General features: G+C 59.4%; 37 protein-coding genes. 19 read left to right on the forward strand and 18 right to left on the reverse strand.

The window, feature by feature from the left end; all coding sequences use genetic code 11:
* Positions 1 to 34 precede the first annotated feature (34 nt).
* Together WFJ47_RS14940 and WFJ47_RS14945 are read right to left on the reverse strand one after the other, a co-directional pair.
* A complete protein-coding gene (locus tag WFJ47_RS14940) occupies positions 35 to 1,948 on the reverse strand; it encodes a heavy metal translocating P-type ATPase (RefSeq protein ID WP_336764017.1) in 1,914 nt (637 codons plus the stop codon).
* Positions 1,949 to 2,085: 137 nt separating this feature from the next.
* Positions 2,086 to 2,301 carry a heavy-metal-associated domain-containing protein gene (locus tag WFJ47_RS14945; RefSeq protein WP_336764018.1) on the reverse strand — a complete coding sequence of 72 codons (216 nt, stop codon included), beginning with the start codon at positions 2,299 to 2,301 and terminating at the stop codon, positions 2,086 to 2,088.
* A gap of 109 nt (positions 2,302 to 2,410) precedes the next feature.
* Between WFJ47_RS14945 and WFJ47_RS14950 the strand changes: the two genes are divergently transcribed.
* The 6 genes from WFJ47_RS14950 to WFJ47_RS14975 all read left to right on the forward strand — a co-directional run bounded on the left by WFJ47_RS14950 (position 2,411) and on the right by WFJ47_RS14975 (position 9,139).
* Positions 2,411 to 2,791, forward strand: a complete 381-nt coding sequence (locus WFJ47_RS14950) for a hypothetical protein (protein ID WP_336764019.1) — start codon at positions 2,411 to 2,413, stop codon at positions 2,789 to 2,791.
* Between the two features lie 76 nt (positions 2,792 to 2,867).
* The gene (locus WFJ47_RS14955; RefSeq protein WP_336764020.1) at positions 2,868 to 4,691 is read left to right on the forward strand and encodes a copper resistance system multicopper oxidase; all 1,824 of its coding nucleotides are present in this window, start codon (positions 2,868 to 2,870) and stop codon (positions 4,689 to 4,691) included.
* On the forward strand, positions 4,688 to 5,473 hold the full coding sequence (locus tag WFJ47_RS14960; RefSeq protein WP_408868669.1) for a copper resistance protein B: 786 nt from the start codon (positions 4,688 to 4,690) through the stop codon (positions 5,471 to 5,473). Before WFJ47_RS14955 ends, WFJ47_RS14960 begins: the two co-directional genes overlap by 4 nt.
* A gap of 307 nt (positions 5,474 to 5,780) precedes the next feature.
* A complete protein-coding gene (locus WFJ47_RS14965) occupies positions 5,781 to 7,358 on the forward strand; it encodes a carbohydrate porin (protein WP_336764022.1) in 1,578 nt (525 codons plus the stop codon).
* 271 nt (positions 7,359 to 7,629) lie between these two features.
* Positions 7,630 to 8,637 carry a phosphate ABC transporter substrate-binding protein PstS gene (gene pstS, locus WFJ47_RS14970; protein WP_336764024.1) on the forward strand — a complete coding sequence of 336 codons (1,008 nt, stop codon included), beginning with the start codon at positions 7,630 to 7,632 and terminating at the stop codon, positions 8,635 to 8,637.
* A gap of 247 nt (positions 8,638 to 8,884) precedes the next feature.
* On the forward strand, positions 8,885 to 9,139 hold the full coding sequence (locus WFJ47_RS14975) for a hypothetical protein (protein ID WP_336764026.1): 255 nt from the start codon (positions 8,885 to 8,887) through the stop codon (positions 9,137 to 9,139).
* Between the two features lie 448 nt (positions 9,140 to 9,587).
* Here the strand turns inward: WFJ47_RS14975 and WFJ47_RS14980 are convergent, their stop codons facing one another.
* The 6 genes from WFJ47_RS14980 to WFJ47_RS15005 all read right to left on the reverse strand — a co-directional run bounded on the left by WFJ47_RS14980 (position 9,588) and on the right by WFJ47_RS15005 (position 17,671).
* Positions 9,588 to 10,760 carry an MFS transporter gene (locus tag WFJ47_RS14980; RefSeq protein WP_336764028.1) on the reverse strand — a complete coding sequence of 391 codons (1,173 nt, stop codon included), beginning with the start codon at positions 10,758 to 10,760 and terminating at the stop codon, positions 9,588 to 9,590.
* A 200-nt stretch (positions 10,761 to 10,960) separates the two neighbouring features.
* Positions 10,961 to 13,099 (reverse strand): TonB-dependent receptor domain-containing protein, encoded by a 2,139-nt coding sequence (locus WFJ47_RS14985; protein WP_336764029.1) that lies wholly within the window; start codon positions 13,097 to 13,099, stop codon positions 10,961 to 10,963.
* Between the two features lie 96 nt (positions 13,100 to 13,195).
* Positions 13,196 to 13,588, reverse strand: a complete 393-nt coding sequence (locus WFJ47_RS14990) for a DUF2946 family protein (protein WP_336764030.1) — start codon at positions 13,586 to 13,588, stop codon at positions 13,196 to 13,198.
* A gap of 218 nt (positions 13,589 to 13,806) precedes the next feature.
* Positions 13,807 to 15,018 carry a Dyp-type peroxidase gene (locus tag WFJ47_RS14995; RefSeq protein ID WP_336764032.1) on the reverse strand — a complete coding sequence of 404 codons (1,212 nt, stop codon included), beginning with the start codon at positions 15,016 to 15,018 and terminating at the stop codon, positions 13,807 to 13,809.
* A complete protein-coding gene (locus tag WFJ47_RS15000; protein WP_336764034.1) occupies positions 15,015 to 16,169 on the reverse strand; it encodes a hypothetical protein in 1,155 nt (384 codons plus the stop codon). Before WFJ47_RS15000 ends, WFJ47_RS14995 begins: the two co-directional genes overlap by 4 nt.
* Positions 16,170 to 16,177: 8 nt before the next feature.
* Positions 16,178 to 17,671, reverse strand: coding sequence for a carbohydrate porin (locus tag WFJ47_RS15005; RefSeq protein ID WP_127102071.1), 1,494 nt, complete (start codon positions 17,669 to 17,671; stop codon positions 16,178 to 16,180).
* A 556-nt stretch (positions 17,672 to 18,227) separates the two neighbouring features.
* Between WFJ47_RS15005 and WFJ47_RS15010 the strand changes: the two genes are divergently transcribed.
* Together WFJ47_RS15010 and WFJ47_RS15015 are read left to right on the forward strand one after the other, a co-directional pair.
* A complete protein-coding gene (locus WFJ47_RS15010) occupies positions 18,228 to 20,600 on the forward strand; it encodes a TonB-dependent receptor plug domain-containing protein (RefSeq protein WP_336764035.1) in 2,373 nt (790 codons plus the stop codon).
* Positions 20,601 to 20,825: 225 nt separating this feature from the next.
* On the forward strand, positions 20,826 to 23,447 hold the full coding sequence (locus WFJ47_RS15015; RefSeq protein ID WP_336764037.1) for a TonB-dependent receptor: 2,622 nt from the start codon (positions 20,826 to 20,828) through the stop codon (positions 23,445 to 23,447).
* Positions 23,448 to 23,537: 90 nt separating this feature from the next.
* Here WFJ47_RS15015 and WFJ47_RS15020 read toward each other — a convergent pair whose 3' ends face one another.
* Positions 23,538 to 25,295, reverse strand: a complete 1,758-nt coding sequence (locus WFJ47_RS15020; protein ID WP_233582044.1) for a hypothetical protein — start codon at positions 25,293 to 25,295, stop codon at positions 23,538 to 23,540.
* A gap of 42 nt (positions 25,296 to 25,337) precedes the next feature.
* Positions 25,338 to 25,814: a hypothetical protein gene (locus WFJ47_RS15025; RefSeq protein WP_336764069.1), complete on the reverse strand. Its 477-nt coding sequence runs from the start codon at positions 25,812 to 25,814 to the stop codon at positions 25,338 to 25,340.
* Here WFJ47_RS15025 and WFJ47_RS15030 point away from each other — a divergent pair.
* A complete protein-coding gene (locus WFJ47_RS15030) occupies positions 25,752 to 26,741 on the forward strand; it encodes a serine hydrolase domain-containing protein (protein WP_336764064.1) in 990 nt (329 codons plus the stop codon). The genes WFJ47_RS15025 and WFJ47_RS15030 overlap by 63 nt on opposite strands.
* Before the next feature lie 96 nt (positions 26,742 to 26,837).
* Here WFJ47_RS15030 and WFJ47_RS15035 read toward each other — a convergent pair whose 3' ends face one another.
* From WFJ47_RS15035 to WFJ47_RS15070, 8 genes are all read right to left on the reverse strand, one after another.
* The gene (locus WFJ47_RS15035; protein WP_305006224.1) at positions 26,838 to 27,617 is read right to left on the reverse strand and encodes a GolD/DthD family dehydrogenase; all 780 of its coding nucleotides are present in this window, start codon (positions 27,615 to 27,617) and stop codon (positions 26,838 to 26,840) included.
* A gap of 246 nt (positions 27,618 to 27,863) precedes the next feature.
* Positions 27,864 to 28,796, reverse strand: coding sequence for an ABC transporter permease (locus WFJ47_RS15040; RefSeq protein WP_127102068.1), 933 nt, complete (start codon positions 28,794 to 28,796; stop codon positions 27,864 to 27,866).
* Positions 28,793 to 29,833, reverse strand: coding sequence for an ABC transporter permease (locus tag WFJ47_RS15045; RefSeq protein ID WP_336764041.1), 1,041 nt, complete (start codon positions 29,831 to 29,833; stop codon positions 28,793 to 28,795). The genes WFJ47_RS15040 and WFJ47_RS15045 overlap by 4 nt, the downstream gene beginning before the upstream one ends.
* Complete coding sequence (locus WFJ47_RS15050; RefSeq protein WP_336764066.1) at positions 29,830 to 31,392, reverse strand: ABC transporter ATP-binding protein; 1,563 nt, start codon at positions 31,390 to 31,392, stop codon at positions 29,830 to 29,832. Before WFJ47_RS15050 ends, WFJ47_RS15045 begins: the two co-directional genes overlap by 4 nt.
* Positions 31,393 to 31,420: 28 nt before the next feature.
* Positions 31,421 to 32,518: a BMP family ABC transporter substrate-binding protein gene (locus WFJ47_RS15055; RefSeq protein ID WP_336764043.1), complete on the reverse strand. Its 1,098-nt coding sequence runs from the start codon at positions 32,516 to 32,518 to the stop codon at positions 31,421 to 31,423.
* The gene (locus WFJ47_RS15060; protein WP_336764044.1) at positions 32,509 to 33,072 is read right to left on the reverse strand and encodes a glutathione S-transferase family protein; all 564 of its coding nucleotides are present in this window, start codon (positions 33,070 to 33,072) and stop codon (positions 32,509 to 32,511) included. Before WFJ47_RS15060 ends, WFJ47_RS15055 begins: the two co-directional genes overlap by 10 nt.
* Complete coding sequence (locus WFJ47_RS15065; RefSeq protein WP_336764045.1) at positions 33,066 to 33,662, reverse strand: Rieske 2Fe-2S domain-containing protein; 597 nt, start codon at positions 33,660 to 33,662, stop codon at positions 33,066 to 33,068. The genes WFJ47_RS15060 and WFJ47_RS15065 overlap by 7 nt, the downstream gene beginning before the upstream one ends.
* A complete protein-coding gene (locus WFJ47_RS15070) occupies positions 33,659 to 33,898 on the reverse strand; it encodes a hypothetical protein (protein ID WP_336764047.1) in 240 nt (79 codons plus the stop codon). The genes WFJ47_RS15065 and WFJ47_RS15070 overlap by 4 nt, the downstream gene beginning before the upstream one ends.
* A 216-nt stretch (positions 33,899 to 34,114) precedes the next feature.
* On the opposite strand from WFJ47_RS15070, the gene WFJ47_RS15075 reads away from it, so the two are divergent.
* The 10 genes from WFJ47_RS15075 (at position 34,115) to WFJ47_RS15120 (ending at position 45,774) form a co-directional block, all read left to right on the forward strand.
* A complete protein-coding gene (locus tag WFJ47_RS15075; protein ID WP_336764067.1) occupies positions 34,115 to 34,951 on the forward strand; it encodes an aromatic ring-hydroxylating dioxygenase subunit alpha in 837 nt (278 codons plus the stop codon).
* Positions 34,948 to 35,439 (forward strand): nucleoside deaminase, encoded by a 492-nt coding sequence (locus tag WFJ47_RS15080; RefSeq protein ID WP_336764049.1) that lies wholly within the window; start codon positions 34,948 to 34,950, stop codon positions 35,437 to 35,439. The genes WFJ47_RS15075 and WFJ47_RS15080 overlap by 4 nt, the downstream gene beginning before the upstream one ends.
* A gap of 109 nt (positions 35,440 to 35,548) precedes the next feature.
* Positions 35,549 to 36,901 carry an 8-oxoguanine deaminase gene (locus WFJ47_RS15085; protein WP_336764051.1) on the forward strand — a complete coding sequence of 451 codons (1,353 nt, stop codon included), beginning with the start codon at positions 35,549 to 35,551 and terminating at the stop codon, positions 36,899 to 36,901.
* Positions 36,902 to 37,299: 398 nt separating this feature from the next.
* Complete coding sequence (gene ybaL, locus WFJ47_RS15090) at positions 37,300 to 39,045, forward strand: YbaL family putative K(+) efflux transporter (RefSeq protein ID WP_336764053.1); 1,746 nt, start codon at positions 37,300 to 37,302, stop codon at positions 39,043 to 39,045.
* Positions 39,046 to 39,422: 377 nt separating this feature from the next.
* Complete coding sequence (locus tag WFJ47_RS15095; RefSeq protein ID WP_336764055.1) at positions 39,423 to 39,584, forward strand: DUF3309 family protein; 162 nt, start codon at positions 39,423 to 39,425, stop codon at positions 39,582 to 39,584.
* Between the two features lie 849 nt (positions 39,585 to 40,433).
* Complete coding sequence (locus tag WFJ47_RS15100) at positions 40,434 to 41,993, forward strand: Hint domain-containing protein (protein WP_336764056.1); 1,560 nt, start codon at positions 40,434 to 40,436, stop codon at positions 41,991 to 41,993.
* A gap of 1,018 nt (positions 41,994 to 43,011) precedes the next feature.
* Positions 43,012 to 43,768, forward strand: a protein-coding gene (locus WFJ47_RS15105; RefSeq protein WP_408868670.1) for an IS5 family transposase whose coding sequence is annotated in 2 segments (ribosomal slippage) — positions 43,012 to 43,331 and positions 43,330 to 43,768 — 759 coding nt in all. Because the reading frame shifts where the segments join, the coding sequence is not laid out codon by codon here.
* Positions 43,769 to 43,954: 186 nt separating this feature from the next.
* Complete coding sequence (locus WFJ47_RS15110; protein WP_336764058.1) at positions 43,955 to 44,974, forward strand: hypothetical protein; 1,020 nt, start codon at positions 43,955 to 43,957, stop codon at positions 44,972 to 44,974.
* A 63-nt stretch (positions 44,975 to 45,037) separates the two neighbouring features.
* On the forward strand, positions 45,038 to 45,286 hold the full coding sequence (locus tag WFJ47_RS15115) for a hypothetical protein (RefSeq protein WP_336764059.1): 249 nt from the start codon (positions 45,038 to 45,040) through the stop codon (positions 45,284 to 45,286).
* Positions 45,283 to 45,774, forward strand: coding sequence for a lysozyme (locus tag WFJ47_RS15120; protein WP_336764060.1), 492 nt, complete (start codon positions 45,283 to 45,285; stop codon positions 45,772 to 45,774). The genes WFJ47_RS15115 and WFJ47_RS15120 overlap by 4 nt, the downstream gene beginning before the upstream one ends.
* The last annotated feature ends 100 nt before the right edge of the window (positions 45,775 to 45,874 follow it).

Raw genomic sequence — 45,874 nt, forward strand, 5'->3', positions numbered from 1 at the left:
CTTGACCTCTGTTGCGCGCGTCGCAGGATTATTGTCAGGCCGGGACGGAGAAACGGCTCTCAACCGAACATAGAAACGGGTTTTTCGGTCTTTTTGCTGGAGAGACCTTGCACGCGATTAAAGAACGTAAGGCATCTGCCAGCGTGATGATACCGAGACACTGCCCCTGCCGGGCAACCCAGATCTCTGTCGCCCCCTCTTCTGCATCGCTAAGCGGCGCGCATGCTATGCCATTTTCTGTAAGGTAGTCGCGCGTTCCAAGCCTGTAGAGGAGATCACCGGATCGCGCCTCGATCCCTTTGCCGGGCAAGGCGCGAAAGCCCTCGAATTGCGCCCCGAGCGAGACCTCTTCTTCGTGGGCCTTGCCCACAATCGCCTTGGCCAGAGGATGCTCGGAATTCATTTCCAGACTTGCAGCCAGCGCCAGCAAGGCACGCCGATCAAGCTCTGCATGAGGCGTGACACTCACGACACGAGGCTGGCCCAGCGTGATCGTGCCCGTCTTGTCGAGTGCAAGGACAGTAAGGCGGTGCAGTCGTTCGAGTGCCTCGGCATTGCGAAAGAGAATACCGGCAGAGGCCGCTTTGCCGGTACCCACCATTAGCGCTGTCGGGGTCGCAAGGCCAAGAGAGCACGGGCAGGCTATGACCAGGACCGATATGGCCGATACCAGAGCCCAGCTCGCATCGCCTTTGATGGCCCAGCCGACCAGAAAAGTTGCAACTGCAATCAGGACTATGCAAGGCACGAAAATGGCCGAAACCTGATCGGCCAGACGTTGTATCGGGGCTTTGGAGCCCTGGGCGCGCGAAACAAGGGCCACGATGCGTGCGAGCGCCGTATCGCTCCCAAGGGAAACGGCGCGCGCACGCAGCGCTCCGGTCGTGTTCAATGTTCCTGCGAAAATCCTGTCACCCGCCTTGCGCAGGACAGGGCTTGCCTCGCCCGTGAGCATAGACTCGTTGATCTCGCTCTCGCCCTCCTCCACCACACCGTCAACCGGGATCGCATCGCCGGGACGTACCAGGAACAGGTCATCGACGCGCAGGGCTGATACTGGGCGGGAGACGACTGCTTCGCCCTCGATCCGGTTAGCGATTTCCGGTTTGAGGTTGAGAAGGGCTTCCAGACCGGACGCAGCACGATGACGCGCCCTTTCCTCCATCAACCGCCCCAATGAGACAAGAAGAATGACGAAGGCACTAGCCTCGAAATAGACTGGCAGGTCGAGCCCGAACAGCGTCACAGCAAGGCTGAACCCGTAAGCTATGCTGGTTCCGAGGCAGACCAGCACGTTCATATTGGCGCCCCCCGTGCGCAGGGCATGCCATGCGCTTCGATAGAAAACGCGCGCCGAGTAGAATTGCACAACCGTCGCACAAAGCGCCTGCATCCAGAGCGGTACGACATGGTGGAAACCAAACGCCATGCCGATCATCTCCACGATAAAGGGCAGGCAGAGCAGAGCGGTCAGGACAAGATCGATATAGACCCTGTGGCTCGCGTCGTCTTGCGCGCCAACGCGTCCCTGCTGGGGGGCGCTTGCTCCGAACCCAGCTCTGGCTACGGCTGCGATGAGACCCTGCTCATCGATCAGCCCATTCACATATCGGATATGCGCCCGTTCACTTGCCAGGTTGACTGTGGCACTCACCCCAGGAAGTCGATTGAGCAGCTTCTCGAGCCGGGCAGAGCAGGCGGCGCAAGTCATACCCGAAATGGCCAGAACGATCTCGGACCGGGCGATGCCAAACCCCGTCTTTTCAACCAGATTTTCCAGGGTTGGGAAGTCCGGGGCCCCCTCTTCCCGCGTGACCACGGCGCGGGAGGAAGCGAAATTGACACTGGCCGTGACGCCCGCTTGCCGGTTGAACTGCTTCTCCAGCCGCGCCGCGCAAGCGGCGCAACTCATGCCAGTGATTTCAAGATCGAGGGTAGAAACAGACATCGGTCCGGCTTTTCCTTCGTGTACCCTCGGGGGGGGGGACAGGCGCATCCTGTCTTGGGTCAGGTCCTGATCCGGAATGCGGATTGCCGTCGCCGCCGCCCGGTTCTGAGTGCTGGCTGCGGTTTGGCTCATTGCGCCTAGCGGCGTACCACGTCGAAACCGGTTTCCTCGATCACGGTCTCGACGGCCGCGCGTGGAAGGGACGTATCGCCCGTCGATACGGTAACGTCACCGGTCTCGTGGCTTGCCTTGACCGCAGTGACACCGGGGATCGTGCTCAGGGATTTTTCGAGACGGCTCGAGCAGCCCCCACAGGACATTCCGTCTACCTTGAACTGCATCGTTGTGCTCATCGTGGTTCTCCTCATCGGTACCAATGGTCAACTAGGTAGGCATCATACGGGTTGCAATCAACTCGCAGCCTTGCATAGAGTATGGGTATTGTCCCCTGGTCGAGGAACCATGCCCCGGCATCGCCGCTCCCTCCTGATCGTCACGGTCGTGACATGCATCATCGCTTTGCGTGGGTTGCTCCCTGCGACGGCGAATGCCCTGCCGCACGCCCATGATGGGTGCGGCATGACATTGTCTGTTGAAGCATCCCATCAGGGCTGCATCGACCATCCGGCGATGCCTGCGCACAAGCAGGCGCATGGTCACGACTGCGGCTCCTGCCTGCCCTCTCCCGGCTGCCTGTCGGGCCTGACCCTGCCTCAGGAAATTCGCCATGGCAGAAGTACCGCTGCTGTGGGGGCAGCTTATGCCCTGCCACGCACGGCATTCCTTTCCGGACAACTCTCCCCCCCTGATCTGCGTCCGCCCAAGGCGTTTCTGAACCTCTGATACGTTGCCCCGCTCATGGCCTGCTATGGCTGCGACGCGCGGGCTCCTATTGCACGTGATGTTCAGGACAAAATTCATGACAATGCTTTCCCGCCATGGGGCAGGCCTGTCGCGTCGTATTTTCGTCAGCGGTCTCGCAGGGTTGGGCGCCTCGCCCGTTCTCTCTGCTCGAGCCGATGTCGTGCCACGCCCAGATCCGGCCGCCATCCCCCGCGTCGCAACATCGCGTCCGCGCCTCGACATCGACACAAGCAAGTGGACCATCGGCAATCGCACCGGCCGGGCCTTTACGGTCAATGGCAGTGCCCCTGCCCCCACGCTGCGTTGGCGCGAAGGTGACGACATGGAAATCGAGGTGGTCAATCATCTCGATGAGCCGACCTCGATCCACTGGCATGGTATACGCCTGCCTGCTGCGATGGATGGCGTGCCCGGTATCAGCTTTGCTGGAATCCCCGCACGCTCCACATTTACCTATCGCTTCCCTTTGCGCCAGGCAGGTACCTATTGGTATCACAGCCACTCAGGAATGCAGGAAGCACAGGGGCTTTTCGGTGCTCTCGTGATCGATCCCGCCACTCCGGACCCGAGGCGCGCCGACCGAGACTATGTGATGGTACTTTCGGACTGGAGTGATGTCGCCCCCCATGACATCGTGAGCAATCTGAAACAACAGGATGATTATTACAACTTCCGCCAGCGCACGCTGGTGTCGCTCTTCCATGACGCGCGCAAGCAGGGGCTGAACGAGGCCATAACCAACCGCCTCATGTGGTCACGCATGCGCATGTCCGCCACGGATATCTCGGATGTCAGCGGCGTGATCTACTCCTATCTCATCAATGGTCAGGCACCGGATGCCAACTGGACGGGTCTTTTTACACCCGGCGAGCGTATCCGCCTCCGGGTCATCAATGCCTCGGCCATGACCCTGTTCGACTTCCGCATTCCAGGGCTCAGTTTTTCTGTCGTCGCGGCGGATGGGCAGGACGTTGAGCCGGTCGAAATCGAGGAGTTCCGCATCGGCCCCGCCGAAACCTATGACGTGATCGTAGAGCCGCATGACGCACGCGCCTGGACCATCTTCGTGCAATCCGAAGACCGCACCGGCTATGCTCGCGGTACGCTGGCACCGCGCGAAGGCATGACGGGGCCAATCCCCCCGATGGACCCTCGGCCCGTCAGAACCATGGTGGATATGGGCATGGGGCGAATGGCGCCGGAAAAGTCGGGCATGAGCGGCATCAGCGGCATGAGCGGCATGAGCGGCATGAGCGGCATGAGCGGCATGAGCGGCATGAGCGGCATGAGCGGCATGGACCAGTCCGAGCGGGCGCCGTCAAGCTCCGGAACCAGCCCTGCCCCTCAGGAAGCGATCGTCAGGGACGATCCCGGTTCCCCACCGCGCAATGTCGAGAACCAGAACGTGGCGATGCATCCCGTCGACCGCCTGAACGAGCCGGGGGACGGACTGGAAGATAACGGACGGCGTGTTCTGAGCTATGCCATGCTGCGCGCGTTGCACCCGGCACCGGACCCGAGACCGCCCAGCCGTGAGATCGTGCTGCATCTGACAGGAAACATGCAGCGCTATATCTGGGGTTTCGACGCGAAAAAATTCTCCGAAGCCCCCCCGATCATGCTGCGACTCAACGAGCGCGTCAGGATCACGCTCATCAACGATACCATGATGGAACATCCCATCCATCTGCACGGGTTCTGGAGTGAGCTTGAAAACGGGCACGGAGCGCACCGTCCCAACAAGCACACGATCATATCCCAGCCCGGATCGACCCTGAGTTATCTGGTCACTGCCGATACGCCCGGCATGTGGGCGCTGCACTGCCATCTGATCTACCATATGCATCTAGGCATGTTCCGCACCGTGGTGGTGTCATGAGAGTAACTCCCTCGCTCGCTGCGGCTGCGACACTCTCCTTGGCCGTGACCATGACGGTGGCCGTTTCGGCTGGCGCCGCACCTGCATCGGGAACGCCTGCAGCGCCCGCCAGCATGCCGAGCTATATCGATGGGGTCATGCCCGTTATGGATCAGCGAATATGGGTCCATGGTCTGCTCAACCAGTTCGAAGGGCGCCTGGCAGGGGCGGATTCCAGTTTTCGCTGGGACGGCGAAGCCTGGGTAGGAGGCGACTACAACCGCCTTTGGCTGCGCTCCGAAGGGACAGTGACCAAGGGGCGGATGGATGACGGCGATCAGGAGTTGCTCTACAGCCGCTCCGTCTCGACGTATTTCGACATCCAGGGGGGTATCCGGATCGATCTCGATAGTGGCCCGACACGAAGTTGGGGTGCCTTCGGAATTCAGGGTCTGGCCCTTTACCAGTTCGAGGTTCAGGCAACAGGGTATGTTAGTGATCAAGGACGCTTCGCAGGCAGGTTCGAGGGCTCCTACGACATCCCCATCACCAACAGGCTCATCCTTCAGCCTCAGGTCGAGCTGAACCTTTACTCCAAATCCGATGAAGCCCGTGGGAACGGTGCCGGCCTCTCCGATATCGATACCGGGCTCAGGCTGCGCTATGAGATCTGGCGCAAATTCGCTCCGTATGTTGCCCTGACCTATGATGGTTATTTCTACCAGGCGCGACGTTTCGCGCAGCAGCATGATGAGGCCGCCGGGAGGGCAAGGCTGACCTTCGGGATCAGAAGCTGGTTCTAGCCACAGCAGCATCGGATACGGCGAAGTGAGTCGAACCCGATCGAGGCACTTCAGTGTTGCAGGAGCGAAGAGTCCCCCCCGGGTCCGGCGCCCCTGCAACATTCCCTTCGGTAGCGCTGATCTTTTGATCTTTCTTTAACGTCGCTGTGCGACTCATGATCTGTGGCGGCAAAACAACACTCGCGAAACCTATATCGTGAGTTTTGATGCGAACGCGTCAAGATGCTTGTCATGATATGAAATATTGATAGGGAGTGCCTGCGGCTGTGAAAGCCGCCTCCTGTCACAGCGAAAAGTTCGTGCGATCATGCCTGTATCAAAGACCGGGACGCTCTTATCCCTTTGGGCCGCTGGCACCATTCTGGGGAGCTGCTTCTTCGTCTCGCAGGCTACCGCACAAAGCCAGAGCCAGAAGGCCAGCCCGAGCGATGAGACAGCGGCCACCCTCGACCCGATGCTGAAGGAGACGGCTACGCAGAACCACGCGGGCAAGGGCGCGGATAATCCCCCCAATCTCTATGGCAGCCCCTATGATCGTACCCAGCCCTCGCTCGGCACGGTGCGCCATCCCGTCGTCCCGGTGCCCGGTGATGAAGCCCTGTTTCCGGCAAGCTTTTCCGACTGGCTGAAGCAACCCACCATGACCGGAGACTGGGGCGGCCTGCGCACACGCCTGCAGAACATGGGTATCACGCCGCAGGGACATTACCTTCAGGATAGTGCGGGCAACCCGACAGGCGGACGCGCGCAAACCGTGCGCTATGCGCATGAAGTAGCGATTGGTGCCGACGTCAATTTTGCCCAGCTGACCGGCCATAATTACGGCATGTTCCATGTGCTTCTGACCGAGCGTGCGGGTCTGGGTATTGGCCAGCAGCTTCCGGCGCTGAACAGTCCGCAGGAAATCTTCGGGTCTGGCGAAACGATCCGTTTCACCCGCCTCTCATGGGAGATGCAGTGGAACCGCTACGCCGATACCGAAATCGGCTGGATCAATACCGAAAACGATTTCGGCCAGTCGACCATGCATTGGGGCATGAATCTCTACTGCCAGTTCGAATCAAACGCGATCTGCGGTATGCCCCAGGCGCTAGCGAGTAACTCGGGCTACGGATACTATCCGACGGCGCATCCAGGAGCTTTCCTGAAGCTCTTCCCGTTCGGAGACGAACGCATGCTGGTCTCGGCCGGTATCTATAACGTCGACCCTACCATTTCGAACACGGGATATGCCTGGAAGATGTGGCTGCACGGCTCGACCGGGGCCTATCTGCCCTTCCAGCTGGGCTGGCACTTCGGCGGCACTGACAGCAAGGGCCGCCTGCCGACCAATGTGAAGATCGGCGGCTACTGGGATACGTCCGAGGTCAAGAACGTCTATGCACAGCTCGCTGGGTTCGAGCTTCCGACCAGCGTGCTTGGCAATCTGCCTATCGACAAGGTGCGCGGGCGTTACGGCGGATGGTTCATGGCCGACCAGATGCTGCAGCGCGACAAAAGCGACCCGACGCGTTCTACGGTGGCGTTCATGTCCTTCACCTGGGGTGACCCGCGTACCGCGATCGCGCCGTACTTCATCACCTGGGGCGTGGTGCGCAAGGGGACTTTCTGGAACCGCCCGAACGACACGATCAGCATCGGCGGCAAGTTCAACTTCGTCAATCCGAAGCTCGGCGCCTATGTGGGCGCCCTCCAGGCCGTGCAGACCCAGGATACCGGACTGCTCAAGCCGAGCGGAGAGCATTCAGGTGAAATCAACTACGGTTGGCGCCCTGCCCCATGGCTCACCATCCGCCCAGGTCTGCAATATATTTGGCACCCTGGTGGGACCAACCGTTACAAGAATGCGCTGCTGATCGACCTGGAAACCGGCGTGAGCTTCTGACGGGCTACCCCTCTCTAGGGAGTTCCTTCATTGCGAGGACGCCCCTCTCCGGAGGGGCGTTTTGCGTTTGGGACGAGCGGGCAGTCGGATCCCAGGCAGCTTGTTCCCTCAATGACACTGTTTCCTTGGAAGACACAGTCCGTCGACTGCCAGACTGTTTTCCGCTGCCGGGCGCTGACGTCGTTTCATAAAACTATCATCTTATATTTGTATCTTCCTATTGCTGGCGCCGATAGAACGAGCCGTCATCTCGATCTATAGAGGTCAAACAATGCGTCTTACCCGAATTTTCGGTGCCCTTTCTCTCTCCCTGGCCCTGACCTGCGGTGTCTCTCATGCCGCGACCATCACCGGTGCCGGGTCGAGCTTCGCTGCGCCGATCTATGGCGCCTGGGGCGAGACTGCACAAAAGGCCATCGGCACATCCATCAACTATCAAAGTGTCGGTTCGGGCGCGGGCCAGAACCAGGCGATCGCCCGCACGGTCGATTTCGGCGCCTCCGACAAGCCGATGGAAGCCGCCAAGCTGGACAGCAACAAGCTCTACCAGTTTCCCACGGTCATGGGCGGTATCGTGGTGATCGTGAACGTGCCTGGAATAGCCCCCGGCATGTTGAAGCTCGATGGCCCGACCATCGCAGGTCTGTATGACGGCACGATTTCAGCGTGGAATGACCCGCGCATCGCGGCGCTGAACCCCGGCCTGAAGCTCCCTGACTCAGATGTCGCGCCGATCCATCGCGCTGATGCCTCGGGCACCAGCTTTGTCTTCACCTCCTACCTCTCGAAGGTCTCGGCTGGCTGGAAGCAGAAATTTGGTGCGGGCACCTCCATCGCCTGGGCTGGTGGTGCAGGCGCGCGTGGCAATGACGGTGTGGCAGCGGGAGTCAAGGAATCAGAGGGCGGTATCGGTTATGTCGAATATGCCTATGCCAGCCGCAATCACCTGAACATGGCTCAGCTGCGTGACCATGATGGTGCATTCATCAAACCGGACGCCGCCTCGTTTGCAGCTTCCGCCTCCCATGCCGACTGGGCACATGCGGATCGCTTTGCAGTCGATCTGCTCGACATCGCCGGTGCCAATGCATGGCCGATCATGAGCGCCACCTTCGTCCTGGTGCCTACCGATCCGAAGGATGCAGCCCAGGGCAAGGCGGTGAAGGATTTCTTCAGCTACGCGCTGAAGAACGGCAACCCGGACGCTGTCAAGCTGGACTACGTACCTCTGCCGCAATCGGTCAAGAACGCTGTTCTGAGCGGCTGGACCAAGAACTGATCGCGACTGGAAGCTCTGGCTCACTGCCAAAGGGTTCAAGGGGAGTGCGCAACAGCGCCTCCCCTTTTGATTTTTCCGCCCACTGACGAGCACAGCATATCCGGCGCGCGCTCGCATGACTTGGAGAGGATCGCCGGAAGCCCCGCACCAATGAAATGACGCCCCGACGCGTCGGTCTTCGATGACTCGAAACTGAGCATGCCTATGGGTTCCGCCCGCACGTCTCCCCCCGGGCGGGCTTCCTTGTATGGCCCATCCTTCGCCTCTCGCTTTGATCGGCGTCTATGGCCCACGGCGCTTGGTCGATACATGGAAGCGTGTCATAGGCGCGAGCGCCACAGCGTCTCTGCGGGTTTTGCTGCAGCGCGGGATCGGCCTGTCGCAGTCCGCACGACGCGCCCACACGTCCAATCGTTCCCTGCACGGCGAGACACGACCGTCGCATTCCACCCTCACAGCGTCACATTTCCTGTTCGAAAACAACCACGCTTGCGTTACTTGAAATAGCGCCGAAAGGCTGAATATTGATCTAGATCAAAGTATCGATACCGTGATAATGATGGATTAATTCAAATATTGAAATTCGTTTCGTACGGGCGCACTTTCCTTGTGTCGCTTGGACCACCCGCACATCAAGGGCCCTGAAGAGCCAGATGAAGCGGGCTCCGGCGACACCGACATGAAGGGGAGATCGCACAATGAGATGGTGGGGTCCATTACACCAGCACTACGCCATGACAGACCTTGAATCGCTGGCGATCAGTCTGGGAATCACGATCATTCTGGTTAGCGCCGTGACTCTGAGCGTCAGAGCCATTCAACGCAAACGCCTGCATTGGCAACTTACCCACAGAAAGCACTCCTGAGTTCGGGCGCTTGTAAAGCCCGGACGGTGTTTCCCCGGGCGGAAGCGGCGTGCTCTCCGCTCCGGCAGGGTAGCGGAACGCGCGCTATCTGATCAGGGGGCGAAGCCCCCTGACGAAGGCGGCCAGACCGAGCAGAAGCAGCAACAGCGCCATCCACGGCAAGCTCCCGATCGAGACGTGTGTCAGAAGCGCGCCGCCGAGCAATCCCCCAGTTGAGACGGCGAGATTCCAGGCTGTGGTCGCCATGGCCTGTGCGACATCGATGAGCCGTCCGCTCACCTGTGCCATCGCACTCTGAGTGAGAGCGGCGAAGCCGCCGGTCGTCAAACCCCAGCAGATTATGGCGGGCAACACCAGGGAGATGTGAGCAAGACCCAGAGCCAGCAACATGGCGGCTACCGCGAACAGCGCAATGCTCAGCGATGTCAGGCGCGACAGGTGATGATCAATCAGAATACCCGTGACGAACAGCCCCACAACAGAACCTGCTCCGAATAACAGCAGCAAGGCATCGACGCGATGTGAAAGACCGGAGGGTCCCAGCAGCGGCTCGACATACACGTAAAGCAGGCTATGCGCTGCGACGAAGCTGAAGATCAGCGCAAGATTGGCCGCAACTCCCGGAAGCCTGAGCGTGGGGAGGATGGCAAAACGCTCTTCCTGGGCGGTTCCCGGTGCCTCGGGAAGCATGATGACCGCCCAGACTGTCAGGACAGCGCTTAGTGCTGCGAGTGCCCCAAATGCCCCGCGCCAGCCTATGGCCTGACCCACAAAGGCGCTAAGCGGCGCCCCGAGAACCATGGCCAGCGTCACGCCCGAACCCGCGAGGGCAATCGCACGTCCGCGCTGTGCGGGTGGGGCCAGGCGGGTGGCGTAGCCCGCAAACATGGCCCAAACCAGACCGCCGAAACAACCGGCGAGGAAGCGGATCACAAGTGACAGGGTGAAATTACTGACAAGCGCGTTGGCGGCATTGACCAGCGTGAAGCCGATGAGCCCGAAGAGCAGAAGCTTTTTGCGACCCATGCGGTGAGTAAAGGCAGCCGAAGGCAGCGCGGCTGCGAGCGCACCGAAAGCAAAGGCCGTGATGAACTGCCCTCCCACCGCCTGCGATACGCCGAGACCCGCCGAGATGGATGAGAGCAGTCCCGCTGGCATGATTTCGGTTAGAAGTGTCACGAAGGCCGCCATCGCCAGTATCAGCATCGCATGGACCGGCATGGGCGTTACTTTGTCCGGAGGACGACGGTCCGACACGGAATTTGTCTCTTCGCTGATTTTGGCTGGGGCGACAGTTTCGCCGGACATTTTTATATCAAGCATGGGCGGGGCGTAGCCCATCGAGGCCTCCACGCCAAGACAAACGCGCTGGCGGTGACCCGGGCTGATGGCTCGGTCCTGCCCCCCCTCCTCCGGCCCCGGGACCGGAGGAGGCGTGTCCTTTCCGAGAGGCAGGATCAGAACACGGCGGTCAGGCTCAGATTGAAAGAACGTCCCAGCCCTGCAAGGGGGGCGAGGATATTGGTCTGGCGATAGTCACCGAGGGATAGTCCGCCGAGGGGAAGGTAGTATTTCTGGTTCAGTACGTTCTCGATGCTCGCATCCAGGGTGTATTTACGCCAGCGATAGCTCCCACCCAGTCCAAGAAGCGCGTAGCCGGGTGTACGGGGCTCGTTGCGTATCCAGTCCACCGAGGATTTGCGTTTCACCAGCGTGACATCGACCCTCCCGGCCCAGTTCTGCCAGGTCTCGCGCAGACCTATCGTACCGTTGGTGGGCATCTGATGATAAAGCCCCGTATGCGTCTCCATGTCCTGGCCGCGCACCCAGCTGAACGTGCTCACGATCTTACCCTGGCCGAAACGATCGCTGTTCCACAGGCGCGCCTGCGCATTGCCGTTAATTCCATAGCTCTGGGCATTGTGATTGACGAATTGCAGTTTCGAGAGGCCGTTGCTGAATCGGGCAAGCGGGATGACGTTTATGTAACCCTCCGTGTAGGTGTAGAAGGGCTGCAGACGGATTCGCCACCCCTCCCCTTTCGGATCATGCCATGTGATCGTCACACTCGCCGTGTTAGCAATTTCGGGCCTCAGATCAAGATTGCCGACATAGCCATTGCCATCGCCAAACCAGCCGATCATCCGCGTGGCCATGGTGCCCATGCCCCAGGCATAACGTTCGTAGAGATTGGGCGAGCGTGTCTTGCGCGCGTAGCCTCCCTCGATCATGAGGCTGTCCAGAGCATGATAGCGCCCGGTCGCGGTGACATCGAAATTCGTGTCTGTGCGCCCGCGTGATGCGGCGTTGAATCGTCTCGCCGCCATGATATCGGCCATCTGCATCATGCCTGTCCAGGAGTACGGTGCGACCTTGCCGGTGTTCATCATGATGAGATCATTGCGCAGGCCAAGCTGCGTGGAGAAGCGGCTCGTCCATTGTGCGTTCCACTCAATGTAGTGACCCAGTCTGTCCCGATGCCCGTTATTGATGTTGTGGAACGTGTTGGGGCCCATCATCATGCTTCCGACCAAGGGAGGCCACCAGTCATTGAGCCCGTTATGGTCGTAGCCGCTCCCGATCTTGACGGAATGCTGTGTCGATAAAGGGATAGTCAGATCAATTGCATAGCCGGCGGTCCGGGCATCCGTGTTCATGGGCATCCCGGTGGTCGCGCTATGGCCGCCCTTGTCATTCATTATGTTCATGACGTGATCCACGCGCTGCCAGAAGCCCCGGATGTCGAGAGTCGCCCACGCGAATTCGCCCCGGTACTTGCCGTTGACAAAGGTGGATCGGTTATTGGTCATGTCCATATACTGATTCGGAAAACCCTCATACGGGATGTCCTGCTGACCAAAGGTCAGTGCCAGAAGGTGATTGTCCTTCTTCAGTCCGGCCGTTACAGCGTGATTGAACGAGAGATAGCTCGTGGAGCGCACCTGACGTCCATCACCACCCGTATGGTAATTGCTGGCATGGCTGTACGAGCCGGTATAGCGCAGGCTGAATGTGTCATTGGCGACCGTCACAGTGCCCGAGGCGCCCGACCCGCCGCCATTGCTGCGGTAATCGCCGCGCACATGTCCTGTGATCAGGACCTTGCCCGATTGAGCGAAGAGCGGGTCGCGACGCTCGATTTTGACTGTTCCCCCCGTGCTGTCTCCACCGATACTGACTGGGGTCACGCCTGCAATCGCCTCCGCCGAGGCCACGCTATCCGGGTCGATATAGGACATGGCGGGATTCATGTGATTGGGACAGGCCGATGCGATGCGCATACCATCAACGATCGTCGCCACACGGTCATCCGCCATCCCGTTGAGTACGGGTAGCGCAGAGACGCCGCCAGCTGAATAGAGGCTGTAACCGAGCGATCCTTTGAGAAGTGTGGCCGTATCGGCCGAATGGATGGCGGTGCGCCTTATGCCCTGGACCTGGAGATATTCCACAGGCTTGTCATCATCGGGGGCCGAAGGGCTTTTCGAAAGACTCTCAGCATGAACGTCGAAGGCGCAGAGCAAAGCGATAACGGAGGTGCAACCGAGCACGCGCAGCGCGCGCGTTCTGGCTCTGCCGGACAGAGGCAGGATCATGGGTCAATTCCCGAACTGGATCGTAAGCGAGATCCGTGTGCGCCTGCGACCAACCCAAGGTAGGTCACGACGCCGCACGGAAGCGTCAAATCAGGTTCAGGGCAGAGGTGGCGCGTGGGAGGGGGGCAGACACCATCTGAGATGAGGCGGAGCCCTGGAGAGCGGCAGCCTGAATCGGCGCTCGAGCGTGACGCTTGTGGCGAAAGCCAGAAACACAGAACTGCCGAGGATGAAGAGGCTCAATTGGAGCAAAGGACAGAGGGCGCAGGCGGCATCATGATGATGACCCTTTTGCGCCCCGCCCGTTTTGCCAGGCATGACCATGTCGGGCATGCTTTCGCAGTCCGGCATACTCATCGCGGGAGCGATGTCCACACCAATCAGACGCTCGATCTCAGCCCGGGGCGTCTCCTCAGGCGCGGCGAGAGTCTGAAGTGTCAGAGAGAGCGCGAAAGCAACGAGAACAAGACAGGCCACAGCAAGACGCAAGATGGGCCATCTCGCCCCTCTTCCATCCCGATGATGCCTCGACGCCTGAATGGACCCGCTCCCTTTATGCCCTGCACCTGCCCGATAGGGGTTACAACCCTGGGTCCCAGGCGTCCAGAATAATAAAAACGGACTTCATTACTCTGGAATTACAGGGCGAGAGCCTTTTCAGCCTGACGGAGCTGGATCAGAGTGCACCCGTCCCCCAACTCGTGGCCTCAAGCCTCGAAAAGCGCCTGACCGATGTAGCCGCCTTTCCTGCGACCGGGGCAGGCAAACAAGCCCCCGCCGATATGGGTGGTATACTGGTTCATCATGTCGAATTTCGACATGCGCTCGAAGATGCGCGTGAACCCCGTCCTGGGGTCCTGCTGCCAGCTCATGAAAAGCAACCCCGCATCCATCTCCATGCCCTGGCGCCATGGCGGCCAACGCTCGGCCGTGAAGCTCAGGCCGTTATCATAGGAATAGGCCCGTCTGAGGATCTGGGCGCCCCCGTTCTCCTCGGGCGCAGCCAGTCTGGCGTGGGAGTTCTGTGCCGTGACAGGATTACCGTCATGATCCTTCTGGGCAAGGGTCAACGGCTCGAACTCATCGTGCCCACCAATCGGTGCACCGCTCTGTTTTTCACGCCCCATCGTCTCTTCCTGAAAACTGACCGGGGTTCTGTCCCAGTGCTCAAGGGCGATCCGGATGATGCGCGAAACGAGATAGCTTCCACCCTGCATCCAGGGCAGGTCCGTATCCGCCGCCCAGATATAGCGACCGGCAGATTGAGGGTTCTGGCTATCGGGGTTGATGGTGCCATCCTTGAACCCCATCAGGTTGCGTGGCGTCTTGCCCTTTCCGAAACTCGGCAGAAAACCCGCCTGAGCCCAGCGCGGATCGGCCACACCATAGGCGAGCCGCGTCAGCTCGCGTGAAGCATGAAGCGTGGTTTGTGGATCATTGGCGCAGCACTGGATGCAGAGATCACCCCCCGTACGAGCGGGAACGAGCTGATCGCCCGTAAAGCGCGGCAGATCGGCCAACGCCCCCGGTCGATGAGCATTGAGACCGTAGCGATCCTTGCCATCTTTCTGGAAAAGGCCGGGGCCAAACCCGATGGTGATCGTGAGATCACGATCCTTCAACCCGTCTATCTCACCAGAATCCACGAGACCATTGACCGAAACGCCGGCCATCAGCGCGTCTGCGGCCTCTGTCCAGCGCCGCAGCAGTGCGACGACCTCGTCGCGCTTTGTCGTCGCGAGATCGAACGTGATGAAATAGGCGCAGGGCTGTTGCGGCGTGATGATCCCGGGCTGATGAAGCGGCGGGCTCTCCATCGCAAAGCCCTGATCGGCGCTCGCCGCCACCCCACCAGCTGCAGCGGTGGTCGCGAGGAATCCCCGCCTGCCAAGGCGAAGTCCGGAATTGGAATGTGTCATGGCTGGCTCACATTCAACGTGTTCATGTCGTCTTCGACGTAATAGAAACTCTTACCGTCCGGCGTCATCGCCAGACCAAAGAGGTCGCCATTTCCCGGCGGCTGCTGCGCCTGATCCGCGTCGACCCACTGCGCGTAGATCTGCTTCTTGGTAGCAGGATCGATCTCGACCACCTGACCGTTGCGGCCATTGGCGACCAGAAGATGGTGCCCCGGCACCCAGATCATGGCGAGAGGCCAGTTCAACAGGCCCCCCTTGGTAATGATCCGTCCTACGGCATCATCCTTTCGAGTCACCGGATCCGTGCGCGTAAGAGCATTATCGATCGCGGTCACCTCATTGTCATAGCCGTCAGTGACATAGAGTGTGCCGTCATCGTCAAGCGCGAGGCCGGTCGGGCCGAACAGGAAGTTGTCTCGATCCGCTCGGGCGGAGAAGCCGCTCGCGATCACGGTCTGACTCTCGAGCTGCGGCGGACCGCCATCGGGAATGCTGAGTTCGAGGCGCAATACGGTCGCTTTGTGCAGGATGGGCGGGTAATGCGTCTGCGGGTCCACAACATTCGGTCCAGGAAGATCGAACCCGGTCATGGAAATGAACAGGGTCGCCTTGTTTCCCTTATCGACGCTCGCGATGTCCCCCCAGGGCGCATTGATCAGAGGACCTTTCCATGTGGTCGTGTATTTGCCATTCGCATCGAGCACGATCAGGCAGCCATCGCCCTTGGTCGTGGTCGTGCCATCCTTGCTGGGTGCACTTCCGACGATGATCCATCCTGATTTCAAGATGGCGAGGGCTGTGGTCAGCCCTACCCCGCCGGGACAGGCAGCCAGATTACTCGGCAGGTTGGCGAAGAGCCGCGCATTGCCCGTGACAGGTGAGTAGGCAACAATCGTCGTGCCCGTACCCTGCAGGTTACTGATGTTGTTGAAATTCGTGACGAGAACCTCGTCCTTTTTCAGCACACCCATGTCCTGCGGGACCACCACCACGGCATAGGGATTGAGATCTCCATTGCCTGGGCTGGTCGAGGCCAGGGTTGTATGGCGATGCAACGTCTCCAGAAAGCCCTTGTTCTGGGCATGGGCGGGTAGAGAGAACGCGACAAGGGAGCACGCGGCGAGGGCAGCATTGCGGAATTTGGAGGACATGGTTCTTCTCACAGCGCAATATTGGTACGGAACCCGAAGACGAGTTCGTCACGCAGGCGCCGGTCAGGGTGAGACGGGTTGGGAATGCCGCCCCCCGGGTTGAAAATGTACTGGAAGTCGGGCTGCCACTGCATCCAGCCCGTGAACTGGTACTGATACGTGACCTCGACATAGGTCTCACCGCCCTGCGCGGGCGAATATGCGCCCGAATAGCGACGCACAGCGCGGTCATAATTTGCCAGGGCGCCGCTGACATGGGTGTAGCCCATACCGATACCGAAAGTGTCATCAGTGCGGTACGGAAGTGGATCGTTGAACGTCAGGCCGAAATTGAGCGAGAAGTCGATGGGCACGCGATCGGATTGCGGTGCCCCCATGGCGCGCCCGAAGATACTGATTGTCCGATTGGGATCAGTATGGCTGCGCCAGATCATCTGATCCATCACGGCATAAAAGCTGAACGCCCCTCTGTGAGTCAGTGCGGTGCCGTTGCTGTTGGGTGAAGCAAGGGGAATGCCGGTATTGTCCCAGAACTGATCAGCGAAAGGCTCGGAATCATACCATCCACCGATACGGTAGACATGCGAAAGCGGTTGGACCTCGTCAGGGGAAACCATCGCCCCGAGCGCCGGATAGACATATTGCAGCTCCGCAATGGCGAGCACCCCCCGATTGAGCGGGAAGCTCGTGCCGGAGGGGTTGGTCATTTGCGGGTCCCCATCGCGATGCCGAGTGGGGCTGCCGCTATAGACACCGCCAAGAAGATAGAGGGGCGTGGCCAGCCAGTACTTTCCCCGGACGCCCAGAGCCGAAAGCGGATAGGCCGGACCACCACCTGGAAGATCCGCCGATGGAAGCATGGGCCAGCCAAACATGGTGTTCGCAAATACAAGCGCGTTCGAGCTGATCATGTATTCCTGATCAAGGCTCTGCTGGCCGATCTTGATATCGAGCTTCTGCTGATCGAGGAATTTCTGGTCGAACCAGAGCTCCCAGAGGCGCGTCGCGCGATCGGCCTCGATCCCGCTCACGGTCTGTAGCGCCATGAGGTTATCGGCGCTGAAGGCGCGGCCGTGTATCTGCTCCATGCTGACATTGAAAGTACCGCCATACCAGCCCATGGCGCGCTGGGTATCGACCTGCAGCACGGCCACGGTCAGTCCATTATACCCTGCCCCGCGATGGCTCCCCCCGGTCGGATTGCCGAAAACCTCGGACGTTTCCTGTATAGCCAGCACCGCGCCGTATTTGCCGAGTTCCGGCCTGAGCCCCCACATGTTTCCCAGAAGATTGGAGGTACGGCGCCAATTGGACAAAAAGCCGAAAACACCCGAGGAGGCATCGTCGCTCGCTCCCGCTGCATTGCCCAGATTGACGGGTGGCGGTACGGCGCCCGCCTCGAACGGAAGCGCGAGCCCCCCCATGCCGAGGCCTATGAGGAGGGCACGGGCCCTGAACTTTCGGGCGGTCTTACGCCGCCTTGGTCGAAGAGTGCTTGTCATGGAACCAAACTCGTTAGGAGTGAGAATCGTTCGCATTCCATAGCAGCAATTTTTTGACATCCCAGGTTAATAATTGCCAACATACGGAATTGTGTTTTCTTGGACCCTATAGTTTCATCATTCGAATAATATCGAACGATTACACGAGTAATCACACGACTATACCATCCTGACTTTACTGAACGAAGCACAGGTCAATATAGAAATGTTAACGCTCTCTTGGATCCACACCGTCTGTTCTGATTATCAATGCATCGCGAGCTGGACTAAATTGCCGCCTCATTACCCTCCCTCTCTCGCGTACGGCGGTCTAGGGCGCGCAAATAGTGTCTCACGCCCGCGCCCTCTTCGACAGCCTCCGCTTCAAACGCTGCGAAACCAGAGGAGCGCCAGAGTATCCCTCGTGCGCTAGTACCCTTCGTGCGCTGACAGCCAGCCTCGCGCCTGCGGCGGGGCAACATTCGAGTCAGCCATTTTTTGTTATAATGTATCATTTTACACAGAATGACAGACTCCCTATCCCGAGCGGGACACAAAGCCGCGCCGGACCCGAGCCATGACACGCATCACCCTCTTTCTTTTGTCTCCGCTGATCTGCGCCTTGACTACATTCCCCGACCGGGCCGACGCCGATACCGTTGAACCATCCGGAGAGTCCCGCCCGCAGACACCGCGTACACGACCGCTCAAGCCTGCCCGGCATGAGATCGTGGTTGTGCGCCACAAGCGCGCCAATCCAGACGGTTCCAGCGGTACAACACCGGGCGGCGGTCTGATGCCCAACCAGACTGCGCCGCGGGCCCAGAGCGGTCTCACGCGAGATTTCATTGCCAGGCAATCGCCCACTCTGTCCCCTCTGGCCATGATCGCAAGCCTTCCGGGCGTGGTCTATTCCGGCAATGATCCACTGGGTACGAATGACGAGCAGCAGGGATTATCCGTTCGCGGACTGGATCAGACCGAGATTGGCTATCTCTTCGAGAACGTGCCTGCGGCGCCGCCGCTGTTTCTCGTGCCCTACGCCTCCCAGACGGTGGATAGCGAAAACATCGCTACCGTTACCTTGGCTCAGGGAGGCACCTCGACCGCTGCCCCCCTTTATAACGCCGTGGGAGGGACGCTCTCGATGCGCATGCGCAAACCATCGGAGGAGCGTGGCGGGTTCATTGGCGGCTCCTGGGGATCGTATAATCTGAACCGTGAGTTCGTAAGGCTCGATACGGGACGGATCGGCCAGAACGGCCCCAAGGGCTTTGCGTCGTTTTCCTATCGTGGGGCGGATCCGTGGCGTGGCGCAGGGCCGATGCGAAGGTTCCACACGGATATGCGTCTGAGCAAGGAATGGGGCAAAAACAGCACTGCCGATCTGATCTTCTCGTTTAATCGGGAGCGCGGCACCTATCTGCGCCCACCGACCATGGCGCAATGGAAGCAATATGGCACCGACTTCAACTACACATCCGGTTATGTTCCCGGTGATCCGAACTATTACAGATATCAGGAGAATGCCCGTGCTCAGAGCTTTGTCGCGACGCCACTTTCCCTGCATCTCTCGCGGCAGCTTCGACTCGATCTGACGCCCTATTTTATCTATGTCTGGGGGTATGACAGCTACGGCACCACGCTCAGCCGCCTGGGGAGCTATAATGGCAATAGCCCTGCAGGGGCCTTGCAGGTTCCAGCCACTCTAGGCACCAGTTTTGTTTCGGTTGCGACAGATGCCTATCGCCAATCTCATCCGGGACTGAACGGCGCCCTGCATTATGAGACGGGTCGTAACCGTCTCTCATTGGGCTATTGGTACTCCTATTACGATTTCTCGAGCCTCTCGCGCTATGTTCTGCCCAACGCGCAGGGAGGCGTATCCAATCAATGGGGGGATTATCCTATCCTCACAGCCAGTGGCGCGCCGCTCTCATCCTATGACGCTCGGCTCATGCAGCAGATCAACGCGCTCTCGCTCACTGATCGCGCCCGCTTTCTGCATGATCGCCTCACAATCATGGCCGGTCTGCGCGTCGTGATGGTGTCCCGCTCGGTCACCAATCTCCTACCAGGCGCACGCTACCGCAACGGGGCAAGCTACGTCTCGCCCCTGCCCCAGGTCTCGGCCGCCTTCCGTCTATCGCCCCATGACCAGATCTACCTGAATGGCACGACCGGCTTCAGGGCTCCGTCAGGCATTTCGAGCTATCAGGATCGCTTCAGCCTGACGAGCGGTCTCCAGACACGCAGCGCTTCATCCGATACGAGACCGGAATATTCCATTGGCGAGGAGATCGGCTATCGCCATACCGGCCTCGTCAACCTGTCGCTCGCTCTCTTCAACTACAACTTCACCAATCGCCAGGTAACCACCACCACGCCTCTGAATGGCGTGATGACAACAGAGTCGATCAATGGCGGTGGCCAGACAGCGCGCGGCGCCCAGTTCGAGCTTGGTTTGAAGCCATGGCATTGCTTCAGCCCTTATCTTTCGGGGCAGTACATTCACGCGACCATCGACAATAATATCCGCTCTGGAAGCGATTACCTGCCGACAGCCGGCAAAAGACCGGTCCGTACGCCGGAATTTTCGGGCGGCCTCGGTCTTTCCTATGATGATGGCGCATTCTTCGGGATGTTCAATGGACGTTATGTCGGGCCGACCTATTCGACCTTCATGAACGACGAGAAGATCCCCGGTTTCGCGACCGCAAATCTCTCGCTGGGCTACCGGCTGCAGAGCATTCAGCGCCTCAAAACGCCGCAACTCCAGCTCAACCTGATCAATCTCGGGCGATCAGGATATCTGTCAGGGGTCAATGGCGTGGGGCTCAATCGAAACCCGACGCGGGGCATATATGGCACGACGATCGCGGGGCGGGCACCGACCTATTTCGTTGGAGGCGGCTTCGCAGGTGTAGTCTCGCTTTCAGCAGGATTCTGACCTGAAATGGTCTGATTTATGACAGAATGTTGCGCAAACGATTCGGGGCTTCTGTTTCCTTAAAATCGCATTTATCGTTTCCATGTCGCAATGGAGCGCCGGTCCCAGCCCGGCTGCTCCCTTGCGCGCATTCCTGACGTCGCGTTCCAGGCCAGCTACGCGACATAACCCCTTGCAGATCGTTCCGATATAGGAACGTTCCGATATACATTGGAAAGGCCCTAGATGAGACGACGCGCCTCCCTTCTTACGGCCTCACTCACCGTGATGACTGCCATGGCCCTGCTGCAAGACGCCCAGGCAGCAGGTTCCACAGAAACGCATGCACGCAGGACCTCTGGCAAAACGGCAGGCAAACCTGTGCAAGGAGCGAGCCAGGATCAGACCCCAAGACGGTCGGTACGGCAGAGAGCGATATCAGGCGACGAGTCCGTGATCGTGACGGGCACCCACGCAGTCAATCGGAAGGCACGCGACAGCACCAGCCCGATCACGGTCATCAGCGGCGCAGAACTCGCGCGTTCGGGTCAGCTCAACCTCACCGACGCAATCACGCGCGTCAATCCTGCCATCAATATCCAGACAAGGGGCAGCGATACGGCAGCACTCACCGGCTCGATCCGCATGCGCGGTCTCAACCCGAACGAAGTGCTGGTGCTGGTGGATGGCAAGAGACGCCATGTGACCGGCAACGTCGTACAGAACCCGGGACCGCAATTCGGCTCTACACCGGTTGACCTGAACATGATCCCGGCCAATGCCATCGACCATATCGAGGTGCTGCAGGACGGTGCCGCCGCGCAATACGGGTCGGATGCCATTGCGGGCGTGGTGAATATCATCACCAAGAAGCAGGATCACGGACTCCATATGACCGCCCAGACCGGCGCGAATGCCTATTCAGGCACGGGCTGGAATTATCAGCTCAACGCCGATGGCGGCATGAAGCTCGGGCGTGATGGGTATCTCCATCTGAGTGGGCAGGTTTATCACACCGACCACTTCTTTCTGGACACACAGGATCATCGCCTGCTGCCCTATGCCCCGCCGGGTGCAAATACGGTCGGGTATTACGGAATTCTCCCCGGTGCGATCAAGGTGCCCTACAACTCTAACAAGATCATGAGTACGCCCGAGGAAACGCGTGAGAATCTGGGTATCGATTTCGGCAAGAAGGTCAGCAGCACCGTCGATTTCTATGGGCTTATCACCTATGCCCACCGTCATGCCGAGGCGATCCAGAATTATCGCATCCCCACGATTGCGCCTACCCTCTATCCGACCGGTTTCTCGCCGATCGAGGCCATCGAGGAAAACGACTATCAGGCCAATCTTGGGTTCAAGGGGAGCCATCTCTTTGGTTTCGACTGGGATGTGAGCACCGAATACGGCGCCGATGAGGACGACATCAACACGATCAACACCGCCAACACGGGTATGCTCGGTCGCTCCTGCCAGACCGCCAATCGGGCCCTGCCATACTACTCGTCGCAAGGTTGCGGATATTCCCCGACCAGCGCACGCGCTGAGACCTATCGCAACGCGATGTGGACCAACAATCTCGACATACGCCGCGGGTTCCGCATCGCAGATGCCGTGCCGATGACGCTCGCCTTTGGCGGTCAGCATCGCCTCGAAATGTACGATATCGTCGCCGGTGAACCTCCCTCCTATGAGGCGGGCGGGACACAGGGCTATGCGGGTGCCGCGCCGCAGAATGCCGGGAGCTGGAGCCGCAATATCTGGGCGGCCTATATCGACGACGATTTCCATCCGCTTCCCAAGCTCGATATCGATCTGGCGGGGCGTTTCGAGCACTACACGGATTCCGGAAATACCGAGAACGGCAAGATCTCGGCGCGTTACGACTTTACAAAGCGCATTGCCGTGCGTGCCACAATCAGCAATGGTTTCCGCGCGCCAACACTGGCCGAGCAGCATTACAGCGCCCTCAGTGTTGGCCCGACCTCAGCTTCAGGCCTGTTGCCAGTGGCCTCGGAAGCTGCGCGTACGCTTGGCGCCAGTGCGCTCAAGCCGGAGCGTTCCACCAATGCCAGCGGCGGCATCGTGTTGGAGCCAGTCAAGAATTTTCATGTCGAGGCTGATGTCTATCAGATCAATCTGAGAGATCGCATCGTGCAAGGTGGTTCTGTGGTGGGCGCTCAGGCCATCACGGCCATTGAGCAGATGGGGTACACGCTTCCAGGTGGGGCGACGCTCAGCAATCCGACCGGATTCTCGGCGTATTTCTTCTCGAACGGAGCGAGTACACGCACCCAGGGGCTGGACATCAAGGCGGATTATCGCCTGAGATTGCAGCGCTACGGATCGGTTGTGCTCTCCATGGCGCTCAACCTCAACCGAACCACATTGACCCATAACGGGCTCTCTGCTGCGGGCCGTCCGCTGCTCAATGCTCAGACAATTTCCTATCTCACCACGGAATCCCCACGCAGCAAGATCGTGCTCAACGCCTATTATACAATCGGCCATTGGGACGTGAATTTGCGCCAGACCCGCTACGGTGAGACCGTGGGCATGCTCACCTATCAAGACTGGACCCCAGCAAGTGCCATCTGCCCGCTGACCGGCGGCGCGTTGCGTGGATCGAATACCTGCTTCGCGCAGTTCAAGAACACGCCGCGCTGGCTGACCGATCTTGAACTCGGTTATCGTTTCAACGATCACTGGCATGTGGCAGTGGGCGCCAACAACATCTTCAACCTGCGTCCTCGCAAGGTGCCCGCTTATCTCGCCTCGAATGGCGTGAATGTTTATGATTCGGCCTCTGCACAGGTGCCGATGACAGGCGGATATTACTTCGGCCGTGTTAACGCCGACTTCTGAATGCAGAAAGCCGCCAGAGCGTGATGCTTTGGCGGCTTCCTGATCTCGATGACCAGCCTCTCCCGACGGGGAGGCCGTTTCGCTCTGCCCTTATTGGAAAGGCAGGTATCGCAGCGACAGGAACACCATGTTGTCGTTGGTGTGTGGCGTGCCGCCCACCCCGCTGAAGGAGGTGACATAGGTGTAGGAATACTGCGCGCCGACCCGCAGCGTGCCGTAATCACCATGCAGATAGGTCCACCAGAACCCGGCTGTACCCTGCACGACGCGATTGATGCTGGTCTGGCAGGCGCTGGACGCCGCCCCTTCGATATCGCAGCCACCGACGTTGTAGAGCGGATTGCCGTAGCCGTAATGCTTGCCGCCTACATTGAAATAGGAGCGCGAACGCAGCATTTCCATACCGCCATAGGCATAGAGCTGGAGCGCCTTGGTGGCATTGCCGTACAGACCGACCAGTACATTCGCGGCAGGCATCGGCTTGACCTGGCCCTTGGAATCGATGGTCACGTCGGGAATATTGGACGTGCCATAACGACCAATGCCGGTCCCGATCAACCCGGAAGCCTGGAAGAACACCTTGTGAGACTTTTCGACCGGCAGGATCAGTCCACCGCCACCACCGCCAGCCAGCTTGGTGCTGCTCTGTCCGGTTCCGGTATAGGAGACGCGGCTATGGGCAAAGCGCAGCAGACCGGTGAGTTCGTAATGGCCCCAGCCCGGATCAGCTGCGAGCTTGCCAATGACATCGGGAGCCACATCCGTCGAGTAGTTCGTGGACGGGTTGTTCACGTTGACACCAGCATTCTGATACGTGCCCGACGTTGCGCCGGCAGGCAGATACTGGCCGCCTGAACCGACCGCGATGACCTGCTGCGGGTTCTCGACCGAGATACCGACATTATAGCGGCTGTGATCGAAGCCCTTCACGAGGCGGATCTGGGTGTTACGCGTCCAGTTGAACCCAGGAATATACTGGGCGTCGATTGACAATGGCACCTGCTCGTCACGAGCCCGCATGCCATGGTTAAACATGGTGAGAAGCGACCAGTTCTGACCGCCGAGCAGGGTCAGGTCGTCCACATCGTCGATCAACTGTCCGTAAAATACGCGCTCACGCAGAACGTAGGAGTTTGACTGGCGCGAGTTTGAGGACGACCCCGAGCCCTGGAAATCGGTCTCGATATACGCCTGAGCGCGCAGGGCCTTGGTGATATCGCCTTCGACGAGTGCTGCCAGACGGCTTTGACGTGCCGATTCATGGAATTCGTTGATATGGTAGTTCGGGCTGTTCGCAAACGGGATCGAGCCGAAGTTGGAAGAGATATCCGACACGTTGTTGCGTGACCTGAACATGGTCGCGGCCTCGACATAGCCGCCCAGCGTGATGCGAATGCCCCCAATCTGGATCTGACCGCGATGAAGCGGCCCGTAGAGATCGGTCACGCGGCCGGTTGGGGTACCGGTCAGCTGGCCATATGGGGTAGCCGCATTGACAGGGGGAAGCAGGACATTGCTGTTCGGCCCAGGAGCCGAAGCGGTAGCGAAACCCGCGCCCGGGGACATGGCACCGGAGCCGTGGGCTGGCGCGCCGCGATAGCCGTTACGCGCGCCATAGGGGTCATTCTCTTCTGCCTGACGCTGCTGCGCCAGCTGGTCATGGATGCGCTTCATTTCGCGCTGGTGCTCGCGCTTCATCTCTGCGAGCTGCGACTGCATGGCCTTGATCTGCTGCTCCATCAGACTCATCTGATCGAGACTTGCGGCACGCACCGGGGTCGCGACGGCCAGTGAGGCCAACGACACCGATGCCAGCAACAAGCGACAGGCACGGGGGAGAGAGGTCATGTCAGTATCATCTTCCGATGCTGCGGTGGGTGTGAGCCTCCCTTACCCACTGCTCTGCGCCGCTTCCTGCGAAGCTTTGATGACTCCCGTATGACAGTTTGATGACACATCAGCCAATCCGTTGAAATCAAACGTCTTTTGAAGAGGACACCTTGTCGTTGAATGACTACTTCCTGACAAAGTATGACCAGATGTGGTTTCGCTGCCACATCGAACCGTGCCGGAAGTCATGGCGGGAGCTGGCAATAACCTTGCTCTGCGGTCTGAAACCCGATCTTCTGGTTTCAGACCGCAGGGCAGGAATGGCATCGCATGATCACAAGAAGGCAGATTGTCATCGGCCTGGCTGGAATCGGTCTTTGCCCAGCTGGGTGCGCTGAGCCCCAATTCGGCAAGATCGATCACACGCTCGATCAGGCTGTCAGCAGGGGCACGCTTCCAGGTTTCGTTCTGATCATCGGCGATCGAAATCGGGTCGTCCATCGCCATGTCGCTGGCTGGCGCGCGCTTGAGCCGCATCGCGAGGCGATGACCCTGGATACAGTATTCGATATGGCATCGCTGACTAAGCCGTTGATAACAGCACCGTGCGTCATGCGCCTCATCGAAACCGGCGAGATCTCCCTCGAGACGAAAATCGCAACGATATTTCCCGATTTCGCCGCCAACCAGAAGGGAGATATCACGATCGGCCTGCTGCTTACGCACTACTCCGGTTTGCCGCCCGATCTGCCGCTTGATCAGAACTGGTCCGGTCGCGCAGAGGCGTTTGCCCGCGCCTGTGCCTCGCCACTCGCCGCCGAACCCAGCACACGATTCATTTACAGTGACATCAACTATCTAATGCTCGGTTTTATCGTGGAGAAACTCACGGGGGAGAGCCTGGACATCTATGCGCGCGCGCTGATCCTCAACCCTCTATCCATGTCAAAAAGCGGCTTTCGCCCTCAGCTCGACAGGCGTCCGTCGATTGCCCCGACGCAGTATGACGAGACTGGCGTCATGCTGCGCGGGGTCGTTCACGATCCCACGGCGCGCCGCATGAACGGCGTTGCCGGCCATGCCGGGCTCTTTTCCTGCGCGGAAGATCTTGTACGCTATATCACAGCCCTGCTCGACCGCCGTTCGGGAAGAGAGAGCTCCTTTCCCCTCACTCAAGAAACGGTGCTCGCCATGACACGCCCCGCACAACCCGCGCGTCAGCGTGAATTGCGCGGGCTTGGGTGGGATATAGACACGCATTATTCTACATTGCGCGGCGAGCGGTTTCCAAAAAACTCATTTGGTCATACCGGCTTCACTGGCCCCTCGCTCTGGGTGTCTCCAGATACGGAAAGCTACGTGCTGATACTTACAAACCGCGTCCACCCACGGGGGGGAACGAGCCTCGTCGCACTGAGGCGCCTGATCTCAACCCAGACCGCTTTGGCACTCGGCATTGGCTGAAAGGCCGAGTTTGCTGGGATTGGGCGTTAAAATACACTGAGCAAAGTGGAGCCACGCTGTCATCGAGGATAGCGTGGCTCGTGAAACCCTCTGTCTTCAGAGTATGGTGTAGCCACCATCGATCAGCAGATCCGCACCATTGATCATCGCCGCCCCGGACGAGGCGAGGAAGAGTGCAGCAGCGGCGATCTCTTCGGGAATCGCGAAACGGCCAGTTGGGATGCGTCGGATCGCGGCCTCGCCCTTTTCGCCTGCCCAGGCCTTCTTGCCAAGCTCGGTGAGGACGACCGTAGGGGAAAGCGTATTGACGGTGATCCCGTATTTACCCCATTCGGCTGCGAAGGTCTTGGACATGCCGATCACGCCGAACTTCGAAGCACAATAAGCGACATGTTCCTCAATGGCGACCGTTCCCGCCTGCGAGGCCAGATTAATGATACGTCCCCCCTTGCCTGCCTTGATCATCTCCTGACCAACAGCCTGCGTCACCAGAAAGCTTCCCTTGAGATTAATGGCGATCGTCTTGTCCCAGTAGTCCAGCGGTAATGTCTCGGCTGGCGCAAGAAAGACGACTCCCGCGCAATTGACGAGGATATCGATGCGCCCGAAGCTGGCGACCACATCGGAAACCATCTTACGTACGGAATCAGGGTTCGACACGTCACATGAGAAAGGACGCGCCGCCGCGCCAAGGGCCTCGGCCTTGGCCGCTGCATTGTCCTGATTGACATCGACAACAGCAACCTGTGCGCCCTTGCTGACAAAAGCCGCGGCAATGGCCGCCCCGATCCCGGAGGCACCCCCGGTAACAAGGGCAATCTTGCCCTGCAGCTTAAAGTCGAAATCGATATCCGACGCCGTGAACTTCATCTCCATGATCACGCTCCTTGTGATTAATCACAGCTTTTCTATGACTTTTGTTCGCGGGAGGTAAGCGCCAGAGACCTTGTCTCACAGAGAGTTCAGCGCGCACCACACTTCGTAAGAAAGCGGCAATCACGTCGCAGGCCACATTATTGCGTCATTCTGTTCGGATACCTCAGGTCATCAGCAGCATTTGCCCATCTCCCGTGACGATGCCCTGCGCGATGCGGACAGGTTGGGCGCTGCCTTGAGCGCGGCCTAACGCTCTTCGCGAAAATACGGCGTCCCGAGCGCAGCGGGAGCGGCCATGAAACGGCGAAGACCTGGGAGCAGGAGCGCTGGGACGATCATGAAAACAATTGTGCCGAGATAGGGTGTCATGTTGAGGATAGCAGGGGGCACGGGCCATCCCTCGGCCTGGCCGAAGAAGCTGAGCGACATGACGAGGCCAAACAGCAGGGAGGACGCCGCAGCGAGGATCGGCCGGTAACCGCAAAAGATTACAAGCGCCACCGCAATCCACCCCCGCCCTGCGATCATTCCCTCTGACCAGACGGGCATGACCGAAAGCGTCATATCTGCCCCCGCCAGTCCGGCCAGCGCCCCTCCAGCCACAACCGCCCAGAGGCGGAAGCGTCTGACCGGAATACCTACCGCATCCGCTGCTGCCGGGTTCTCTCCCACGGCGCGCAGGCTCAGCCCCATGCGTGTCCGGAACAGCAGGATATGACCCAAGATCGGCAGGATGACGAAGGCAAGATAGACAAACGGACTCTGATCGAAGAGGGCCCCGATCAGGGGGAGGCGCGACAGACCGGGTATGGGCCATGAGGCGAAGACTGCAGCGACGGGAAGCCCGGCGACCGAATGGCCAAAAACGGCGCTCAATCCCAAACCCAGAAAGGTCAGGGCAACACCGCACAGTGTCTGATTGGCGGCACCATTGACCGTGGCAAGTCCGAGAACGGCCGCACCGCCGCCGCCAATGGCAAGTGCGGCGAGGCAGCCCAGCCATGGCGAGGATGTTGCGTCTGCGGTCAATACAGCCATGACGGCGCCAAGCGCCATGAGCCCCTCAACACCGAGATTGATGACACCGGCACGCTCGGCCACGACCTCGCCTTGCGCAGCAAGGGCCAGGATGCTGCCATAGGCAAGGGCATGAAGAACCAGAGAGATCCAGAGGGTCATTTCTGCATCTCCAGCTTCACGTACGCTGCCAATTCATCGCTCACAGCGATAGCGAATACGAGGAGCCCGGTAATCGCCAGGACCGAGGACGCACTCACCTGGAGCGTTTGCAGCACAATACCTGTGTTGAGAATCACGGCCATCAGAAAAGCGGCAGGGATCAACGCAAGCGCAGAGTGACGCGCAAGCAGCGCGACGACGATGCCAAGGTAACCATAGCCATGGGCAAGACCGCCCTGCAGGCGATGGACCGTACCCATGACCTCCATCATGCCGCCAAGCCCCGCGAGAGCCCCAGAAAACACGAGTGCGAGGAACAGGCGCGGTGCAACGGTAACACCGGCATAATGCGCCGCTTCGGGGTTGGAGCCACACAGGGTCAGCTCATATCCGAACCGGCTCCGCTTGAGGCCCAGCCCCAGCGCTGTCACCACAGCCAGTGCGAAGGGGCCGCCCCAGTGAACGACACTATACAGCGACGGGATCGCTGTCTTCATGCGCTCGCTTGAAACTTGCGCGCCCGTCACCTGATCAACCCAGGGGCCGGTCACGAGATAATAGACGAGAAAGGAAGCGATGAAGTTCAGCAGCAACGTCGTGATGATCTCGCTCACCCCCAGCCAGGCGCGTCCGGCGGCGGGAACCGCGCTCCATGCTGCTCCGGCCAGCAAAGCGGCGATCGCGGCCAGGGGCAGGCTGAGTGAGGACGGGAGCGGGGAGAACAAGCCGATCGACGCCGCAGCCGTCGCCCCGGCAAGGAATTGCCCCTCTGCGCCGATATTCCAGAGCCCCGCGCGCAGAGCCAGCCAGACGGCGGCCCCCGTCATGAGAAGCGGCGTCATATACAGAGCCAGATTTTCGAGACCGAAGACCGTGCCAAAAGTAGAGGTGAGAACGAGCCTGGTGACCATTGCCAGGTTGAGGCCAAGCATGGCCAGAACGACCCCAAGCACGAGAAACACGCAACACAGCGCCACACACCGGCCGATCAGGATGCGCCGGGCCGGAACGACCGCCAGGCGGATACGGCGACTCATGACGGCTCTCCCTTATCTCTTCCGCTCATCAATGCGCCGATCTGGGCGCGGTCGAGCGCCCCGTTTTCGATCACCGTCATCAGCCTCCCGCCACAGAGAATGGCGATACGGTCACTGAGCGCGAGGATCTCGTCGAGGTCTTCGGAAATGAGAACGACCGCCCTGCCCTCATCCCGGATTTCGGCGAGGGTCTCACGCATTGTGGCAATCGCCCCGATATCCAGACCGCGGCTAGGGTAACTCGCAATCAGCGCGCGATGGCTGATCATGCGCTCGCGTGCAAGGACTACCCTTTGCTGGTTCCCCCCCGACAGCCCCCTTATGGGCGCTGCGGGATCAGCGAGCGTGACCTCAGCCTGGCTGAGCAGGGAACGCGTGAAGCGCAGCGCCTCGGCGGCATGATAGGCGAGCCGCCCGCCCACGGGGTTCGCGCGAAAAACGCGCATCACCGCGTTCTCGGTTACCCCCAGAGCGGGAGCGAGGGCCTTGTGCAGGCGGTCCTCAGGCACATAGCCTATACCGGCCTCCCGGAAAGCGCCCGGTCCGGCGGCGCGCATGACGCGCCCGGCAACATGGACCTGCCCCTCCTGTGGTACTCTCAGCCCGGTAAGCAGATCGGCAAGCTCTGCCTGTCCGTTTCCGGTGACCCCCGCGACGCCCAGGATCTCGCCTGCGCGAATGTCGAGTGAAAGCGGCTGCAGCCGTACACGCCCTGAGGAATCGCGGCAGCAGACATCCTGCAACGCAATCACAGTTTCCTGCGAGCTGCGAGGAGTCGCACGGGGATAGGTGGTTTTCTGCTCGATCGGGCGACCAATCATTTCGGTTACCAATGTGGCCGGTGTCGTATGGGCAATTCTGTGCGTGCCGGCCACACGCCCATGACGAAGAACCGTCACGCAATCGGCCAGCGCCATGATCTCGTCGAGCTTGTGACTGATCAGAATGACCGCGCCACCGCCATCACGGAAGCGGCGCAACGCGGCATAGAGTTCCCCGACCTCGAGCGGGCTCAGAACGGCGGTTGGCTCATCGAGAATGAGCATTCGCGCGCCACGTGACAGCACGCGCAAGATCTCGACACGCTGCTGCTCACCCGAGGTGAGGCTGTCTATCGGAGTATCGGCCTTTATCTCAAGGCCGAACCGGGAAGCTTCGGCCTCCGCGCGCCGAATGATTTCCTTGCTGCTTAGCCACCGTCCTGTTTCGCTCCAGCCGAGCGCGAGATTTTCAGCCACTGTGAAGCGCGGGACAAGCTTGAAATGCTGATGCACCATGCCGATCCCGGACGCGATAGCCGCCTCGGGACTGTCGAACCGAACGCCATAACCATCAAGGATCAATTCGCCTTCATCGGCCTGATAGAGGCCGGTGACAATATTCATCAGGGTCGATTTGCCCGCACCGTTCTCACCGAGCAATGCGTGAATTTCCCCGGCGTAAAAATCGATCGAGACGTCCTTGTTCGCAATCACGCCGGGGAAATACTTGGCCACCCCGGAGAGCGAAAGAAGAGGCGGCGTGCCTGCCGGGAGATTTGCCGGACGCGTTTCCGGCATGTGATCGGCGCCAAAGGGTGGAACGGCTTCAGACAAGACCCGATACTCCCTCGACCTGCCAGTTCCAATGGAAAATCTCCATATCGGTCATCGTCTGGCCAGCAGCCACACGCAATTTGCCACTGGAATCCCTGATCGGCCCTGTGAAGGGCGACCAACCGGCGAGCATGCGATCACGTGCGGCATCGGCCTCGCGCTGGACGGCGAGCGGCACGCGCGCGCCCCAACGGTCGCGATCTACACCGTGTCCGAGAGTCAGGAATTTTCCCTCCGGGCGCCAACGCCCCGCCAGACGCGCCGTGATGATGTCACGGTAATAATCGACAAAATCGAGCACGACCGAACTGACATACGCCTCGGGCCCGAACTGCCGCATGTCTGTATTCCACATGGCGGCCCAGACATGCCGCTCGACCGCCACACGCAGATAACCGGGATCGTCCATGATCCCGCACAGAAAATCGCAGCCGCTATCGACAAGCGCGGCGCCCGCCGCAGCCGCTGCCTGCGGATCGAACCAGGAATTGATGGAGATCACCCGCATCGTCGCCAGGGGATTCACCGACCGCGCGCCCAGCAAGGTTGCATTGGCGCTGGCGATGACCGAGGGCGTTGGGAAAGAGGCGACATAGCCCAGCTTTCCGTTTTGGCTCAGCCGGGCCGCAGCGATGCCGATCACATAGCTCGCATACCAATGGGTGATATAGTACCAGCCAAGATTGCCTGTCACAGAGTTGCCGTCGCATTCCATGAATCCGACATCAGGGGCCTGATCAGCCACATCCTTGATGAAGTCGCCATAATTCGACGTCGAGATGACCATCTGGGCGCCCTCGGCGACAAACTGTCGGAACAGGCGTGTGGCATCGGCTGAATAGGGAATGCTTTCCACATAGAGAGAGCGCATTTTCGGGAAATGCTGCTTGAGCGCGCGGATCGCCTTGTCATGCATTTGCGTCCAGCCACCATCATTGATCGGACTGGTATGGCCAAAAGCCACGAGCAGATCCTCTTCCGCTATCGGTGCGAAGCGCGTTGCCGCGCGGACGGAAAGCGGGAGCGCCGCACAGGACGCGGCGCCGAGCAGGGTGCGACGGGTCAGCAGCCCCGGCTTGATCAATGACATGCGGCAATCCCAGGCATGACGACGAATTCAGGTAACTCACGAATCGTTCGGACGAAGCGCCTTATCGCCGGATAGAAATCCATCGACACACCGAGGTCGCGGGCAAGCCCGGCGATCGGAAACGCCACGATATCCGCAAATCCGATGCGCTCACCACATAACCAGGGATTTCCCGCGAGCCGCGCACGGCTCAGACGATCTTCTAGGCCGCGAAGGACAAGTGTAACCTCCTCGGTTTCGGCGTTTCCCGGCATGGTGGCTATCAAGGCCCGGCGCCGGGCGGCGGAAAAAACCTCCAGCCCCTCGAGCGCCCATTTGAGACAGGTCAGATCCTCTCCCTCTGGCCAGCTCCACCGGCTACCCGACTGACGGGCGAGGCAAAGCAGAACATCGTAAAGGCCCACGTTCGAATAGCCTTCCTCGTCATTGAGCGTGGGACCATAGATTTCGGCGCGCCTATCTGTGATGATCTCGAGAGGAATATGCATCAGAGCCGCTGCGAGACGCACGGCGTAGCTGCGCTCATCCATCATCCAGCCATGCAGGATCAGCATCGTGTTTCTTCCACTGTATCGCGCAGATCCTGCAGCCAATAATAGGCTGCAAGGCGCGATCCAGGGTCTCTTACAGCCAGGTGGACCATGGTGACACTCTCGTCCGGGCCATGCATCGCAAGAAGGCGGTCGCCCGCCACGCGCCAATGCTCCTCTCCGAATGCGAGGGCAGTGCGCATTTCCTGCAGCGGCACCCGTATCGCAAGGCTGCGAACCGGGTGCCATTCCCCCTCGGCTGGCCTCAACAGGGCGCGCGCTTCACGCGCGTCATCGCCGAACCAGACCAGGCCCGCCTGTTCGACAATCTTGAAACTTCGCGTTCTGATCGTAGAGGGCGGATTGAGGGCGGGATGTGCCGGTATGGCGCGGCACTGCCCGGCACCGTCGAACTGCCAACCATGATAGGCACAGGCAAGACGCCCATCGCGAATGAAACCAAGGCTGAGTCTGACGCCGCGATGCGGGCACCGATCCTCCCATCCGTGAACTACGCCATCGGGACCGCGCCAGAGTACCAGTTCCTGACCATTCAAACGCATGGGCGCAATGTCACCCGGAGCAATATCGGTCGAAAGCGCGACTGGGATCATGGATGATGGCTCTCTTCCCATTGGGTCACGACACAGGCGGCGGGACCAATGACGCATGCCATGACGAACATGCCGACAAGCGCCTGAGCGCCACGCAGGACGAGAACGATCTCGTTCGGGAGCAAGCGTTGGAGCGTCATCTCGATGTTGAGCAGATGAGCTCGGTCTTCCGCAAACTGGCAAAACACCGCGATGTCGAAACGACCGAAGAGTTGAAGCGCGGTCGTAATGGTCATCCTGTCTCCACGCAAGATTGTTTCAATGGGGACGATCCTGACAGTAATAATTTTTTTGACAAGTGGACGAAGCCTATTAATGTGATTGCAAGCGCAATGAAAATCGGAACGCCTCGAAGGAGTCCAACCCCGTGAACGACCAGGTGTAACAGCGTGACGATCAGTGGCTGGAAGAGTCCCGATCCGGTATCATCACGTCACTGGTATCCCCTTGGCATGATCGATGAACTGGGCAGGGAATTTACCGATACCCTCCTGCTGAATGCGCCGATCCGTTATCGCTTGAATGCCCGGGGTGAGGCCGAGGTTTTTTCCGATGATGGCCCTCTCCCGGTTTGCATCCGGCACGGATATGTCTGGACAAATCTGTCGGGAAACAAGACAGATATTGCCCCCTTCCCGCCGCTTCCCGAGGCCGAGGAACCTGACAGACGCCTCGTTTGTTGTGGCTCGATCATGGTTCACGCCTCTGGACTGCGCGTGGCCGAGAACTTCCTCGACATGGCCCATTTCCCGTTTGTCCATACTGGCATACTCGGCGCGGAGCCCCATACCGAAGTTGAACGCTACGCCGTCGAGACGCGTGAGGAAGGACGAGAGATCTGGGCGACCGAGTGTCGCTTCTTCCAGCCTCAAGCCGCGCTCGCCGCGTCAGACGGTTTGATGACCGACTATATTTACCGTATCGCCGCGCCCTTCTCGACATTGCTGTACAAGACCAGCCCCAATCACCCGCAGCGGAAGGACGTCATCGCGCTTTTCGTCCAGCCCATGACACCTGGAACATGCCGCGCGCATCCGGTCATGTTTCTACTCGATGAGGGTTCCGAGTTCGACGCACTTGTCGAGTTTCAGCAGATGATTTTTCTGCAGGACCGGGTCATCCTCGAAAACCAGCGCCCTGTTCCCATGCCACTGGATGCCTCGAGCGAAATCCCGACACTCGCTGACCGGTCATCGGTCGCGTACAGGCGCTGGCTCAAGGCGCAGGGAGTTACCTTTGGCGCTGCAGGAATTCCTCTCTCTCCTCCAGTTCAGGAAACGGTCACATGAGCCCTAGCCCCAACGACCTTGCCCTCCTGCGTCAGGCTTTCAAGGTGGCGGATCAGTCGCGTCTCGCGGGCGATCATCCCTTCGGGGCCATTCTGGTGGACGAATCAGGTCAGATCGTGATGACCCAGGGAAATGGCTACAGCAGTGAGGGCCACGACATGACGGCCCATGCGGAACGGCTGCTCGCTACGCGCGCCAGCAAGACTTTCGGCACGGCGCGGTTGCGCGGTTTCACGCTCTATAGTTCTGCCGAGCCCTGTGCCATGTGCGCCGGCGCTATCTACTGGGCTGGCATAGGCCGCGTCGTATACGGTCAGTCAGAGGCGCATCTGAAGGCCATGACTGGGGCCCACCCCGAAAACCCCACCCTTGATCTACCCTGCCGTGCGGTATTCGAGGCGGGACAGACAGAAACACTGGTTATCGGCCCTTTGCTGGAAGAGGAAGCTGCCGAACTTCAGCGCAGTTTCTGGCTCGAGAAAGCCTGAGGCTCCTGTTCAACGCCCGTTCTTGACTGGAAGATGACGATCCGGGCTTCCGCGAGCCCGGAACAGGGCTCTGGCGGATCATCCTTTTGTCTCCTGAAAGGGGCTGGAAATGTCGTCTTCCCTGCTTGTCACCAACGCCGCGCTCTATCTGGATCGGGGTTTGGAAATCTCCGATGGCTGGATCCATCTGGAACATGGCCGCGTCAAGGCCTATGGACCGATGAACTTAGCGCCACCTGAAGCCGACCGCATCCTCTCCGCCGAGGGGCGCCTGGTCACACCCGGTATGGTGAATAGTCATCACCATATGTACCAGAATCTGACCCGTTCCTATGCTCCTGTAGTCAATGGAACTTTGTTCGAATGGCTGAAAGGCCTCTATCCGCTCTGGGCGACCCTTGATGAGGACGCGGTCTATCTGTCCTCTTACGTGGCAATGACAGAATTGCTCCTCGGTGGCTGCACAGCCTCGATGGATCATCATTATGTCCACCCCCGCGCAAGGCTGATCGATGCGCAGATCAGGGCTGCACGCGATATCGGCTTCCGCTTCCTCGCCACACGCGGGTCAATGACCCGCTCGGTCAAGGATGGCGGCTTGCCTCCTGACAGCGTCGTTCAGAGTGAGGACGTCATTCTGGAGGACAGCGAGCGTCTGATCAGCCTCTATCACGACCCATCGCCCGGTGCGCTGACGCGTGTAGCCCTGGCACCCTGCTCCCTTTTCAGCGTGTCAGAGACCATCATGAAGGAAAGCGCCCTCATGGCTGAACGCCATGAGGTGCGTCTTCACACCCATCTGGCGGAAGACCCCGATGAGGATGTGTATTGCAAGGAGGTCTATGGCTGCACTCCGACGGAGTATTTCGAACGTTCCGGCTGGGCCAGCGCTCGTTCCTGGGTTGCCCACTACATCTACCCCTCGGGTGATGAAATCGATCGTCTCGCGCGCAAGGGTGTGTGCGCTGCGCAATGCCCCTGTTCCAATATGATGATTGGAGGCGGTGCTGCAAACGCCCTCGACCTGCGGCGGCGGGGCATGAAAGTGGGTCTGGGTTGCGATGGGTCGGCCTCGACCGATCACGCTTCGCTTTGGCTCGAAGCCCGCATGGCACTTCTGCTTGGACGATTTCAGAATGGCCCCCACAGCATGACGGCGCGCGATGCCCTCGATATGGCCACGCGGGGCGGGGCCGCGTGCCTGGGCTGGGAAGACGAAATCGGCCATTTGCGCATCGGCGCCTGTGCAGATCTCGTGATCTGGCAGCTTCCGCCGCTTTCCCGGGCTGGCGCCTTGAGTGACCCGGTAGAGGCGCTTCTGCGCTGCGCGCCAGCCATGGCATGGTACACTATTGTTGCCGGCCGCATCCTGGTATCTGAAGGACAGCCCTGTCAGTCCGATCTCGAGCGTGTTCTGGGTGAGCATGAGCGCGCGGCTCGCCGCATGCAAAAACTTTCCTGAAGCCCTTCCCCCCTGAGCGCGCGTGATATGGCTTCAATGCTGTCGCCACGTCGCAGCAATGTCCTCCGGGGATTCGACTCACGCCTTCCATGTCGGGAGCGACCGTGATTGACAACCGGATGATCGTCGTCACCTCCGTTTCTCGCATCATCACACGGCCTGGGTTGATACCCGCGCGGACAGATCGTGACCCTGTCGGGTCAGGAAACCTGGTCAATTCAACTGCCTCTTTGGAGTAATCGCATTCATGTCCCGTTGAACGCGCAATCTCTTGAAATATTATGAAGCTGTCTTGCCCACCCGGTTTTCCTGCTCGTGACATTGCAAAACCATTCTTGATCGCAGATGTTCCTACACTGACCCCTTGATTGTTTGATGTTGCAGGATCCTGATCTGCCATGACCCATGACGCGCCCCTGATCGGTATACTCGTTATCGGGCTTGGATTAGCGTTCATACTGGGCACGATAGCCCAGCGAATCAGGATATCACCGCTGGTTGGGTATCTGCTGGCGGGCATCGCTGTCGGTCCGTTCACCCCGGGGTTCGTGGCCGATCAGCCTCTGGCTGCCGAACTGTCGGAAATCGGCATCATCCTGCTCATGTTTGGCGTAGGGCTCCATTTCTCACTCAAGGATCTGATCTCGGTGCGCGCCATCGCGGTTCCGGGCGCACTGCTTCAAGTAGCGGCTTCGGTCATGATTGGTGCCTCTGTGGCCTGGGTCCTCGGGATGAACATGGGGGCCTGCATCATATTCGGCATCGCATTGAGCGTTGCCAGCACCGTGGTTCTGCTCAGGACGCTTCAGGAGCAGCGGCTGATCGAGACAGAGCGCGGGCGCCTTTCGGTTGGATGGTTGATCATTCAGGATCTGGTGACGGTGCTCGCGCTCGTCCTTCTGCCTGTGTTCTCTCCCATGATGCAGCAGGGATCTCATCAGACAATCAGCCTCGCAGGTCTGGCTGTAACCATCGCCTTGACGCTTGGCAAAGTGGCCGCCTTCATGGCGCTCATGCTGGTCGTGGGCCGGCGGGTCATCCCCGCCATCCTGCATTACGTCGCTCATACCGGGTCGCGTGAACTGTTCCGGCTGGCGCTCCTCGCGCTGGCACTGGGCGTTGCCTTTATTGCGACAGAATGGTTCGACGTGTCATTCGCCCTTGGAGCCTTCGTGGCCGGCATGGTTCTGAGCGAGTCAGAACTCAGTCATCGCGCTGCGGCGGAAACACTGCCGCTCCGCGACGCTTTTGCGGTGCTGTTCTTCATCTCTGTCGGGATGCTGTTCAACCCCCTTGTGCTGGTTCATCAGCCCTTACCCCTCCTTCTGACGTTTCTCGTGATCCTGGTGGGGACACCGCTTGCCGTGATTGCGATACTGCGTCTGTTGCGCCAGCCCTGGAACACGACATTGTTCATCGCGAGCGGCCTGGCGCAGATCGGTGAATTCTCCTTCATACTCGCCGCACTCGGCATGAAGATGAAGGTTCTGGATGGCCGAGCACAGGATCTGATCCTGGGCGCATCTATCCTGTCGATCCTCATCAATCCATTCATCCTCATGGCGACACAACGTATCGAGGCCTGGATCACGCGACACAGCGCTGCGCCTGAAAGCCCGGTCCCCGACGAGGCGGGCATTCTGCTCCCTCCCCCCCAGCCTACAACGCTGGAGAGTCATGCCGTGGTTGTGGGATGTGGGCGCGTCGGTCGATTGGTGGTCGATGGCTTGCTGGGAGAAGGATGGTCTGTCCTGGTCGTTGAGACCGGCAAGATGGCTGACCCCTTCGCCAGCAGGGAACGGATCGAATTGATGCTGAGCAATGCTGCCGAAGCGCGTACGATCAAGGCGATGCATCTTGAAAAAGCGCGCCTTTTGATGGTGGCGATCCCGGAACCTTTCGAGGCTGGACAGATCATCGCGCAGGCCAAAGCGATCAATCCGGATCTGATGATCATCGCTCGCGCCCATTTCGACAGCGCAGTCGAGCATCTCAAGGAGTTGGGCGCCGATCATGTGATCATGGGCGAACGTGAGATGGCTCTGGCGATGCTTGCTGTGACGGCCAGCGATCTACCCTTCGACTCACGACCTCCCTTGTCCGACCCCGCAGCCGAGAGCGGTCTGGACCCGTTGCCCGTGTAATCTTCCAAGCCAGGGCCTCACGCCTCCACCGGTATTGCGTGATCAGATCGGCGGTGCCTGCTGGCGCGACCGACCTGAGGCTCCAGGGAGAAAGCTGGCATTACGAGAGATTCCCGAATGCTATGCCCGCGCATGGCCTGCCTCGAAGCATGTTTAACCCCCGATGCTCGACGGGTGCACTGCCCTGCCCCGGCTCGCTTTCTTGGTTGCCTGCTCTGGCATAGTCGGGCAGTCCTCGCCGAATCAGGGACTGTGATAAAAAGAGCGCAACAGAACCCATATATCGGGATTTGTTGCCTAGCCCCGAACCATGCGCCTTTTGGAACGTGAATGCAGAACGGCAGAAAACCTGTTTTGCCGACTGGGAGATCCTGGAAATGAACCTCATTGTAATCCTGATCATCGTGCTTCTGCTGCTCGGCACATTTGGCGGATATGGCGGATGGTACGGCACGGCCTGGACCGGATACGGAGCCGGCGGCGGCGTTGGGCTCATCGTGCTCATCCTTGTGGTTCTGATCCTGATGGGCAGGCTCTGAGTCGGGCAGCGCCCCGTCATCACATGTCGCGATGACGGGGTAGCTCCCTCCGCCCCGGCGCTCGACAGTCGATACAGAAGAATGCGCCCTCGCGTTTTTCTCCATCGCACCGGGGAGTCTTCGGACGACGCGTTTTCAAGCAGGACGCACCAAGAGAAGCCGTTCATCTCCTCTCGTCGGATCATTCCGCGGGGCATTATTGCGTTGGCCCCACGAGAAGCTGATCCTCCCTCCAAGTATAGTCGTAGCAGGTCGCGGTACGGCGGAAGTGCGCCCCGCAGCGCGCATGAGATTGTGCCTTTCTCGAGATACCGCAGGAATCTGTAACTAGAGCCCTGGTATACAACGGCCTCCCGGCATTTCCTGACCGAATCCGAACCGTCAGTCAGGAACTGGCGGAACGAACGACGAGAAATTATTTTCAAAAAGAAAACATCACCATGCGTTTTCTCCGATCCTGATCTAGGACTGCATCGGTACGCGATCCGGTATAACGTTTGGATATGTTATATGTTCTCTTTAAGCAAACTCGACAGTACAAATAACACTTTAAGACGGTATAGTTTTATTTGAATCACGCACCTGTGAAACAAAGTGCTTGAATGAATCATTTTCAGGTCTTATTGACCCACACCGAACGCAGACTCACAAATTGGGAAGATTACCGACGAATTACGGAGTAGTTGACGATATATGACTCGATGAATCCTCCGATCGATGGCAGATACATCAAGTTCACGCCATACTCTCACCACTCGTCGGGATTTCACCCATGACGCCCGCGTTTCGGGCTACTCGGATCAGTTTCGGGTGCGGTTTTGATGGTTGAACTGGAACAGGGTGGGGCAAATGGCCAACTGGAACGGCAATACTCGTTATTACAATGTTAATGGCGATACCCTGAATATAAATACGGGAACGGCACCCGTCGGTGCGAGCGGTACCTCCCACATCTATGACGTCACTACGGGCACTCGTGGCGTGCGGATTGTCACCACTATGCCGACCTATGCGTATGCCGGGAACAGCTACAGATTCCGCTTCACGGTTCCAACAGGTGCGCCAATTTCCTTTGCTTTTACGAACCAGAGCGCACGCGAAAAGGTCGTTACCTATGTCTACATCGCCGCGCTCAACAAAACGACGATCACGATCGCTACCGGAATCACCAATGCCGGCTCTTTCATCTATGAGATCCCTGGCAATCCGTTTAATCTGACGACCGGCAGGATCGCATCCCATACAGTGCCGGTCGGGAGTTCGTGGTCGCTTGCAGGGCTTGTGTGCTATTTGCCGGGCACGCTCATCCGCACGGCAAATGGTGACCGTGTGGTCGAAAACCTGATGATCGGCGATCTGATTGCTGTATGGGACGCACGCAAGGAGAAAGAGGTTCTGCGACCCGTAACCTGGGTTGGCCGTGGCTTCGCAGTCCCACGTTCGGGACGGCCCGACGACACCAGTCAGCATCCCGTGCGTATCCTCAAAGATGCCGTTTCACCAGACGTCCCATCGCGGGATCTGCTGGTCACGAGTGAACATTGCGTCTACCTCGACAGCGCCTTTGTGCCTGTCCGCATGCTCGTGAACGGGCTGACGATACGCTATGAAGAGGATATCGGGCCTTACAGCTACTACCATATCGAAACGGAAGAGCATTCGATCCTCTGGGCAAATGATCTGAGAGCAGAGAGCTATCTGGATACGGGCAATCGCTATCTGTTCAGAATGGGCGCCTCGCACGAAAAATGCGCCCCGCAGGAGAAAAACTGGCAGCTTGACAGCGCTGCGGCTCTTGTGACGGAACGGGATTTTGTGGAGCCGCTCTACCGGAAGCTGCTGCAACGCGCTCGGGAGCTCATGCCGACATGCTCTCCTCCACTGCCGAACCTCACCTCCGACCCCGAGCTGATGCTGCATACCGATAAGGGGCAAACCATACGACCCATGCGCAGCGCCAATGGGTGGGTGACATTCATGGTCCCGTCTTGCGTTTCCGAGCTTTGGATACACTCCCGAGTATCGAGACCCAACGAGACGATTGGTCCCTTCGTTGATGATCGCCGCCAACTGGGTGTGCTGATCGGGCAGATGCATATCTTTGCCAGTCAGGGCACTCTGGAGCTGGACAATCATCTGCGTGAGGCGGAACTAACCGGATGGCGTGAGCTCGACCGAAATGCGACCTCCCGTTGGACAATGGGCCGCGCACTGGTAAGATTGGCGAAGACGGAAGGGCCGGAACAGGGTCATAGCCTGCTGAGCCTTCAAATCCTGTCCGCTGGTCCCTATGTCGTGACCTCTGCTCGAGATAGCGCGCTCTCCGGGTTGGATTTCCTTGACCCAGGCTTCCATGCTGGAGCAATCCGTGGCTTGCTCGGTGAGGCGGCTGGTCAAAGCTGTACCTGAGCTCACGTCTTCCCTCAGGAAGAGAGTAGAAATGCGGGCCGCTACGCCCTTGAGAGCATGCGCATCAGCCCGCGGCACGAGTATTTCTGGTCTCCGGTCGCGAATGTCCTAAGCGCCCGTATCAAGCTCTCGCGCCGCGCGATGATCCTTCCGTCACTCTGGGGCAAAGATGTTCATTTCCCTGAGCTCTCTCAAGGAGCCAGAGAAACAGACGTGCTGATTCGTGCTTCCTATCAGTAAAATCAAAGCGGCACTCATGTTTCGGTCTCGCCGATAGAAACCGCACCACGTTTTTCCGAGGGAAATCTCTGGGAATTCCCGCGCCTTATTAAACTCTCTCCAGAAAACTGATGGCTTGAAATATATGGCAGAATATGGCATTTTGCCATGATCGCTTCGCGGCTAGGTTGGGATCAAACCTCGATCCGGTTCAGCGCTGTTTGTCGCCAAGAGCATCCCACCGCCCACGCATTAGCGACGTCACCTGTAGCACCCCGCATATGACCTTAGGCACTACTTGCGGGCGCTCCCCCGGTGGACCATGATCGAATACTGGAGAAAGCTCAGTCCCGTCCTGGCGATACGTGGGTAAATCATCTTCGTTTATCGGTGGAGATGCTGCTCGGAACTCCATAAATCCTCTGAACATCCGGTGAGTTCGACCGGGTAATTGAGGCCTGCTGATTCCATACAATTCCCCGCCCGAGTTCCCGACCTCACGGTGCCTCGACGACAGCCGCGGCATAATCACGAACCTGAACTTCGGATGTCGCCGCCGGAGGCATTGGCACCGAAATCGCCCACCTTTCCGAGGAACCGTGCTCCGTTGAGTCGATCACATTGCCCAGAAAGCACTCGACGCTGCTCCGAAAGACCCCGTCCCTCACATAGCGAGGTCCCGTGAATGGTGCCCGAAGATCAGCAGCTTGCCAGAAGATTGGTTCGTCCATGGCCTCGGCTCAGGACCCTTTACGAGACTGAGATGATGTGACTCGACGGTCATCGGAAGGGGAACCCAATGTCTGATCTGCCGATGCTGCCTGTGAGCAACATGCGCGGGTTAGGGCCATATTTCCCGATAATGCGCGGTCTGAAACGCGTAGATGACCGCCGTATGCTGAGCGGCATCGTCTGCGTGATCCGGCATGGCGTGCAATGGAAGGACGCGCCGTCGGTCTACGGTCCGCATAAGACGCTGTATAATCGCTTCATCCGTTGGCGCCGTCTTGGCATATTTGCCCGGATCTTTTCCTCCCTGACGGGTAACGCTGGCGTCCCGGAGGAGTTGATGATCGACAGCACACATCTGAAGGCGCATCGCACTGCCGCAAGCCTGCTCAAAAAGGGGTGCTGCGCGTCGGATCGGACGCATAAGAGGCGGCCTGAACTCGAAACTGCATGCCGTCTGCGACGGGCATGGCCGTCGAGTGGCGATGCTACTCACCGAAGGTCAGATGAGTGACCACAAGGGCGCAGCCCCGCTGCTGCCACGCTTGCCCTCCGCTCGCCACCTGGTCGGCGATCGCGGTTACGACAGCAATCGTTTCCGGCGCAATCTGACCGAACGAGGCATCGAGCCATGCATCCCGTCCACGAAGAGCCGGGAAGTGCCGATCCCGCACGACAAGTCCGGATATCGCCGGCGGCACAAGGTCGAGAACATGTTCGGCTGCCTCAAGGACTGGCGCCGCATCGCCACGCGCTACGACCGCTGCGCCCACACCTTTTTCTCGGCAATCTGCCCCGCCGCAACAGTCATCTACTGGACGCTGTAATGAGTCCTGAGCCTAGGCCGTGCCGGCCCTGATTGCCGCCTCAACACCCCCTGCGCCCGGCGTTGATATCAGCGCGGTTTACGACGCCACAATGACCACCTGGCTGGCCACCCTGCCGACCTCAGCCCCCGCAACGGGCGGCTGGTGGAATAATGCAAACATCCCCTCATACAAAGAGCTGGAATCATGAGACGCTTTCTCGCGCTATTGGCCCTCCTTCCCTCTCTGGCCTGGGCTCAGAGTACAAAGCCGCAATTCGTGCCTCCCAATGGCCTGCCACTGGATACGCCGCTTGGGACGGCGCGCAATGCAGACGGATCGGGTGTCGTCACCTTCGCGACGATGCAGGCCGGAATTGCTGGCGCAGTAACGCAGTCCCAACTGGCAGGCGCTCTCACCGCATATCTGACTTCTGCGGCGGCAGCGGCGACCTATGCAGCCACGACCTATGTTGACGCAGCCGTACAGACGGAAACCTCGCGCGCCAAAGAAGCGGAACAGGCGAATGCGAGCGCCATAGCGTCGCTCGTATCCGATAGCGTCACCCAATCCGATCTGACGTCAAGCCTTTCGGCCTACCTGACCACGACGCGATCCGATGCACGGTATGCAACGCCGTCTGCAGTGGCTAGCGCGGTCCAAGGCGAGGCCAACCGGGCCAAAGGCGCAGAACAGGCGAACGCTTCGGCCATAGCCGGGATCAAGTCGGATTATATCACGTCCAGTATGCTGGATAGCACTCTTGGCGGCTACGTCACTGGCGCTGCCCTCAACTCTGCGCTCTCTACCTACCTTACGCAAGCCCAGGCTACTTCCACCTATCTTACGCAATCTCAGGCTAGTTCCACGTATCTTCCCCTGGCAGGCGGATCTTTATCCGGTGCCCTTAACACCCAGCAGATCACCATTTCACGAGGGGATATTGTTCTTACCGGAGGCGGCAGCGTTCTGCTTTTCAGTGGAGGCCGCACGGGGGCATATTTTTCAACCAATTCCTTTGGGGATTTGGTTATCAACACTGCGGTTGGCGGTGGTGGCGGCATCCGAATGATACCGACAACCTTTGCAAGCCTGCCGTCATCGCCGCCAGCAGGCACCGAGCATTACTGCTCTGACTGCTACATCGGCAGCGGCGCCAAAGGCGTCAACGTGCTTTACAATGGCACCGCGTGGACCGGCGTTTCCGGCGCAGCGATATCACATTAGCCGCCCATTTTATCAAATCCTCAGCCGCCCTTCACCGGGCGGCTTTTTTTTATTGGAGGCGACATGAGCCCCCCAGGAGATTTCATCACGCACGACGCGTTTTCCGAGGTCAAGGCCGAACTCGAGGAGATTGTGCTCGACGTGCATTCCCTCCGGGTGGCTCAGACAGCCTCGAATGCCAAGCTCGACAAGATCCTCGCTCAGGTCACCAGGCAGGGCAGCATCAAGGCCTGGGTCGGCTGGGCAATTGTGACGGCCACATCTGCGGCCGTTGCTACAGTTCTCACTCATATCCCCATGGCGCATCCATGACCGGCATCGACATCGCACTCGCGCTGATCTCGCGCGACGACTTCGAAGGGCTGAGCCGCAAGCCCTATCTCTGCCCAGCCAATTACTGGACCATTGGCTACGGCAATCGCTTCCTCGGTGACGGCACGCCTGTCACGGCGATGACGAAGCCGATCACCCAGGCGCAGGCCCTCGACCTTCTGCGGAATACGGTCATGACCCTGCAAGCGAAGCTGCGCACGTTCGTGAGCGTCCCGCTGACGGATTACCAGGAGGGCGCCCTGCTCTCCTGGCAGTTCAATGTCGGCACCAACGCGGCCAAGGGCTCGACCCTCGTGCGCCGCCTGAACCAGCGCCTCTATAGCTCGGCCGCACAGCAATTCCTCGTCTGGGACAAGGCCACGGTGAACGGACAGCTCGTCGTTCTGCCGGGGCTTAAGCGCCGCCGCAAGATCGAAAGCGGCGTGTTCCTCGGGCGCGGTATCCCCACAACCGGAGTATCCGAATGAACTTCGACTGGCAGACGATCTTCGAGACCGTCCTCCCCTTCCTGCCTGCCTCTCTCGCCGGTGACGCGACGACGATCCTCACCTTTGTCGTGGCTCTGGC

The sequence above is a fragment of the Asaia sp. VD9 genome (assembly GCF_037150015.1).
In the GTDB taxonomy this organism is placed as follows: domain Bacteria; phylum Pseudomonadota; class Alphaproteobacteria; order Acetobacterales; family Acetobacteraceae; genus Asaia.

Coding starts and splice junctions, on each gene's coding strand:
- WFJ47_RS14940 (WP_336764017.1), bottom strand. CDS start 1,948: ATGTCTGTTTCTACCCTCGATCTTGAAATCACTGGCATGAGTTGCGCC.
- WFJ47_RS14945 (WP_336764018.1), bottom strand. CDS start 2,301: ATGAGCACAACGATGCAGTTCAAGGTAGACGGAATGTCCTGTGGGGGC.
- WFJ47_RS14950 (WP_336764019.1), top strand. CDS start 2,411: ATGCCCCGGCATCGCCGCTCCCTCCTGATCGTCACGGTCGTGACATGC.
- WFJ47_RS14955 (WP_336764020.1), top strand. CDS start 2,868: ATGACAATGCTTTCCCGCCATGGGGCAGGCCTGTCGCGTCGTATTTTC.
- WFJ47_RS14960 (WP_408868669.1), top strand. CDS start 4,688: ATGAGAGTAACTCCCTCGCTCGCTGCGGCTGCGACACTCTCCTTGGCC.
- WFJ47_RS14965 (WP_336764022.1), top strand. CDS start 5,781: ATGCCTGTATCAAAGACCGGGACGCTCTTATCCCTTTGGGCCGCTGGC.
- pstS (WP_336764024.1), top strand. CDS start 7,630: ATGCGTCTTACCCGAATTTTCGGTGCCCTTTCTCTCTCCCTGGCCCTG.
- WFJ47_RS14975 (WP_336764026.1), top strand. CDS start 8,885: ATGGCCCATCCTTCGCCTCTCGCTTTGATCGGCGTCTATGGCCCACGG.
- WFJ47_RS14985 (WP_336764029.1), bottom strand. CDS start 13,099: ATGATCCTGCCTCTGTCCGGCAGAGCCAGAACGCGCGCGCTGCGCGTG.
- WFJ47_RS14995 (WP_336764032.1), bottom strand. CDS start 15,018: ATGACACATTCCAATTCCGGACTTCGCCTTGGCAGGCGGGGATTCCTC.
- WFJ47_RS15000 (WP_336764034.1), bottom strand. CDS start 16,169: ATGTCCTCCAAATTCCGCAATGCTGCCCTCGCCGCGTGCTCCCTTGTC.
- WFJ47_RS15005 (WP_127102071.1), bottom strand. CDS start 17,671: ATGACAAGCACTCTTCGACCAAGGCGGCGTAAGACCGCCCGAAAGTTC.
- WFJ47_RS15010 (WP_336764035.1), top strand. CDS start 18,228: ATGACACGCATCACCCTCTTTCTTTTGTCTCCGCTGATCTGCGCCTTG.
- WFJ47_RS15015 (WP_336764037.1), top strand. CDS start 20,826: ATGAGACGACGCGCCTCCCTTCTTACGGCCTCACTCACCGTGATGACT.
- WFJ47_RS15020 (WP_233582044.1), bottom strand. CDS start 25,295: ATGACCTCTCTCCCCCGTGCCTGTCGCTTGTTGCTGGCATCGGTGTCG.
- WFJ47_RS15025 (WP_336764069.1), bottom strand. CDS start 25,814: ATGCGGCTCAAGCGCGCGCCAGCCAGCGACATGGCGATGGACGACCCG.
- WFJ47_RS15035 (WP_305006224.1), bottom strand. CDS start 27,617: ATGGAGATGAAGTTCACGGCGTCGGATATCGATTTCGACTTTAAGCTG.
- WFJ47_RS15040 (WP_127102068.1), bottom strand. CDS start 28,796: ATGACCCTCTGGATCTCTCTGGTTCTTCATGCCCTTGCCTATGGCAGC.
- WFJ47_RS15045 (WP_336764041.1), bottom strand. CDS start 29,833: ATGAGTCGCCGTATCCGCCTGGCGGTCGTTCCGGCCCGGCGCATCCTG.
- WFJ47_RS15050 (WP_336764066.1), bottom strand. CDS start 31,392: ATGCCGGAAACGCGTCCGGCAAATCTCCCGGCAGGCACGCCGCCTCTT.
- WFJ47_RS15055 (WP_336764043.1), bottom strand. CDS start 32,518: ATGTCATTGATCAAGCCGGGGCTGCTGACCCGTCGCACCCTGCTCGGC.
- WFJ47_RS15060 (WP_336764044.1), bottom strand. CDS start 33,072: ATGCTGATCCTGCATGGCTGGATGATGGATGAGCGCAGCTACGCCGTG.
- WFJ47_RS15065 (WP_336764045.1), bottom strand. CDS start 33,662: ATGATCCCAGTCGCGCTTTCGACCGATATTGCTCCGGGTGACATTGCG.
- WFJ47_RS15070 (WP_336764047.1), bottom strand. CDS start 33,898: ATGACCATTACGACCGCGCTTCAACTCTTCGGTCGTTTCGACATCGCG.
- WFJ47_RS15075 (WP_336764067.1), top strand. CDS start 34,115: ATGATCGATGAACTGGGCAGGGAATTTACCGATACCCTCCTGCTGAAT.
- WFJ47_RS15080 (WP_336764049.1), top strand. CDS start 34,948: ATGAGCCCTAGCCCCAACGACCTTGCCCTCCTGCGTCAGGCTTTCAAG.
- WFJ47_RS15085 (WP_336764051.1), top strand. CDS start 35,549: ATGTCGTCTTCCCTGCTTGTCACCAACGCCGCGCTCTATCTGGATCGG.
- ybaL (WP_336764053.1), top strand. CDS start 37,300: ATGACCCATGACGCGCCCCTGATCGGTATACTCGTTATCGGGCTTGGA.
- WFJ47_RS15095 (WP_336764055.1), top strand. CDS start 39,423: ATGAACCTCATTGTAATCCTGATCATCGTGCTTCTGCTGCTCGGCACA.
- WFJ47_RS15100 (WP_336764056.1), top strand. CDS start 40,434: ATGGCCAACTGGAACGGCAATACTCGTTATTACAATGTTAATGGCGAT.
- WFJ47_RS15110 (WP_336764058.1), top strand. CDS start 43,955: ATGAGACGCTTTCTCGCGCTATTGGCCCTCCTTCCCTCTCTGGCCTGG.
- WFJ47_RS15115 (WP_336764059.1), top strand. CDS start 45,038: ATGAGCCCCCCAGGAGATTTCATCACGCACGACGCGTTTTCCGAGGTC.
- WFJ47_RS15120 (WP_336764060.1), top strand. CDS start 45,283: ATGACCGGCATCGACATCGCACTCGCGCTGATCTCGCGCGACGACTTC.